The sequence below is a fragment of the Sulfurimonas sp. genome, from assembly GCF_028713515.1.
Taxonomy (GTDB): Bacteria; Campylobacterota; Campylobacteria; order Campylobacterales; family Sulfurimonadaceae; genus Sulfurimonas.
Window position 1 is genome coordinate 57,260 of record NZ_JAQTOD010000005.1, and the last position, 43,040, is coordinate 100,299.

The window sequence follows — 43,040 nt, forward strand, 5'->3', positions numbered from 1 at the left end:
GATGTAGAGCATATTGGCTCTTATCGTGTGGATATCCAACTAAGCGGACACACACACGGCGGGCAATTTTTCCCATTTACCATTCTTGTAAAACTCTTTCAACCATATTTTTCAGGACTCTATAGATACAATAAAACAAACCTATATGTTACAAATGGCTTGGGATATTGGGGTATAAAAGCTAGATATAAAGCCTCAAGTCAAATCCCAGTTTTAACGATTAATTAGCCTACCTCTAAGCCCCCTTATGTCATAGTTTCACAATAAAAAGGAGTTAATATGGCGGCAGGTTCTACGATATGCAAGGCGCAACTTAGTATTGCTGATATGGATAGGAACTATTATGAGACACATGATGTCACGATAGCACAGCACCCATCAGAGACTGATTTGAGGCTTATGATTCGTCTTGCGGCTTTTGCTCTTAATGCATCCGAGAGATTGGTAATTACTAAAGGTATCGGAGGCGATGATGAACCTGAACTGTGGGAGAAAAACTACGGCGGCGAGATAGAGTTGTGGATAGATTTGGGGCAGGTCGATGAGAAGCGGTTGCGAAAAGCTTGCGGCAGAAGCAAAAAAGTAATCGTTTATACCTACAACACTAACAGCGCAACAGCGTGGTGGAAGCAAAACGCGGCAACTTTTGCACGATTTAAAAATTTAAGCGTTATCCATTTGCACGCAGAGGGAATCGAAAAACTTTATGAGAGGTCAATGCGTCTTCAGTGCAATATCAGCGATAAGGAGTTGAGTTTGCATAGTGATAAGGGCGATGTGACGATAACTCAAGAGCAGTGGCAGTAAGAGAAAACTCTATCATTTGTGTTTAATTAATATTTATGTTGTACAATAAACCAATATACATTGTGTTTATTTTTTAAAAAACAGTTATCAAAAGGAAATAAAAAAATGAAGAAGTTTCTACTAGCTTTATGTTTAAGTGTTATGGCTCTGAGCGCAGGAGAGCTTGTTGTTGGTTCGCCTCTTGGTGCTTTAAATGAATTTAAGTTTGAGACCCCACAAGGGCGAGAGATGAAGATCTCTAAAAAACCAAAACTTATTATTGTTGCTTTTGAAAAGGATACCGGAGCGCTTGTAAATGAATTTTTGGCAACGAAAGAGCCATTTTATCTTATGAAAAATGGCTCCACTTTTATAGCTGATATTCATGAGATGCCGACACTTGTTACAAATATGTTTGCTCTGCCAAAACTAAAAAAGTATAAGCATCTTATCTATCTTCATTATGATGAGAAATTTCATAAGGTTGTTCCGAACAAAAAAGATAAAGTAACACTTCTTTTTATAGATGGAGATAAAATTAAGAGCATCTCATATATCTCTACAAAACAAGAGTTGCAATCAGCTATTGAAAAATGATTTCACTAAAAGCACTTAGTAAAAATCCATTTAAGAGTCTGCTAATATTTTCATCCATCACTATTGCGGTGATGGCAATTTTTCTTATTAGTTCCGTTTCTGCTGGCATAATCGGGATGTACTCGAAGATGATTAAAACTGATGGGGATATCATCATAACCCAAAAGGGTATCTCAGACACTTTTTTCTCAAATGTAGATATCTCACTTCTGGATAAAGTAAATGGCATAAAAGGGGTATCTGGCAGTTATGCGATGATTGTCGGAGCTTCTCCTATCGGGCATATTCCCATTGCTGGGATTTACGGAACCACTAAAAATCACTTTTCTCACTATAGGCTTGAGAGCGGAGAGTACCCAAAAGATGGCGAGGTAATTTTAGGAAAAGGGCTGTCTAAACATTTTGTCACTAAAAGCATAAATGTTGGAAGCAAGAACTTTAAAATCTCTGGCGTTTACAATAGCGATATTGGTTTTGAAGATGGCGGTGTTGTCATGAATATAGAGGATGCTGGCTTGCTTTTTAACCGCTCTGCGTCGTTTATTTTGGTATCTGTAAAAGAGCCAAAAGAGATAGATGATTTAGTAAAGAGCATCTCATTGTTGAGTAGTGACATTGAGGCAAAAACAACAAAGAGCTTTATAAAAGAGTACAACCAGTTTAAGATTATTGAAAATTCATCTTTTGTTATCTCATTTTTAGCCTTCAGTATGGGGCTTATGGGGATTGCTTCGGTTATGAGTATGATAGTAAACTCTCGAAAAGAGGAGTTTGGTATTATGCGGGCACTCGGGAAAAGTAGATTTTTTATTATCAAGAATCTCTTTTTTGAGACTCTGATTATGAGTATTTCGGCATATATTTTTGCTCTCATCCTTAGTCTAATAATATTGACAATGCTCCCACACATCGAGATGCTTCAAGGGTATGTAAATGGCACGCTCTCTATGCAAACGGCACTTTTAGTTCTTATTTCTACTCTTGTTATGGCACTTCTGGGCTCTTTGATTCCTGCGTGGATTGCTTCTAAGACAGACCCTATTTTGCTAATAAATCAAGGATGCTCATGATAAAAGTTTCCAATATTTCGCACTTTTATGGTTCTGAGCAAGTGCTTTATGATATATCTTTTGAAGTAAAAGATGGCGAGTTTGTTTTTTTGAGCGGAGATAGCGGAAGTGGCAAATCTACACTTCTCTCTATTCTCTCCACGCTTCTAAAGCCATCTCATGGAGAGCTTTTTTTGGATAACACTCCGGTTGGGCAAATTGCAGATATTGACAAATTTCGTCAAAACAAGATAGGTTTTGTTTTTCAGTTTCACTACCTCATAAACTATCTTAGCATTTATGAAAATATTGCCCTTGCGGCACTTGATGATAAAAAGCAAAACATAAATGCTCTTTTGAGTGATTTGGGTATTTTGGAACTCTCCGCCCGCTATCCAAATGAGATTTCAGGTGGTCAGAGGCAGAGAGTCGCTCTTGCAAGGGCACTTATTAATGAACCAAAAATTATCTTTGCTGATGAACCGACTGGGAGTTTGGATTCTAAAAATAGCAAAATTGTGTATGAGCTTTTGGCAAGAGCTTTAAAGCAGGGCACGACCGTTGTTGTCGCTTCACATGATTTAAAAGTCCAAAAGTACGCAACTAAAACAGTAAGGCTAATAGATGGAAAAATTCAATAAGCTTATTCATGACATTGTTCCTATTTGGGCATGGATATTTTTAGCATCTGTTTTTGTTGGAGCGCTCTATTCGGCGCAACTCATCGGTTTTACTCTTTTTGACAAAACGCTTCTTGAGCCAACAACTGCTCGCTCTTTGCATATAACGCTTATGCTTTATGGTCCCGTTATGCTCGCTCTTTCGCTCCTTCCTTTTGCGCTTTTTAGCAGAGATGGTTTAAATCTTGATGGCGCTGTTTTGCCACTAAAAACCTACTTCTTTTTATGGCATCTATTTTTATTTATGGCTGTTGTATCAATTTTGCTTGGCGTGCAGAGAGGTTTGCCATTTTATGATTTTGCTTATGAGCTCAACTTTATCCTAGCATCTTCTGGTATTTTTTATATTGTTGCAATATTTAAAATCATTAAGCAATACAAGGTAGTGCCACTTTGGGTAAAAGTCTCTAAAACACTGCTTTTTATAGCTCCAATTTCGCTTTTAGTTTTAATGAATCCAACTTTTGGTCAAGTTGAAAAAACACTATCAGGTCCTCATGGCGACAATACGCTGGGTATGAGTTTTACGCTGATTCCTCTTTTTTATCTTCTTATAAAACTTCACACAAAAGAGAAATTTATTCCAAAATGGCATATATTTTGGGTTTTACCGCTGGTTGCTTATGCTGCATCTATCGCAACTCGTATTTTTAGAGGTGAGCTATCTTATGGTGAAGAGTGGGTTTATCAGTGGCTGACTTTTGCTTATTTGCCTCTGCTTGTGAAGTGGTGCATAGATGCCAAGCTTACTCTTAGGTCAGATGCTTATCTCATCATCTCTATCTGGGCGTTTTTATTTGTCATGATTCAAGGAAATATTCTCTTTATCCCGGAGATTCGTTGGGTTTTTCACAGAAATGATCTGGTTGTGGCACATGCTCATGTCGCCATCGGAGTTGGTATCTTTTTTATGGCGCTTAGTCTGCTTAGTTACTTCTACAAACTGCCTCAAAAGTTTGCAAATTTTTGGTTTTTAGTTGTGGGAGTTATATTTTTCTCGCTAACAATTGCTGGTTTTAGTGAAGCGGGATATATAAATCTTGACATAGTTTTGATGCTTCAAATACGCTTTGTAGGCGGAGTTTTAGCTGTTGGAGGGCTTTTTTATTTTATAACTAAAGAGATGAAACTACCAAAAGCAAACGCACTGACACTTTACCATCTAAACGGTTTTGCCTCTGATGGTTTGGGTGCCATGATTTTGTTTTTATCTGCGCCGTTTTTGTTTGATTTTTTAGGGTTTAAATTTGCTCAAGAGTATTATCTTGTCTTTGGTTTTATGGGTTTTGTCGGTATCTTGCATCTGGTTGGAGTCTATAGAGATGCACATCTTTTTGCATGGCTCACCTCAATAGCTCGTCTTATCACAGGAACTATTTTCTTATCTCTCTTTTATCTTCACACTATTGATATATTAGGTCTGCTTGTCGGTTTTTATGATGTATCTTACGCACTAATTTATATGCTTTTTAGAAATCGCCTATGATATACTCGAGCGCTTTAGCACTTCTTTTAGGATTTGAGCTAAGCTACTATCTTCTAATCATTCAAACTGGAGTAGTGGCGCATTTTCACTCAGATATGCTGACTCTTTTTCCAATGTTTATGGGCGGTGTAGCAGGTACGATTATGAGTGGTTTTTCTTGGGGGAAGATAACAAATCCAATTCATAAAATCATGCTGGCTCTTCTTCTGCAACTACTACTCTCTTTTTCATACCCAGAATACAACCTTTTCACTCTTGTTTTGCTTGGTCTCTCTGTTGGAATGATGGCTCCTTTGGGGATTTATCTCTTTAAGTCACATCAGCAAAAAGAGCTCTTTTTTGCTCTGGCAATTGCTTATTCAACAGGTACATATCTTTTTAAGACTAGCGCAGACGGCAGAATTTGGATGGCGGTTTGCTTTACGCTAATTCCACTCTTTAGTGCGGTTGTGTTGCGAAAATATAGAGTTCAAACAGAAAATAAGAGAGAGTCATTTCCTATAGCTTCATACCTGCTTTTAATGTTATGGATACTTCTGGATTCTAATCTTTTTGAGACGCTATTAAGACACAGCAACATAAATATATGGTCAAACTACACTTTTGTTATCATAGCTTTTCATATTTTAGGGCTTCTTGGTGGCTACTTTATAAAGATGCCAAATTACAAAAAACATATATTTATAGCTCTACTTTTTGTGGGGAGTTACTCTGTTTCATATCTTGAATTGCCTCTTGCGCTTGCAATGGTTTATCCGTTTGTTATCTCTTATTATAATGTTGTTGTTTTTACTACGCTGACAAAAGAGATGAGTTTAACGAAGCTCTCTTTTATGATGATTTTTGTTGGCTGGGTTGCATCTGGTGCTGGTTTAGCGATTGCCCTCGGTGGATTTTTCCATTGAGTTGCAGTTTAAATTTAAAGGATAAAAATGAGATATTTAGTTTTAGCATTATTTTTGGTATTTCCGCTTCTGGCTGGAAATTTAGAACTTAAAAAAGGTTCAGTTGCGGCTCACACAGAGATGGCAATGGATAAGACAATTGATCCATCGAGCAATTCTCTTCATGGAGAAGTTAGTATGGATGGCGAGGATGTAACATCACTAAAGGGAAAGTTTTGGGTTGATTTGACTCTTTTTAAGAGTGATAACAGCAAAAGAGATACAAATATGTACAAAGATATGGCAACTGACAAGTTTAAAGTAGCATCTTTTACAATCTCTTCAGTTGTTAAGAAAGGTGATGGCTACGCAATCAATGGAGTTATGAATTTTCATGGAGTAGAAAAACCAATGAGTGCTGATGCAAAAATCAGTGCAAAAGATGGCGGGCTAACTATAGAAGCAAAGTCAAAAATGTTATTTAGCGATTATGGCATGAAGATGCCGTGTATGGTTTTTATGTGTGTTCGTGATGAAGTTGACTTAACAATTAAGGCCAATTTTTAGCATTAAGGGTGTGCACCCTTAATTATTAACCTCTCTCTTTTTTTCCATAAACAAAACCAAGATTAGCGTTATAAGCGTACCTACAAATACAATGCTATATCCAGTTGGCCAGTCGTAATGGTAGGATAAAAAAAGTGCTAGTGAGATGAAAAACCATCCGTAAATCCAGCCAAAAAGCAGTGGATTAAGTCGCTTTTGCAAAAGAGCAACTAGTGCCGGGGCAATTAAGAGTGTAAACACAACTAAAACACCAGCTAGTTGTACAGATGAGGTTACCGTAACTGATAAAAGCGAGAAGAAGAATAGCTCTTTAAAGAATCCACTTAGCCTTGGATAGAGCGTGTAGTAGAGCAGGGCGACAGCGCCGTATGTCAGTGCTGACTTTGTAACTTCACCGCTACTAACAAATAAAATATCATTTGCCATCAACTGTTTAAACAGCTCATCCCCACCACTTCCAGAGCTAAGAACAATCATCACCGCAGATGCGCCAAGCGCATAAAGAAGGCCTATAAAAGCCTCAACATGGCGAGTGTTTCGATTGGCGTATGTAATGAGTAGTGCTCCAGTGAGTGCAAAAATAAGACTCAGCAAGACCTGTTTTTCTCCACTAAAAAAAGTAGCACTTACGGCGATTCCAACTGCTGAGAGCTGACCAACGGCTAAGTCTGTAAAGATAACTCCTCTTTTTATTATCTCAAGCCCAAAAATGGTATGAATTCCAACAAGTAAAAACGCTAAGCCTAGTGCAGGGAGTAGGATTTCTATGGTTGACATATTTTTGCAACAATCGTATCAAATAGCGCTTCAAGTGATGCTGTATTTGGCAATGCTCCAACATCATGAGGCAGGATAACCGCTTTCGCGCCTGACTTTTCAGCTATAAATTGTGCTGATTTTGTCTCATGATAATCATCTTGGATGATTAGTTTTATCTTCTCATTTCTAATCAATCCGATTAGCTCCATTGAGTGTTTAGAGTTTGGCGATATTCCTGGAAGTGGCTCAATAGTAGAGGCTGTGCTTATGGAGTAGCGATTTAAAAAATAGCTGAAGAGTTCATGATACTGCACTAGTTTACTGTTTCTGCAAGACCCCATTTTACTATCCCATTGTGCTAGTTTTTCGCCCCAGTGCAGAGCAAATGCGTCATAATTTGCATGATAACTATTTTTATTTGCAGAATCTAAGTTTGAGAGTTTTAGCATAATCACTTTTGCTAAAGTTAGCATATTGTGAGGGTCTAGCGAGTAGTGTGGGTTTCCATCCCCATGAACATCGCCTCCAGCGCGAGATAAGTTTGTTGGTTTATCAATTAGTTTGATATATTTTGAGAGATCAAGATAACCTGATGCTCCTTGAATAATTTTAGGGTTGTTTGACTGCGCTAAAAGTGGTGGAATCCAACCAATCTCAAGGTCGCCACCATTTAAAATCAGCAAATCGCTATTTCGTAAAATTCCAATATATGAAGGTCTAGGAGTCACAAAATGAGGATCAGATGAGGCTTGAGCGATAACGCTAACTTCCACTTTGTCTTTAGCGATTGTTTTTACTAGCTCCCCAATATATGGATAAGCCGCAGTTACATGAACTGAAGCAAAGATAGGAAGTGAGCAAAATAGGGCTATTATAATTTTTTTCATCATGCTCTCCTTAAAAAGAGTGAGCGCCGTGAGCACCTAGCTCTAGCGTGTAGTTAAGTATTATTTCGTTTATTGTTTTTGCTTCACCGTCAATAAATTTAGAGTCATCTTTGTTATATTGCAGGCGAAATCTTGAGAATTCAAACGGTTTGTAGTCCAGTTTTATGCTTGAACGATGAAGGTTATTTACACTATCAGCGGAAAGCTCGGCGTGATTTTTGGTTATATCATCGTATCGAATACCAGTTGCCCAATTTCCATTAATTTTATAGAGTAGCTCGCTGTAATATCCTGCTTGTTTTTTAGTTGTTATAGCAACATCCATATCTCTTTGTATCCACTCATTTTGCCAAATCAGAGAACTTTGGTTGCCAAGTGGGTACTCTAAAGTAAAATCTGCACCATAAATATTTGTTTGTCCAAAGTTTGTGAAGCTATCTGGGATAGGATCTCCAAGTCCATCGAGATTTTGAATCTCTGATTTTCCATTCGCATAACTAACCCCTGCTAGAAGTGTCAAATCTTTTATGCTCGTGCTAGTTTTCAGATATCCAACCGCAGTTGAAGCTGACTCTTTTGCACTAAATCCTTGATTTGGATTACCATTAAAGAGTTCAAACCCTGCCATAAGATAAAATGGTGTTGGTGCAACCCATTGAAGTTGTGCTCCCTCGCCACCTAAACCATCAAGACCAAAAAGAGTGTTGTTAATCAGCTCTTGATCTTCAAAATTCCACGCATGATGATGCTTCTCGTTTGCTCTACCGAATGCACTTTTAAATTTACCGGCTTTAACTCTAAGTCCATAATCCAGAGCGCGAGTAACAAAGTAAGCCTCTTCAACCTCTAGCGTTCCATCTCCGTGGATATGAAAAATAGCACTTGCATTAAAGTACGGATCAACAGTGGCGCCCATAGCAACTTCCGCGTAGTTAAAGTTAAATCCATCTTTTGCATTGTTTTGAATCTCCATATCCCCTTCATCTACAAATCCAGGGATTGAAGTCTTTTTTGCATACTGTGTGTTACTTTTGTTTCTGGATGTGTATCCACCATTTAAGATTAAAGAGATATCTGGAAGTAGAGTAGCAACCGGTACGCTATGCGTCTCTTGTGCCATGCTCTCAAGCGTCTCCTCTTTTTCTTCGACTACAGGCTTAGTTGCCTCTAATGTTTGAATGCGTTTTTGCATGTTTGATAGCTGTTGTTGTAACTGTGCCATATCTTTTTTAAGCTGCTCGACTTCATTGTTTTGCGCAAACAGGGCAGTTGCACATACAAGCGAGAGCAATGATTTTTTAATCATAGTTTTTCCAATAATATATAATTTTTTTATTGATGATTTAGAAAATTAGTGTTTATTATTGGAGAGGAGGAGCACGGATGTTTGCATAAGTTAACCGTTTAAAGTTATATTTTTTTGCTATAAAGAAAATCTGAAAAAATGGGATAAAAAGCAGAATTACTGGTGGCGCTATTTCAAGATCACCAGCAAAAAAGAACTCTTCTAAAACATAAACGCTACAACTGCTATCGTGCGAGGCATGGTATGGATTGTGGATATAGTTGTGGCTTATAAAAAACGCAAACATAACAAATAGAGATATAAGAAATTTAAGCCTAAGCTTTTTTTGCTTTTTATTTAGGCTAGTAAAAAATCTATTTTCTATTTTTTTCATAATACGAATTGTATCTTTAGCTCTCTTATGAAGAACTTTATATCTGACAGTTACTAAGGAGATGAAATAATGCAATTTTAATCAAAAGTTACTCAGTGCTAATCACTACTGTTTTGAACAAATTTTTTGTTGTAACACTTCTCTGATTTCTGTTTTTTAGTAAAAAAAACACTAAGCATTAAACCGTTTTAGAGTCTCACTCAGTTTTTCAGCTGTAAGCTGTAGATGTTCGGCTGATATACTAATCTCATGGATATTGTTTGTTGTAGTTTGAATATTTTCAACTATTTCATTCATCTGTGAAGTAATCATTTCTGCACCTTTGCTATCTTTGTCGGCATTATTTGCAAGTGATTGAATAAGTGAAAAACTCTGGTTAATTATATCAACTGTGACATGAATGGTTTGCTCTAATTTTTGGGAATTATTACTAAGTTTTTTGATATTTTCTGCATTTGCTCCCATCTCTTCAGCTGCATCATTAATTGATTGAACAATTGTGCTTATGGTTGTATTGCTCTCTATTAAACTATGCTGTGTTCGTTCGGCGAGTTTGCGTACTTCATCGGCAACTACGGCAAACCCTCTTCCGTGTTCTCCAGCACGAGCCGCTTCTATGGCAGCATTGAGCGCCAATAGATTGGTTTGATCAGCTATATCGCCAATAACAGAGAGGACATCTTTAATTTGTTGCGTTTCTTGTGTGAGATGACGCAAGCGTGCTGAAAACTCTTCTTCTAATATTGCACTCTCTCGCAGAGAGCCAATCATTGCTTGAATCTCTAGCTGAGCGAGCTTGAGTGTTTTATTTGCTTCTTCTGCTGTTTTTTGACTCTCTTTTGTAGCTTCTGCTGATTCTTGCATACTGGAGCTTATCTCAGAAGCTCTTTTAGTTGCAGTGAGTGCTGTGGTATTATCTTTTTCCATTTGCCCACTGATTGTCTTTGTTGTTTTCAGAAGAAGTATTGACACATCGGCGTTAGATAGGGCCGTATTTTTAGCCTCGTTGACCATTTGCTCGGTTGTTTCAATAAATAGATTAATTGAGCGAGAGGCTTCGCTTAATTCATCATTACCTATAATAGTTATTCTTCGGCTAAGATCACCTTTGCCTTGGTGAATAGCATCAGAAAAATCTGAAATAGAAGAGATGTTATGAATAGACTTAAGAATTGTTCGTCCTATAATAGTAACTAATCCTATAACTACTGTGATTATTATAAAGGTAAATATAATAATAGAGGTGGTTAATTTTTCTCCATTATCGCTGATTGATTTGCGCTTTTGATCATACTCTTTTTGAACATTTCCTACGATGGCATCAAGATCATCAGTTGGTTGTCTGTCGATTCCATTGACGGTCTTGTCGCCCACCTTGTAGCTGTCTATTGTCGCTTTTTTATATGCCTCTAATCCTTCACGATATTTCTGCCCCATTGTTTTATGTATCTCTAAAAACCTATCAATCTGTAGCTGCAGGTCAGGCGTAGAGCTAATTTTTTTAAGAGAGAGCATGAGTTTTTGTACTTTTTCTTCTTCTCTTGTAAATCCACTTAGATATTTATTTAATTTTTCAGGATTATAGCCGCGAAGAAGAATATTTTTCCATTCTTGAACTTGTATTTTGAATGCTACTTGTGCTGAACGAGCAATATTTACCGATTCTATCGCTGATGATGATTGTGCTAAAAGATCTTTTTGCAGTGATGTATAGCCACTAACTGCTACAATTGTAGCAACTGTAATTCCTAAAAATACCGTTAGATTGATAATAATTAACCTAATTTTTATTGTGAAATTCATGAAAACTCCTGTCTGTAAATTGAACCGTCTACATTACCTATTGTGGTTATTTCTACTATAAAAAATAATAATAGTTATGTTAAAATAAATAACCTTAAAGAAACTAATAAAAATCTTTTGAACATATATATGTGAAAGTTGCTTGCTATCAATCAAGCAGATACTGATTTGATATCTCTAAATATTTTGCCTATCTTTATTTTTACCTTACTATAATTGTATAATTATCTCGTTTCTGTAATATTGAGGATTTTTTAATGAAAAGCAGTACGACCTTAACATTGATTTCAAAGTATACTAAAGCATTTATTCTGTTTTTTTCAATCTTAATTGCCTTGTCTCTTTTTTGGAATATTGGTAATGTCAAAAAAGAGACTCAGCGACTAGCTGAAATGGAAGCAACCACTAGCTTAAACAAAGATCTTGCATTTCGTCTGTGGGGAACACGGCATGGGGGTGCTTATCTTATTGTAGATGAGCAGACGCAGCCTAGTGTTTTTTTGGCACATGTTTCTGAGCGTGATGTTAAAACAACATCAGGTAAAACATTAACTCTCTATAATCCCGCAACTATGCTTCGTGAAATCATGAATGATTACTCTAAACTCTATGGAGTTAAAGCCCGTATCACTGCAGAGCTCTATTTGAATCCCGAAAATGCTCCTGATGCGTGGGAGGCAAAAGCACTTAAAGAGCTCAAGCGAGGAAAAAAAGAGTTTAAAGAGATAACGACTATAGAGGGGAAAGATTATCTGCGCGTTATGCAACCAATGTACATGGAGGATGGGTGCTTGAAGTGTCATGCCTGGACGGGAATAAAAGTCGGCGGATTGCGTGGCGCTACTGACATTTCTATCTCTATGGAGAAATATGAAGCACTCAAACAGCAAAGTATCAACAAGCTTATATTTACTCACACTATTTTATGGCTAATAGGTATTGGAAGCATTTTTTTTCTAGGACGCCAACTTAATAAACGCGAACAGAAAATTAAGGAGAATCAGGAGCATTTGCGTATTGTTTATAAAGCACTTGAACAGAGTGCCAATGGTATTTTAGTTGCAGACCAAAATGGAATAATTCAGTATACTAACGGTGGGTTTGAGAGAATCAGTGGATATATGCGAGATGAGCTAGTCGGGCAATCACTCTATAAGATTAAATCAAATCTCAATCCATCTGTGCTGTATGATGATATGTGGTCTAAAATTTCCAATGGACAGACATGGAGAGGAGAGCTGAGAAATAGAAAGAAAGATGGTTCTGTCTACTGGTGCTATGAAACAATCTCTCCAGTTATTGCTCCTGGTGGTAAAATAACTCACTATATTGGAGTAGTTGAAGATATTGAAAATCGGAAATTGGCAGAGGAGCATATTAAGCAGTTGATGCAATATGATGCGCTAACAAACCTTCCTAATCGTAACTATTTCCGCGAAAAACTAGATGCACAACTCCTTAATGCTTCTGTAGAAAGCAGGATATTTGGTCTTATTTTTCTTGATATTGACCGTTTTAAAATGATCAATGACGCACTAGGTCATCTGATTGGAGATATATTGCTTCAATCTCTCTCTGAGCGATTTATACATGAGAGTAAAAATGGACTCTTTATTTCTCGTCTTGGTGGCGATGAGTTCGCCATTATAACCCCACTGACAGACTCCAAAAAAATCATAGAAAATTATATTGAAAAGATTAAACAAATTATTAGAAAACCATTCTTTATCCAAGAACATGATATTTTTGTGACCGCTAGTATCGGAGTGACTATCTATCCTCAAGATGGCATAGATGCCGAAATCTTAATTAGATCAGCAGACATGGCAATGTATGGAGCAAAAATAAATGGTAAAAATACCCATCTTTTCTTTGAGCCGGTACATGGTGATTTTGCATCAGAGATTTTAGAGATTGAGAGTGGTTTACATAAGGCAATTGAAAATAGTGAGCTTTTTCTCGTTTATCAGCCGAAATGGGACACCAAAGAGAATAGATTTATAGGTTTGGAGGTATTGGTTCGATGGCAAAGTAAAACGCTAGGTTTTATGAATCCAGCGAAGTTTATTCATATTGCTGAAGAGACCGATCTTATTGTTATTTTAGGTGAATGGATACTTAGAGAATCACTTGTAGCTATGATGAGACTCTCTTTGGTTGTAGGGTTTGTACCAAAAATTTCTGTCAACCTCTCTCCGGTACAGTTCAAAAGTGAGGGATTAAACGCAATGGTTAAGGATTCTTTAGAGAAAACCAATTTCCCTCCTGAGCAACTTGAGCTTGAGATTACCGAAGGAGCACTTGTAAATAATCCAGTTGCTTCGATTGAAAAGATGACTGATTTATGCAATTATGGAGTAAGTTTTTCAATTGATGATTTTGGAACAGGCTACTCATCAATGTCATATCTTAAAAAATTTCCGGTTTCAACATTGAAAATAGATAAGTCGTTTGTTGATGATATCATTGATGATCCACATGATCGAGCAATCATACAGGCGATTGTTACTCTTGCAAAATCATTCAATATTGACACTATTGCCGAAGGAGCTGAAACACGCGAACAAGTTGATGCTCTAAATAGTTTGGGGTGTTATAACATACAAGGATACTGGCATAGTAAGCCTTTGGAATATACGGCTCTGTTGGCTTATTTTGAAAAGATAAAAGAGTAGTTTTAGATAGTTTTACTTATATAAATAGTTACAATCTTAGTCTCGCTGTGGTATTATTGCTAAAAAGTAGAGAAAAAATATGAATAAAATTGAAACAATATATTTGAAAGATTATAAAACGCCAGAGTTTAAAATTAGCAATTGTGACTTAGTTTTTGAGCTGTTTGAAGATCATACTTTGGTTACAAATATGATGAGCATAACGAAAGAGGACGATAGTTGCCATGATTTGGTTTTGGATAGCTTAGAGCTTGATTTGGTTGATATCTATCTCGATGATGTGAAACTACAAAGCCAGAACTATATAATCGCCAAAGATAAACTCATAATTTTAAATATTCCAAAAAAATTCAAACTTATTATTTTAAATAAAATATATCCACACCTAAACAGCGAGCTTGAGGGACTATATAAATCTGGAGATATTTTTTGTACACAAAATGAACCAGAGGGCTTTAGAAGGATTACTCCATACATTGACCGCCCAGATGTAATGGCTGTGTTTAAGACGACCGTTGTGGCTGATAGAGAAAAGTATCCACTACTGCTTAGTAATGGAAATACAGAGACAAATTTTAGACTTAATGATGGAAGGCATGGGGTAACTTGGTTTGACCCACATCCAAAGCCATCGTATCTTTTTGCATTAGTGGCTGGGGATTTGGGAGTTACAAAAGATAAGTTTGTAACAAAGAGTGGCAAGTTGGTAAGACTAAATATCTACACTGACAAAGGAAACGAATCCAAGTGCAAACATGCTATGAAATCCCTCAAAGAGGCGATGGAGTGGGATGAGAGAGTTTATGGCAGAGAGTATGATTTGAGTCTCTATAACATAGTTGCGGTTGATAGTTTCAACATGGGTGCTATGGAAAATAAAGGGCTAAATATATTTAACTCTAGCTATGTTTTAGCAGATGAAGATAGTGCCACAGATACTGATTTTATGGGCATACAAAGCGTTATTGCTCATGAGTATTTTCACAACTGGACTGGGAATAGAATAACATGTAGGGACTGGTTTCAGCTCACTTTAAAAGAGGGTTTAACTGTATTTCGAGACCAATGTTTCTCGGCAGATTTGAACTCAAAAGAGGTTGTGCGCCTTGATGAAGTAAAATCCCTTAGAGAGAGACAGTTTGTTGAGGATGGCTCGCCTACGGCTCATCCAATTCAACCAGATTCATATATGGCGATAAATAACTTCTACACCGCAACCGTTTATGAGAAAGGCGCTGAGGTAATTCGTATGATTCACACTCTTTTGGGGGAAGAGAGATACAGAAAAGGTATGGATTTGTACTTTGAAACATTTGATGGTCAAGCGGTTAGGACAGATGATTTCTTATGGGCAATGAGCAGTGCCGGCGAGATTGATCTGAGCCAGTTTAAAAGATGGTATCATCAATCAGGCACACCAACACTTCTTGTGCAAGAGAGTTTTGAAGGTGGGGAGTTTAGGGTAGCTTTAACACAGAGAGTTCCGAATGCAGTTGATGGAAGCGAGCAAAAACCATATCTCTTTCCATTAAAAATCGCTCTTTTGGATGAGAACGGCAAAGAGATTCAAGAAAAAACAGTGATAGTTTCAAAAGATAAAGAGGAGTTTGTTTTTAGCGTTAAAGCAAAACCGATTTTATCGATAAACCGTGATTTTTCAGCACCAATTATAGTCAAGCAAGAGGAGAATCACTACTCATTTTTGATGAAGCATGATAAAAATAGTTTTGTAAAGTATGAATCCGCGCAATCTTTTGGTATCCAGACAATAGAGCGTATTATGAGTGGTGAAGAGATAGATGAAGAGTTTGTAAAATCTTTCGGACATATTTTAGAATCTGGTTTAGATTTATCGTATAAAGCCCTACTGCTAGAGCTTCCAAGCACTTCCGAAATTATGCAAAGACAAAATGAGATAGATTTTGATGTTATACATAAAGCTAAAGAGAAGTTGCAAAAATATTTAGCAACTACTTTTAAAGATAAGCTTTTAGAAATTTACAGCGAAAACCATAAACCAGAATCAAAAGTGATTGATGCGAAAAATATTGGGCAAAGAGCTATAAAAAATCGCGTCTTAAACTTATTGTCCATGTTAAAAAATGATGAAATAGCTATCCTTGCAAAAGAGCAGTACGACTCTTCAGTCACTATGACGGACAGAGTTACGGCACTTAATGTTTTAGAAAACAGTGCACCAGGATTGGCAAAAATTGCACTTGCGGATTTTCATCATAAATATAAAAACGATTCGTTGGTTATGAACAAATACTTCTCAATTTTTGCATCTTCACTTAGAAATGGCACATTAAGTAGAGTGATAAAACTTCAAGAAGATGAGGCATATGATGTGCTTGTACCAAATCTAGTTCGTTCACTTATAGGTTCATTCAGCAAAAACTACATACATTTTCATGCAAAAGATGCAAGTGGCTATAAATTTGTAGCAGATAAAATTATTGATATTGATAAAATAAATCCACAAATAGCTTCTGGGCTTCTGGGCGCATTTAAAATATATGAGAAGCTAAGCCCACTAAATAGGACTTTGATGAGAGAAGAGTTGGAAAGGATTCTTTCTGCTGAATCAATTTCAAAAAATGTATATGAGTTAACTAGTAAAATATTAAAAAATAAATTATGAAGTTATAAAAATTTTATAAGTTTTAAGATATTATTATCACAAAGTTTTTAACTTTTCAGAAAAGGAATAGATATGGCAAGATTAGTTGTTCTTGGTGGTGGTGTGTCAGGTCACACTGCTGCTACTTTTGCGGCAAAATGGTTAGGTTCAGCTCATGAAGTTGTGGTAGTAACACCAAATGCGAAATGGAATTGGATTCCATCGAATATTTGGGTTGGTGTTGGTGAGATGAGTAAAGAGGAAGTTACATTTGATTTAGCTCCTGTTTATGCAAAAGCTGGGATTATATATCATCAAGCAAAAGCGCTCGGTATTCATCCAGAAGGCAATGAGACAAGCGATAAGCCTTATGTTGTTGTTGAGTCTACAGAAGCTGGTAAAGTAGGCAAAATTGAGAATATCGAGTATGATTACTTGATTAATGCAACTGGACCAAAGCTTAACTTTGCTGCAACTCCAGGTCTTGGTGATGCTAATGGCTTGGGTGAATTTACTGTTTCGGTTTGTACTGCAGATCATGCTGTCCACGCATCTCATGAACTTCAAAAATGTATAGAGAAGATGAGAAAAGGCGAGAGACAAAAGTTTTTAGTTGGTACGGGTCACGGTATGTGTACTTGTCAAGGTGCTGCATTCGAGTATATTTTCAATATTGAACATGAGTTAAATAAAGCTGGTGTTCGTAATATGGCTGACTTAAAGTGGATTTCAAACGAGTCATTTTTAGGCGACTTCGGTGTTGGTGGACTACATATGAACACTATGGGATTTGCTGTTAGTTCAAAAATATTCGCTGAGTCCCTTTATACGGAGAGAAATATTGATTGGGTAATCGGCGCTCATGTTAATAAAGTAGAAGCTGGTAAAGCACACTACGAGCTTCTTGATGGCACTATGGGCGAAGAGAGTTTTGACTTTGCAATGCTTATCCCTCCTTTTGCTGGTGTTGGCTTAAAAGCAATCAGTAAGACTGGTGAAGATATAACTACAACAGTTTTTGCTCCAAACGGATTTATGAAAGTTGATGCAAACTATAATGCTGGCAGTTATGAGAATTGGAAAGCATCTGACTGGCCAAAAACATACCAAAATCCAACTTACAAAAATATGTTTGCTTGTGGAATTGCATTTGCACCACCACATCCAATCTCTAAACCAATGAGTTCACCAAACGGAACTCCGATTACTCCAACTCCTCCAAGAACTGGTATGCCATCGGGAATTATGGGTAAAGTTGTTGCGCAAAGCGTTTGCGATAGAATCTTACATGGTGCAGATGCACCACTTCATGAAGCTTCAATGGCTCACATGGGTGCTGCTTGTGTTGCATCTGCAGGTAAAGGTCTTTTCACTGGTACTGCTGCTGCGATGACAATATATCCTGTTGTTCCAGATTTTGAAAAATATCCAGGAACTGGTCGTGACTTAGATTATACTTTTGGTGAAATCGGTCTTGCTGGTCACTGGATTAAGCATATTCTTCATCATCTATTTATCTGGAAAGCTAAGCTTAAGCCAGGCTGGACATTAATTCCAGAATAAGTTCGTTTTAGGGAGTGATTATAAAAAAGTGTAAGGCATTCTCTGATTCTCGAAAAACTAGTTTTTCGTAGCTTTAGGGGATTGGGAAGGACGAGGGGTTTCTCCCACTAAAACGAACCTGTTCGTTTTAGTTTTTAATAATAAAAAAAACATAAAGGAAACATCATGGAAAAGAAACCAGAGCACAACATTAAAGCGTATGGAAACAATTTTACTACAATGACACCTGGGCCATTCGCGGTAAAAATGAGAACTTGCGTTATTTGGCAGTTTTTAAGATTTCTTGCAATTAACATCAAGATGATAGTTGTAGTAAGAAAAAGTCACTAATCTACAAAGATGCCCTACGGCATATAGTTCACCTCATTTTGGGGTGAATTAAATCCCATCCATATTTTTAATTAAGGCGAAAATTATGATCAAAGAAATAATAACTTATCCAACTCCTCCAAGTGTAGCATATGGTACGGATGTAAGAGTTTTTAATGAAGAGATATTCTCCTTAATTCAAGATATGAAAGATACTATTGAGGCAAATTCGTTGGATGGACTTAGTGCATTTCAGATTGGTAGCTACTTTAATATTGTTGTTGTAAAGCAAGAAAATGGTGAATTTTTAGAGCTTATCAATCCAAGATTGATAAGCAACAGCGGTAGGGTTACGACTGTTGAAAAAACAGCATATTTTCCAGATTTAACCGCAGAAATAACAAGGTATGAAACAATCAGTGTTGTCTATCAAGATAGGGATGGTAATCAACACTCTCTTAAAGCAGATGGCGCATTTGCTATTTTACTTCAAAGAAAGATTGATTACACGCATGGCTCAAGCTTTATAAATAAACTATCAAAAAAAGAGAAAAAACTTTTTGAGAGAAAATTAAAATTTGGAGCAAATATTGCAATTTCTGAAGTTTGTCCTACAACCTTTAAAAGAGACTATATTATCAAAGCTATAAATATAGTGCTGATTGCTATGGTTATCTTGCTTGTTTCTTCGCTTTTTTTAAGTAAAGAAACGACTGAAAATTTCTGGAGCTATCAACTTTATGCTTCTTTCCTGGCAGTTAGCTTAAGCATAGTCTACTTCTTTTATGCACAATACGAAGGGAAGCGATTTACATCTTGTACAAGTTGTCAAATCGGAAACATAATCGGAACAGCAGTAATTCTTCTTATAAAGCTCTCTATAATAACGCTCATATCCTACTTTATTCTAAGCTAAAAGCAGGATAGATGAGAAGTAGAGTTCCTTATTTGGTAAAAGCAGAAGCTATCTTTACATCTTCAAAAGACAAAATACTCTCTCAATGGTTCTCGTATGACTCTCCAAAAAAGATACTAAAACTTCACAATATAGAAACAAAATATTTTCTAGATAATTATGCAAACGGTGTATTTGATTACTTCATTGACATAATTGCAAACAAGGTAAAAATAGGTGACTGCCCTGTAATGCAAGAGCTAATGGCTTATCTCAAAGATAAAGAGATTAGGGCAGATGAGCTGTTTGAGATATGTAGTCACTTTAGACGCTCGATGATAGACTTTACATATGATACAAAAATAAATTCTAAAGAAATATTTGATGAGATATCGTATCTTTTTGATAAAAACTTTCAAGGAGTATTGAAGTTTTACACAGATACTATTTTTCAAAAAGAGAAAGAGATAGATAGACATGTAAAACTTCTTCTTGAGTATCAAAGAGCGCTTGACGAGAGTACTATCGTTTCAAAGACAGATAGAGATGGAATTATTACATATGTAAATGAAAAGTATATAAAATTAAGTGGATATAGTGCCGAGGAACTTATAGGCAGTAAGCATGGCATTGTTAAGCATGACGATATGCCACAAGAGTATTTTGATGATTTGTGGTTTCAGTTGGTAAATAGTGGCGTCTTTAGAGGAACCCTTAAAAATCTAAAAAAGAACGGTGAATATTTTTATATTGATGTAACGATAGTAAAAATAACTGATCCTTATGACGATGTGATAGAGTATATGTCAATCGCAACAGATGTGACAAAGCTTATAGATGCAAGAGTTGAAGCACAAATGGCCTCTCAGGCAAAAGAGTATTTTTTATCCAATATGTCACATGAGATAAGAACCCCACTAAATGCTATTTTAGGTTTTGTAGATCTTCTGATAGGGGAGGATGTATCTAAACAGCAGAGAAAATATTTGGAGATTATCTTAAATAGTGGAGAGAACTTACTTAGTATTATCAATGATATTTTAGATTTTTCAAAGATAAGAAGTGGTGAATTTACTGTTGAGCCTAGAATTTTTTCCATTCATAGTGATATTAGCCATACTCTAGAGCTTTTTGTTGCCTCTGCTAATGCAAAAGATATAACATTAACCTCATTTATAGACCCATCAATACCAAAAGAGCTATATGCGGATTCGCTTAGACTAAAACAGATATTATCTAATTTTTTAAGTAATGCAATTAAATTTGTAAAAAGTGATGGACATATTCATGTTAATGCAACTTGTAATAACAAAATCCTTAAAGTCAGCGTAAGTGATAATGGCATTGGTATATCACAAGATGATATAAAAAGCATATTTTCACCGTTTATGCAGGTAAATTATAACGGAGTTGGAAAGTTTGGCGGAACTGGACTTGGTCTTTCAATCTGCAATCAATTATCGAAGCATATGGGTGGAGACATCTTTGTAAAGTCTAGTCTTGGAGTTGGAAGTATATTCTGGATTGAGATACCAGTAGAGATATATAACAGCGAGTGTCAAGTATTTAGTGACTTAGACGAAGTTAAAGAGCTAAGAATTATATTTTATCTCAAAGATGGACAGATGAACTATAAAGCAGGTTCATTTTTAAAATACTCCGAACTATTTAATATAAATATTGAGCTTAGCGATACTCTTGATATAGATTTTGATGTAGCAATTTTTTTAGAAGAGAGTTTTGACGAAAAATTAGAAAATAAAATTCTTGATCCAAATAAAAAATATATATCCATAACGAGTAAGCCAAGCGAAAAATATAAAAAATATCCAAATATCTCCTCTCTAATTTTTCCATTATATTGCTCAAAGATAAAAAACTCATTTGATGAGCTTTTGCATCCAGAGGCACTACTGTGTGAGCGGTCTAAAAAAAATAACAAAAAGTTTTCAGGACATGTCTTGGTTGCAGAGGATAATGAAGCAAATCAGGAACTTATAAAAATTTTATTGACCAAGTACGGACTTACCTATGACTTAGCAAACAATGGAGCAGAAGCGGTTGAACTCTATAAAACAAATAAATATGATCTCATACTCATGGATGAACAGATGCCGATTATGGATGGAAATGAAGCAATAGCGCATATTTTGGCTTATGAATCACAGCACAAATTAAGACATACCCCAGTTTCAGCACTTACTGCAAATGTTATAAAGGGTGCAAAAGAGAGAGGATTAAAAAGTGGATTTGACTCGTTTTTAGGAAAACCAATAGTTATAAAAGAACTAGAGAGAGTTTTTTATACTTATCTGGAGGGTTTAGCGGTTGCTACTGAGAGTTTTTTATCATTACCCTCAAACGAAAAAGTGTTAGGATTGGATATTGTTTGTTTGTCAAAAGAGTTGACACTTGATAAAGATGAGCTTATCTTATTGATAGAACTTTTTATAAAAAAAATGTTAAAGCAACTCCCAGAACTAAGCGCCGCAATAAGAGATAGGGATTATAAAAAAATTGCCATGATTTCTCATAGTATTAAAGGCTCAAGTGCAAATTTTAGAATAGAGTCAGTCCAAAAAGATGCATCTAGAATGGAAGATATGGCAAAACAAGAGAGCGATTTTTTTGATTATGATATGACATTTGAGAATATAAAAGAGAGAATCGAGATGATAAAAATTATTTAGTTTTATCATCCTCTATAAAATAACCTATCCCAGAAGCATTTTTTATAATATCACTCGGAAGCTTATTTCTAAGCCTCCAAACAAGTGTTCTTATGCTGTTTTCTGTTGCTGTATTTTCTTTCCACACATAATCAAGAGCCTGACTGAAGCTGATTATATGTCCAAGCTTGGCGACAAGTAGCCTTAAAATTGCACTCTCTTTTTTTGTAAGTTTTAGTTTTTCATCATTGTAAAACACTTCACTTTTTATGATGTCAATAGTGTATCCATCCCCAAAACAGACAATTGGCTTGTTTGGTTCTTTTTTTAGATATAACATTTTTTCTAAGCTTTTGTCATCAATTTTTGATCCAGCTAACTCATCATATCTTTGATTTTCCATATCAAATTTAAAAATAGCGGTTTGGATGGTTGCGTGAAGTGATGCTGGATCAAAAGGTTTTACAATATAGCCATACGGCTCAGTTTGAACGGCCTCTGAAATAATCTCATTGTCACTATGTGAAGTTAGGTATATAAAGGGTATAGGGTGATTATTTCTTATAAATTTTGCAAGAGCTATTCCATCGTTGCTCTCTTGAAGAGAGATATCTATAAGAATGATACTAGGATTGTGCAGGTTGACACTATCTTTGGCATCAGCAGAATTATCGCAAATGGCTACAATCTCATAATTGTATTTTTGCAACGACAGTTTTAAGTTTAGGGCTGTAACCTCGTCATCTTCAACAATAATAACAGAATGTTTTGTCATAAGTAGCCTAAGTAATTATTTTGTGATATAAATTATCTTGATATTATAGTGTAAGTTTTTTTAAATAAAACAAATATTTATTTTACTTAGCCGTTAGTAACCGTTTTAATATATTCAGCAATGCAGTTGAGAGAGATGTTTAATCTACTCTCATGTATTCAAGTCCAAGCTCTCCCGAGATTCTTTTTTCAATACTTGCCCTATAGTTTGGAGCGATTGAGTAGATTGTAAGAATTTCATCTAAGATATCCCTATGTTTTATAGGATTTGCAAATGCCATATTTGCGTCAAGAATTGAGACTCTGCTCTCATCACTCTTTTGTACTACTACTTCATCACCGGCAACTATCTCCCCCTCTTTAAGCACTCTATAGTACCATCCAGTATGTCCAGTTATGTAAATTTCATTTGTGAATTTTTTGTTGTTCCATCTTTTGGCAATTTTATAGCATGGTTTTCTCACTTGAGATACTTGCATAATAGTTGAGCCAATTTTATGTATATCGCCCAAGAACACACTGCTTTCATGCAGTCCTGAAATAGTAAGATTTTCAGCTAGCGCACCAAATGGTAACTCATTGACATCTAAGAACTCAGCCCACTCCTTGTAATTTTCATGGCTGTTTGCAAAAACCGCTTTTTCTAACCCACCGTGATGGGTTTTATCTGCCACTTCATCACCATCTATACCATACCTACCAACAAAAACTTTTGAATTAACTACTTCCTTAAATGAAGCACTTTCCCAATATTTTTCTAAGAATTCACCACTCTGTTTATCGCCATAGGCTTTTGCTTTGCCGACTTGAATAGATATAACTCTGCTCTTCATAAATACAACCTTGTAAAAAAGATTATTGTAGCAAAAAAGCAAAAAAAAATTATTTCATAGCAATATGACCAAGCCCAAGGAAATTAAGATTTTTTTATATAATTAAGAAGTTTTTGGTCTATTTTATATTTTTGACTTGTTACTTCATCTATCTCTTTATGAATAAAACCATTTTTTGTATAACAGACAACACTTGAATTTATTCCACCAAGAAGGGCATCAACCGCGTGATTTACAAATTTATAAGCCATAAGCCTATCGTAAACTGTTGGGTTTCCGCCTCTTTGGATATGACCCAAAACACAGATTTTGCTCTCAACGCCAACTTCATTCTCGAACCACTCAGCTATCTCTTTTGTCTCTTGTTTTATTCCCTCAGACACTACCGCTATAAAATACCTTCTTCCATTTTTTATCTGCTTTTTGAAATCATTTTTATAGCTGTTTAAATCATACTCTACCTCTGGGATAAGGCAAAGCTCCGAACCGGAAGTTAAGTGTGAAATAAGTGCTAAATAGCCACAATCTCTCCCCATTGTCTCAATTACAAATGCACGCGAGAATGAGGAAGCTGTATCTCTAATCGCATCAATGGAACTCTTTATGATATTGAGGGCGGTGTCAACCCCTAGACAATACTCATTTTGGCTTATATCATTATCGATTGTGGAAGGGATTGCACAAAATTTTATCCCATGCTCTTTATGCAGCTCATGAATTCCTCTAAATGAGCCATCACCGCCTAAAACCACAAGCATATCTATTTTTGAGTTATCAAGATTTTTCTTTGCAACTGCTCTTGACTCTTTTGTCATAAACCTCTTACTTCTTGCACTCCCTATTTTTGTTCCGCCACGAGTCAAGATTCCAGCAACATCATCATAAGAGGCTTTTTTGATTTTATTGTCAATCAATCCCTCAAATCCATCAAATATAAAATATGGAGATAGTCCCATTTTTATAGAGTATTCAACAAAGTGTTTTAGTGCTGGATTCATGCCGCTCACATCGCCACCAGAGCATAAAATAGCTATGTTTTTCATATCAAATCTCTTTTTAGTTTTTTAAAGTTTACCATCTTCTTATCTCTTGTTAGCTAAAATCACATAATTTAAAATTTTCCCCTCGTTTTCTTGCCGAAAGGTATAGCTTTAGTGAGAGGAATTATCTAAGGAATTCACTTCCTTAGAGAAGGAGAAAAGAGTGGTAAAAAGAGCTTTAGTAAGTGTAAGTGATAAGAGTGGCATAGTTGATTTTTGTAAATCACTTGTAAAAAATGGTTTTGAAGTTATCTCAACTGGTGGAACATATAAGATACTAGTAGAAAATGGGATAAAAGCCATCGAAATAGATGAAGTTACAAAATTTCCAGAGTGTTTTGAAGGACGCGTCAAGACTTTAAATCCATTCGTTCATGGTGGAATTCTTCATCGCCGTGATAAGCAGTCACACCTAAACCAAGCAAAAGAGCTTGGCGTTGAAGCTATTGATTTGGTTTGTGTGAATCTCTATCCATTTAAGGCGACAATTGAAAAAACTGATGATTTTGAAGAGATTATAGAAAATATCGACATTGGTGGACCTGCAATGGTTCGTTCGGCTTCTAAAAACTTTGATAGCGTTATGATAGTAACTGATGTAAATGATTACGCAAAGGTTATAGATGCGCTTGAAAATGAGAAAAATACACTAGAGTTTCGTCGTAATCTTATGATAAAAGCGTTTGAGCACACAGCGGCGTATGACTCAATGATAGCAAACTATATGAACAGTCGTTTCAATGGCGGTTTTGGAGAGAAACAGTTTATAGTTGGAAACAAAGTTATGAACACTCGTTATGGCGAAAATCCTCATCAAAATGGAGCGCTATATGAGTTTGACAAACATTACTCGGACAACTTTAAAACTCTAAAAGGTGAGGCGAGTTTTAACAACCTAAATGACTTAAGTGGTGCTGTAAAAATCGCTTCTGCTTTTGGGGTGGAAAATGCAGTTTGTATCACAAAACATGGAAATCCTTGTGGTTTTGCTATCAAAGATACTTTGCTAGAGGCTTACGAAGAAGCTCTAAAATGTGACCCTGTTTCGGCGTTTGGCGGAGTTGTTGCAGTAAATGGTGTTGTAACAAAAGAGTTGGCACTTAAAATGAATGAGATATTCTTAGAAGTTATCATAGCTGGGCGTATAACAGAAGAAGCACAAGAAGTTTTTGATAGCAAGAAACGAATCAAGCTTTTTGAGATGGGACATGACAAGCTCGTTTTAGCAAACGATATTAAAGATTTCAAACATATAGATGGCGGGTTTGTATATCAAGATGCCGATAAAGTTAATGATGATGAAGTTAAAAACGCAAAACTTATGAGTGCTAAAGAGGCGACACCGCAGGAGAAAAAAGATATGGAGATAGCTTATAAAGTAGCATCTCTTACAAAATCAAACTGTGTTGTGTATGTTAAAAATTCTGCGATGGTAGCCGTTGGAATGGGCATGACAAGCCGTGTAGATGCAAGTCAGTGTGCACTTAAAAAAGCTAAAGAGATGGGGCTTGATGTAGCAGGCGCAGCACTAGCAAGTGAAGCATTTTTCCCATTCCGTGATAGCATCGATGCAGCTGCAGCAGCTGGAGTTAAGAGCGTAATTGAGCCAGGAGGAAGCATAAGAGACGAAGAGATTATAGAAGCTGCCAATGAGTTTGGTATGAGCCTTTATTTCTCAGAAGTGAGACACTTTTTACATTAAAAATATTACTACTCTATTGGACATGACCAATAGAGTAGTAATATTCACTCCAAACCTTGATTGACATCCGCTCAACCCTTATGATATAATCGCACTTAACAAATAATCAAATTTTAGGAATTTAAAATGGCTAAATCACTTTACGAAACGCTTGAAATAAGCGATAATGCAACAGAAGCAGAGATTAAAAAAGCATATAGAAAATTAGCAAGAAAGTACCATCCTGATGTCAATAAAGAGAAGGGTGCAGAAGATAAATTTAAAGAGATAAATTCGGCATACGAAATTCTTAGCGATAAAAAGAAAAAAGCTCAGTATGATGCGCAGGGCGACAGTATGTTTGGAGGACAGAACTTCCATGATTTCTCTCGCTCATACGGTGGAGGCAACGATTTGGATGAGATACTAAGAAGTATGTTCTCTGGCGGTGGCGGATTTGGTGGCGGTGGCGGATTTGGCGGATATAGCAGTGGAGGTCGCCCGCAGCAACAGCCAGATTTAGATATTGAGACAAGCGTTGTGATACCTTTTAGTGTCGCCATCCTTGGAGGTTCTCACTCCGTTGCAGTTAATGGAGATAGATTTGATATTAAAATCCCAGCAGGTGTAAAAAGTGGCGAAAAAATGCGGGTAAAGGGAAAAGGACATGCTCAAAATGGAAGAGCAGGTGATCTGTTTCTAAAGATAAATGTAGCCGCAAATCCAGAGTATGTTAGAGAAGATGATGACCTCATCAAGATTTTCAACCTACCTCTTCATGCTGCACTGTTTGGTGAGAAAATAGAGATAAAAACTCTTGATGGCGAGATAAAACTAAAAGTTCCACAAAATACTAAAAATGGACAGAGATTTCGCGTAAAAGAGAAAGGTGCTATGAATAGAAGCACAAAAGTTCGTGGAAATTTATATCTTGAAGCAAATATAATTCTGCCAAATATTGATGATTTGGATGAAAAGTTAGTTGAGATTATGAGAGAAAAATTACCAAAAGAGTAACCATAAAAAAGAGAAAACTACTGCTTGGGTTTCTCTGCCTCGCAAGAGGCAGGCTTTAGTGCCATAGCGGCTAGCGTAGCAGGAGGGACTGGTTCCTCTTGCGTTTAAAATCAAATGAGGGGTTCCCTTCATTTTGTAAAACAAACTGCCTTGCAAGAGGCAGGCTTTAGTGCCATAGCGGCTAGCGTAGCACGAGGGACTGGTTCCTCTTGCGTTTAAAATCAAATGAGGGGTTCTCCTTCATTTTGTAAAACAAAATTAAGGGAGAATAATATGATTCACCAATACGACGAACCAGTATATCTAATAAGTATAGTCGCAAAGATTTTAGATATCCATCCTCAAACACTTAGACAGTACGAGAGAGAAAACCTTCTCACGCCAATGCGTTCAAGCGGAAAAATAAGGCTATATTCTCAAAAAGACATAGATAGAATAAAGTTGATTTTGAGATTAACTCGTGAGCTTGGTGTAAATTTGGCTGGTGTTGATATTATTCTTAGACTGAAAGTTAATGTTGATGAGATGGAACAAGATATTATCTCACTTAGGCAAGAAGTTTTAAAAGCCAAAAGTTCACACTCTGCGGTGTCCGATAAAGCGCTTGTGACTAAAAAAAGTATTTATGATATGGTAATTTTTGAAAAATAAAAATAGCTACAAACTAGCTCTCTGATCTGGGAGCTAGTTTTATTTTCTACTCGTTAAGTCTTTTTATATCGGCACCAACATTTTGTAACTTCACTTCAAGAGAATCATAACCACGGTCAAGATGGTAGATGCGGTGCACATTTGTGACTCCGTCTGCTATAAGTCCAGCTAAAACCAATGCACTAGAAGCTCTTAGGTCTGTAGCCATAACATCAGTACCACTAAGCTTTGTTCCACCAACGATTGTTGCAGTATGCCCACTTAAAGAGATATCGGCACCCATTCTTTGAAGCTCACTAACATGCATAAATCTGTTCTCAAAAAGTCTCTCTTCAATGATAGAAGTGCCATCAGCTTGGGTTGTAAGAGCTAAAAATTGAGCTTGCATATCTGTTGGAAATCCTGGATACTCTTGCGTTACAATCTTTACATGTTTTTGTACTTTTGATGGATGGATTGTTATTGTGGTGTCTGTAAATGAGATTTTGTTTCCCATCTCTTCAAGTTTTGCTATAACAGCACCCAAGTGCTTGTGGTTTGCATTTTCAAGTGTTAGTTCTGAGTTTGTAATTGCGCCAGCACAAAGATAAGTCCCAGCTTCGATTCTATCAGGAATAACGCTAAATTCGGCAATGTCAACAAGTTTTCCATCTGTTCCATGGATAGTCAGTACGCCTGTTGAAATTCCATCAATTTTGACTCCACTCGCATTTAAAATTTCACAAAGTTGGACAACTTCAGGTTCTCTTGCTGCGTTTGTGATTGTAGTGATGCCTTTTGCCAAAGCCGCCGCCATAACTATATTTGCCGTTCCTGTAACAGTTATTTTATCAAAAATAATCTGACACCCTTTTAATCCATCTGGTGCAGTAGCGTGGATGTAGCCAGCTTCTATATTTATAACTGCTCCCATCTGCTCTAGTGCTTTTAAGTGCAAATCAACTGGGCGTTGGCCGATAGCACAACCACCTGGTAAAGATACTTCACAATGCCCAAATCTAGCTAAAATTGGACCCAAAACAAGGATGGAAGCGCGCATAGTTCTTACTATATCGTATGTTGCTTTGGTCTCATGAAGAGCAGAAGTGTTTATGCTTATGATGTCGCTACCGTTGCTAAGGTCAGAGCATGAAGCTCCTAGATTTGAGAGCAGTTTTAGGAGAGTTTTTATATCTACAACATGAGGCAGATTTTTTATGTCAACCCTATTTTTTGCAAGTATTGTCATAGCAATTAGCGGAAGAGCAGCGTTTTTTGCACCGGAGATTTTAATGTTGCCATTTAGAGTGTTGGCTCTGTTGATTTGTAGATAGTTCATTTTTATCTTTTATTTTGGTTTTTATAGTTGTGGATTATATCTTTTGTACCATTATGAACAAATAAAGTAGGAGTTTTGATATAATCTAAGTAGATAAAAATAGGGAAAAGAATGAGCTCAGCATTAGACAAGCTAAAAAATTTAACAAATAAAATCTCAGGTTACGAGAGAGCTAGAAAAAGCAATATGGAGATTTTAGAAAACCTGTTTTTTGAACTAAGTATCAATAAAAAAGTTGAAGATTTTAGTGAACTTTTTAACTATAAAGCCATAAACTTATCTGGCGCTTCACTTCTTATGGAAAATTTAGGTGAAATAAAAAAAGGTAAATATCTTCAAATTTTAGCGATAAGCTACGACAAAGAAGCTACAGTAAAAAACAAAAATATCTCTTTAGCCTATTTTGGAAAAGCTGAAAATGTAGATGGTGCCTTAAAAGATAAGGTCGTTGAGTTTATTATAAGATTTAGATTTGAGAAAAGTTTTATGACTCTTGAACACTATCACATAATGCTTGAGAGCTTTAAGACAGAAGAAAAACAAAACACAAACTAGCAAATGTTAATATTTTTAGATTTAGAAACAACGGGGCTTGAGGATATAGATAAGATTTGTGCAGTTGGAATCATTGCTGTTGATGACGCAAAAATGATTGTGAAATATGACCTAGTAAATGAGGCAAAGAAAATATCTTCCAAAGCTTCAAGCGTAAATCATATAACCAACGAGATGCTAAAGCAGAAGCCAAAACTAAAAGATTCTGATGCGTATAAGTTTTTAGAAGAGCATAACCATGAAGATTCAATAATTGTCGCTCACAATGCAAAATTTGGCATTAAAATGCTTGAACTTGGTGGATTTATTTGGCACGGGAAGGCCATAGATACGCTAAGAACTACAAAACATCTTATTCCTGAATGTGAATATTTTTCACTGCAATTTTTGAGATACGAACTAAAGCTTTACAGAGATGAGAGCAGAGAGACTGCTTTGTTTGAAAATAACATTCTTGAACGAAAAGCGCTTCATGACGCGCTAATTACTAAACTTTTGTATAAATATCTTTTAGAAATAGAGCCACAAAATAGGCTTCTTGAGCTTAGTGAAAAAAAAGTTTTGATGCAAAAGTTTGGATTTGGGAAATATGCCGATAAGCACATTGAAGAGATAAGTATGTATGATAGAGCTTATCTGGAGTGGATGCTTTGTAATATTGCTGAGTTGGATGAAGATTTGAGATATACGATAGAGTATTATTTAGATTAGATGATGTGTTATACTTCTTTAAAAATTAACAAATAGGGGCAAGTTTGAAAATAGCTGTTGAGTGTAAATCCCCACTACTTCAAAAATCATTAGAACTTTTTTTAGATCAATATCTCTGTTCATTAAAGCAGTGTGATATTGTTATTAGAGATACAGAGTGCATGGATGATAAGAGGTGTTTTTATGTATCGAGTGACAAAAGTTCTGATTTAATCAAACCTTTTTCAAAATCACAACTTATATTGGCACTAGAAAAACGATATAAAAGTATGAAAAAAGAGATAAAAAATGAGCCAATCGGCAACTATATGAGTTTTGATATTTTAGAGAGACGAATAGAGTCCTTAACTGCCGAGTATCAAGCTAATCTTCTGAAAGTAATTAAAGCATTTTATGAAAACTAAACCAATCACAAAAAAAATTATCTCTGGAAAATTTAAAAACAGAGTTTTAAAACTTCCATCAAAGGAGACAACCAGAACATCAAAAGCGATAGTTTTAGAGTCTTTTTTTAATACACTACAGTTTGATATAGTTGATTCGGTGTTCATTGAGGTATTTTCTGGAAGTGGCTCTGTTGGACTAGAAGCACTTAGTCGTGGCGCAAAAAAAGTTATCTTTATGGAGCAAGACAGAGAAGCTCTAGCTGTTTTAAGAGAAAATATTGAACAGACCGACCCATCGATGTGCGAGATTGTTCGAGGCGATAGTTTCGTTAATATTGGCAGTGTTGTAAAAAAACTGCAAACAAGAGATGAAGTTGCGTATTTTTACATAGATCCTCCTTTTAGCATAAGAGAAGGTATGGAAGATATTTATGAAAAAACTATAAATTTAATAGCTTCTTTGCCAAAAGAGTACACAAAACAGATAATTATAGAGCACATGAGTACTCTTGAAATCCCAGAAAAAATTGAGCAGTTTTTTATAAAAAAATCTAAGAAATTTGGAAATACAACTTTAACTTACATGGACTGCAACTAGATTATCTAAACTTCAATAACAAATTTTCCTATTTTATCGAATTGGAATAACAATTGCTTTGATAAGAGAATATCAAGGATTGTTATGAAGAAATATATTTTATTTTTGCTTATTTGCACAACTATTTATGCTGCAAAGATAAATGATGTTGCAAGTGTTGTCGGGGTCAGGGACAATCATCTTATAGGCTATTCTCTCGTTGTTGGTCTTAAAAAAACCGGCGATGGAACAACCTCAAAATTCACTCTCCAGTCAATCGCAAATATGCTTAGAGCCATGAATGTGGATATGCAACCAATTGATATAAGATCAAAAAATGTTGCAGCAGTTGTTGTAACGGCAGAACTAGCACCATTTGCCAGACAGGGTGATAAATTTAATATAACAGTATCATCAATCGGCGATTCTACTTCACTAGAGGGCGGAACTCTTCTTATGACTCCTTTAAAAGGGGTGGATGGAAAGATTTATGCGCTTGCTCAGGGCGCCCTTAGTATTGGTGGACGAAACGGCAAAGGAGATTCTATAACGCACTCAACTGCTGGACTTATTTATGATGGTGGACTTGTTGAGAGAGAAATAGATATAGATTTGTATCATCAAGACTATATAACGCTATCTCTAAAAGAGGCAAATTTTAAAAATAGTGTCTCTGTTCAGTCAGCCGTAAACTCTTTTTATAGTTCACAGCTGGCAGTTGCTATGGATTCAAGAACTATTAAGCTTCAAAAACCAAAAGATAAAAGCATGATAGAGTTTTTAGCAGAAGTTCAAGATATAGATATGGATTTTGATGTTCAAAACAGAATTATCATTAATGAAAGAACAGGGACAATAGTCTCTGGTATCGGGATTATGGTAAAGCCAATCGTTATGACACATGGTGATATAACAATAAAAATTTCTGAACAAGACGATGTGAGCAAGCCAGATGGTTCAATGGTTGTGGATGAAAATCTTGTAGTTGGTCTAAAAGAGAATGAACTGTATGCAAAATCCGGAACAATGACGGTGGCAAATTTGGTTCGCTCACTCCAAAAGATGGGCGCTAAACCAAAAGATATCATCTCGATTTTAGAAGCTATGAAAAGCGCTGGCAGTATCTCCGCAGAGTTGAAGTTGATATAATGTACAACTATAGCGCTAAGGATTTACAAGCTGGATTTGTTTCCCAACAGCATCAGCTTCCGAAAATAACACCAAAGCCAGAAGATTCAAAATTAAGAGAGCAGACAGACGCTTTTGAGTCAGTCATACTAAAAATGTTACTTGATACTGCTATGAGTGATGAGAAAAATATCTTCTCACAGCAGAAAGATCCAGGTGATAAAATCTACAAGTCAATGTACAGAGAAGAGCTTGCAAAAGCTAGCGCAGGAGGGTTTGGATTTTCTCAGATGCTTTACGAGTATCTGAGTCAAAAAAAATAGTTTATCCTAAATTTTTCTATCTATTTGCCGATATGATTGGATATGAATAGACTTTAAAAATAGAGAAAAAGGAAAGATTATGATACCACAGGTAAATAACGCGAATGTTTTCAACGGATACGCGAGCACAGTTGCAAAAGATTTAAATACTTCAGAAAAGCAGGAGTTGAAGATTTCTAAGCAGGGCGATACAAGTAGGGTTCAAGAGATAAAAGACGCTCTTGACTCCGGAGAATATAAAATTAATTTACAGGCTTTGTCTAAAAAAATAGCAGATGAGCTTATGTAACCATAAAAAAAGGATTTAAAATGCTTTCATATCATCTACAGGGTGCACTAAACGACTTAAGAGATTTAATAAAAATAACAGAGTTTGATGTAGAAGATATAAAGAAGGCAGATAACACTCCTCAATTTGATAGACTAAAACTAAAAGAGGAAAAGCTTAAGAGTTTTGAATCAAAAAAAGCGATGATTGACCATGAGATTTCCTCTTTAGTTGTTAAAAATCCACAAAAAAACCTTCCAGAATTGCTCGATGAAGAGCAACATAACTATCTAGAAGAGATGAAGGTAGAACTCTCTAATCTTCGTGATGTAAATAAAAAATATGCAAGATTAGTTCTAGCTGTTAGTAACTTATATAACTCATTTTTAGAAAAAATAGTACCAACAGAGATGCAAGGGTATACAAAAGTTGCCTCAAAAAATTCTGCGATTTTACAAATAAGAGTCTAAAATGGGGTCACTATTTAATTCACTTCACATAGGGTATTCGGGGCTTAATGTTTCCCAATTGGCAATTGAAGCCACCAGTCATAATGTCGCAAATGCAGACAGCGATGGATATACAAGACAAAGGGTGGTTACTAGTGCTGCTACTCCCTTAAATAGTGTAAAGGGAAATATAGGCAATGGCGCTGAAGTTACAGCAACTGAGAGAATATTTGATGACTTTGTTTTTGATAGATACACTAAACTTTCTGGCGACAAAGAGTATAGTGATTATGAGAAAAAAACACTGAATGAGCTCTCTTCATATTTCCCTGAAGTAGATGGTGTTGGCATAAAAGCAGATATGCAGGAGTATTATAATATGTGGCAAAGTTTTGCAGATAATCCTGACAATGCCTCAATGAAACTAGCTCTTGCAAAGCAGACAGAGATTCTTTCAGACCATATAAAACAGACACAAGACCAAGTTTTATCTCTACAATCACAAATAAATAGTGAGTTATCAACCAATATAGATGAAGTAAACTCTTTAGCAAAAGAACTCGCACAATTAAACAAAAGTATAGATGCAGCCGAAGCAGCTGGTGGTTATACAGCAAATGATTTAAGAGATAAAAGAAATGTAATTGAGAGAGATTTGTCCAAACTTATTGGAGCTGATGTAAACTCTGGAAAAACCACATCAGATACTCAAATTGATGGAACAACAAAAACATCCGGAAGTTATACTCTTAGCGTAAATGGCTTTAACATTGTTGATGGAAGCTCGTATCATCCAATTCATATATCAAATAAAGACAACGCGTTTGGACTCTATGATATCTCATATGAGAGACAAGATGGAACCTTGATACCAATGTCTGAGAAGATAAGTGGTGGGAAAATAGGTGCAATTTTAGAGTTAAGAGGTGGAGCGATTGATACAACCACGGGAATGCCATCAGATGGTATTTTGCAAGGTGTTGTATCAGAACTAGATGCTTTTGCTAGTAAGCTCATAGAGTCAACAAATAATCTTTACGCCAAAGCATCAACAAATAGAATGGATTCAAATACCTTTGTTGGAGTTAGCGATAACACTGCCTTAGTAAACTCATCTTTAAACATAAAAACAGGTACATTTGACCTAGTTGTTTATGATATTGATGGAAATGAAACTGCAAGAAAAAGCATAACCATAAACTCTTCTACGGTAATGAGAGGAGTCCCCGGTTCTAACTCAATTCAGGGGCAAATGGAAGCAAATAGTGATGATAATGGTGATGGAAACTTAAATAATGATATTGATAATTTTATTAAATTTAATCTTGGAAACTTTATAAATGGGGATAGTTCTCTCTCGTTTACAATGAATCCGCAATCAGAAGCAAAAGGATATAAATTTAGTATCCAAGATAATCTAGCTACAACCTCATTTGATTCTGGTACAAACTTTGCCGGTGCACTTGGCATGAATAGATTTTTTGATGGGAAAAATGCTAGAGATATAGATCTAAAAAGTGAGTTTAAAGTGAACTCAACGCTAATGTCGGCTGGATACACAGCTGTTTCTGGAGATAACAGATTAGCAATGGATGCTATTCAGCAACAGTTTGAAAAATATGATTTTAAAATGGATGGCAAGACTTATAATGCAACCATGTACGGAATGTATGATATTGTTGCAACTGGAGTTGGAACACAGACAAACGGTTCTAAGATAAGAAATGACACCATTACGGCACAGTTTAATGCAACGGAACAGGAGTACTCATCTGTTTCAAAAGTAAACATGGATGAAGAGATGGCGAACCTAATCAAATACCAAACATCTTACGGTGCTGCCGCTAAAGTTATATCTACAATTGATCAGATGATGCAGACGCTACTTGGCATAAAATCATAAAATATATATGCCAAAATTTAGTATATCGGTCTTAGTGCTTCTCTTTTTTGTATCGTTTTTCGGATCATTTTTTTATACAACAGATGCATATCATCTTAATGCAGGTTCAATACTGCTTCCACCATCACAAGAGCACATTTTTGGCACAGACAGGTTGGGAAGAGATATGCTTGCAAGACTAATAGAAGGTGGCAAAATTTCACTTATTATAGGTGTCGGAAGTGCTTTTATAGCGTCCTTTGTTGGTCTGATTATTGGCTCGATGGCTGGATATTTTAGAGGTGGCGTGGATAAAGGTTTTGTTATTGTGGTTGATTTATTTTTAACATTTCCAACATTTTTTCTACTTTTAGCTCTTGTGAGTTATGTAAACGCCTCAACTTGGGTTTTGATATTTATAATCTCCGTAACTGGATGGATGACGACGGCTAGATTGGTTCGTTCGGAGAGTTTTAAAATCACATCACAACCGTTCATAAAGATACTAAACATAGCAAAAATAAGCAAGATAAAGATACTTTTTAAGTATTACACACCTATTTTAGCACCTATATTTTTGGTTGGATTTACATTTGGAGTCGGCGGAGCGATACTCTCAGAATCAGCTCTTAGTTTTTTAGGTCTTGGCATTGTAGCTCCTCAGATGAGCTGGGGAACAATTTTAAGTGATGGAAAAGATGTGATTGAGATAGCTTGGTGGGTTAGTTTCTTCCCTGGACTTATGATTTTTTTGATAACGCTTTCGCTTATAAACATCTCAAATTATCTGCAACAACTAACAAACCAAAAGCAGATTCAAAACTAGATAAATGAGCAGAGTAGAAGTATTAAACTAGCTCTTTTAGAGTTTTTAAATATTTATATCTAAAATACTTAATCTACTACAGAGCTAGATAGTCCCTTGTTTTTATGTTTGCTTTATTGCTAGCGCAGTGTTGGTATATATTCTGAGAGTGCTTTAATCTCGTCGTCACTTAGCTCTGATGCCTTTTCTTGCATTGTTGAACCCATGCCATGACTATCTCTTTTGTCATACTTGTAGCCTTTGAGTGACTTGTAGATAGTTTGCGAATCTAGTGCGCCAACAATAAGGCTTGCGCCTAAACCACTCTCTTGCATTTTTGTGCCATGGCACTCAGAACATACAGAAGAGACGATGCTACTAGCTTCTCTTGCGGATAGCAGTGTGCTTAACAAAAACAAAATAACAGAATTTTTTTTCAATATATACCCCTCTTGATGATTTATTACAATTGTAGGTGCTTTTACACTGTTTGTCTCTTAAAAATATATTTATCATAAAAAAGTAATTTTAGTTATATAAAATACTTTTTAACTATTGTGAGTTTTGATAAATACCAATCAGCTATAGTTTATTCATAAAAAATATACTTTTACTTTTATTGCATATTTTGTATAGATAGAAGTCAATTAATAATATGAAGCAAAAACGAATGGTATAATTTCTGAGCTAATTTTGCATAAATAATGTTACTGAAAATTGAAATAAAATATATAAATTTTTCCTAGATTGTGACACAAAAAATAAGTTTATGTGTTGTTTGAGTTTAGAACCCATAAAAGGAGTTAAAATATAATGATATTAATGATAGATAATTATGATAGTTTTACTTACAATATAGTTCAGTACTGCAGAGAACTTGGGGCTGATCTTAAAATAATTAGAAATGATGAGATGGGCATAGAGGAGATTGAAGCTTTAAATCCAGAGAAGATTATTATCTCTCCTGGTCCGGCTACTCCTGATGATGCAGGAATTACCCTTGAAGTTATAAGACATTTTAAGGATAAAGTGCCAATTTTAGGTATATGTTTGGGTCATCAGAGTATAGCTCAGGTATTTGGTGGCGATGTTGTTCGTGCTAAAAATATGATGCATGGAAAAACATCTAAAATGCAGAGGGTTGGAGAGAGCGAGATTTTTAAAGGCTTGCCTAAAGAATTTGTTGCAACAAGATACCACTCTCTAATCGTAAAAAAAGATAATTTACCAGAAGTGATAGAACCAACCTCATACAGTGAAGATGACAATGAGATAATGTCGCTAAAAATCAAAGACAGAGAGATTTATGGTGTGCAGTTTCATCCAGAATCTATCATGAGTGAATATGGTCATGAGATATTAGGAAACTTTTTAAAAATATGAACGCTCGCTACATTCTATTCTTTGTATTGGGAATAGATGCTCTTATACTAATCTTTCAGAGTAGTGAGCTCTCTATATCTTACAATGAGGCGCTTCTTCTATTTGGTGATTTCTCATTTTTACAAACAATCGTAAAAGCTTCAATATATTTTCTTGGGCAAAACGACTTAGCGCTACGACTCCCTATGATTTTTCTACATTTGTTAAGTGTCACTCTTCTTTATAAAATAACTAAAAAATATCTAAAAAAACCAAGCAGTAGAGTCTGGATAACACTTATTTTTATTTTACTTCCAGGAGTTATTAGTTCAGCATTAATAGTAAATAGTGCCGGATTAGTTATCTTTGGACTCTTGTTATTTGTTTATTTATATGAAAATTATCACATAAAATACATATATCCACTTTTGGCGGTTTATTCGTTAGTGAGTGGTGGTTTTGTTTATCTCTTTTTGGCTCTGATATTTTTTTCAATATTCACAAAAAATAGACTGTTTTTTATCTATAATTTATCTCTATTTGCTATATCAATTTATCTATATAAGATTGACCTGCATGGCTCCCCAAGTGGACATTTTCTAGACCTGCTTGGAGTGTATGCAGCAATTTTTACTCCTATAATTTTTGTATATCTCTTTTATGTGCTCTATAGAAAATACTTAACAAAAGATATTTCTGTATTGTGGTTTATTTCATCTACCGCATTGATTATCTCACTTCTATTATCGTTTAGGCAGCGACTCGATATTGAGCTTTTTGCACCATACCTTATTTTAGCACTTCCTTTGGCTGCACAGACCTTTGAGCACTCATATAGAGTTCGTCTGAAGATTTTTAGAAAAAATTATAGATTTATATTCATTCTAGCATTAGTAATTCTTTTCATAAACAGCTCAGTAGTTTTTTTTAATAAATATTTATATGTTTTTATTGATAATCCAAAAAAACATTTCGCATACAATATGCATGTGACAAAAGAGCTAGCAAAAGAGCTTAAAAAAAGAGATATAAATTGTGTTAGCGCAACAAAAAAAATGTCTTTAAGACTAGAATTCTACGGTGTAACAAAATGTAATAAGTATGAACTAGAAGAGAATTCTTTAAGTAATAAAAAAAGAAGTGATGTAACGATTCGTTACAAAAATAGAGTTGTATATTCTGCAGATGTTACAAAGATAAACAAAAATTAAAGCAATCGAGTGCTTTGCACCAGTAGAGAACAGTTAATTAATTAACCTTATGTTAGTATTCCGCAAATATTATTAATAGGGAGTTGCAATGGCTCAAAAAGCGATTAGAGAGTATGACGCAAAGTCAATCTTGGCAAAACATTGGAAAAAATACTTTCCAGATTTTACTTATGCTTATGAAACTATAATGGTTCAAAATGGATCAGAGTTAAAAGAGGCTGCCAAGAGCAAGTCTTGGATAAAGAGTAAAGCACTTGTTGCTAAACCAGATATGCTTTTTGGAAAAAGAGGCAAGAATGGTTTAGTTCTTTTTAGAGATACAAAACCTGGTGATGTATCATTAGAAAAAGCTGCTAGTTGGATTGATGAGAAATCTTCATCAAAACAATCTGTATACTTTTCATTTGAGGGTGACACTCCACATGGTGAAGCAAAAGTAGATATGTTAACTCACTTTATTGTTGAGCCATTTACTCCACATGCCCAAGAGGAAGAGTACTATATCTCTGCTACATGTGTTGGCGATGATGATATGCTTTATATGTCGGCTGAGGGCGGCATGGAAGTTGAAGAAAACTGGGATAAAGTTACGGAGGTTGCTTTTAAAATAACTGATAGTGAAGAGGTAATTGCCGAGAGAATCAAAGCAAATATCCCAAAAGATGTTGCAGAAAAAGATAAAAAGGCATTTGCTGAGTTTGCAATCGGCTTTTTTAGAGCATATAGAGAACTGAATTTTGCATATCTTGAAATTAACCCGTTTGTAATGCAGGGTAAAAAAATAGAACTTCTTGATATGGTTGCAAAACTTGACGATACAGCTGGTTTTATGATGGCAAAAGATTGGGGAGATGTTGAATATCCTACATCATTTGGAATGGAAGCAAAATCTCCAGAAGTTGAGGCTATTGAAGCTGCTGATGCTAAGACAGGTGCTTCACTAAAACTTACACTCTTAAAGCCAGATGCTAGAATCTGGACTATGGTTGCAGGTGGTGGTGCTTCAGTTGTTTACGCTGATACTATCGCTGACTTGGCTGGAATCGAAGATTTGGCAAACTATGGCGAGTATAGTGGTGGACCAACTACTGGTGAGACAAAATTTTATGCTGAGACTATTTTAGGTCTTATGACAAAAGCAAAAGACGCAAAAGATAGAGATAAAGTTCTAATCATTGGTGGAGCTATTGCAAACTTTACAGATGTTGCAAAAACTTTTACGGGAATTATTCAAGCATTTGAAAACTATGCTGAAAAGATGAAAGAAGTTGGTATCAAAATCTATGTTCGTCGTGGTGGACCAAACTATGAAAAAGGTCTTAAAGATATCAAAGAGGCTGCGGATAGATTGGGACTTTATATTGAAGTTTATGGACCAGAAACACATGTTACAGACATCGTGCGTATGGCACTAGCGAAGTAAGGGGAGAAAATGGCACAACTATTTACTAAAACAACACAAGCAATTTTTTGGAACAACAACACAACGGCAATACAAAGAATGTTGGATTATGATTATACAATCCAAAGAGAAACTCCTTCAGTAGCTGCAATTGTTGCTCCAACAAGCGGAAATAAATTTGAGAAGTTCTTTTATGGACCAAACGAGATAATGATTCCTGTTTTTAAAAGTACACCAGAAGCTAAAGCTGCACTACCAAAAGCTGATGTTTTACTAAACTTTGCATCTTTTAGAACTGCTTATGAAGTAACTATGGAAGCATTAAACCTTGGTGGTTTTAGCTCTATTATGATAACAGCAGAGGGAATTCCTGAGAGACTTGCTCGTGCTATGAATCAACATGCAAGAGATAAAGGTGTAACAGTAATCGGACCTGCAACAGTAGGTGCTATCGCTCCAGGTGCATTTAAAATTGCAAATATTGGTGGAACGATTGAGAATATTATTAGTTCAAAACTTCACCGTGCCGGCTCATGTGGGCTTGTAACTCGTTCAGGTGGACTATTCAACGAACTCTCAAACATCATTGCAATCAATGCTGATGGTATCGCCGAGGGTGTTGCTATCGGTGGAGATAGATTTGTAGGATCTGTATTTATTGATAATTTACTAAGAATGGAAGCTAATCCAGAAGTTAAATATATGTTACTTTTAGGTGAAGTTGGCGGTACTGAAGAGTACAAAGTTATAGAAGCTGTAAAATCAGGTCAAATCAAAAAGCCAATTATTGCTTGGTGTATCGGTACAATCGCTAAGTATTATGATAGTGGTGTTCAGTTTGGTCACGCTGGCGCATCTGCAAATGGCGACATGGAAACAGCTGAAGCAAAAAATAGAGCGATGAAAGAGGTTGGTATTCATGTACCTACATCATTTAACGATTTACCGGAAATTATCAGTGCTGTTTATCATGCACTTCATGCTGAGGGTATTGTTAAAGATATAAAAGAGCCTGCAATGAATGTATGCCCTAAAGTTAGAAGAAGTAAAGAGTTTATCTGTACTATTTCTGATGACAGAGGTGACGAAGCAACTTATGCCGGCTTCCCAATCTCTTCACTTGCAACCCCAGATACTGGCAAAGGAATCGGTGATGTTATATCGCTTTTATGGTTTAAAAAACAGTATCCACAATGGGCAACTCAGTTTATTGAGACAGTTATTAAAACTGTAGCAGATCATGGTCCAGCAGTTTCAGGTGCACATAACTCAAAAGTTACAGCAAGAGCTGGAAAATCAGTTGTTGAAGCACTTGTAACAGGACTTCTTACAATTGGACCAAGATTTGGTGGAGCAATTGACGGCGCTGCTAAGTATTTCAAATATGCAGATGACAACAAACTCTCTCCAGCAGAGTTTTTAAATCATATGAAAAAAGAGGGTGTTCCAATCCCAGGTATTGGTCATAGAATCAAATCACTTAAGAATCCAGATTTAAGAGTAGAAGGTCTTAAAAAATTCGCACGCGAATATTTCCCATCAACTTCACTACTTGATTATGCACTAACAGTTGAACAGTTAACAACATCAAAAAAAGAGAATCTAATTCTTAATGTTGATGGAACTATTGGTATTTTAATGGTAGATATGTGGAGAGCATTAGGATATAGTGAAGAAGAGATTAATGAGTTTATTGACTCAGGTACTCTAAACTCATTCTTTATTGTTGGAAGAAGTATCGGGTTTGTTGGCCATATCTTAGATGAGAAACGCCTTGCAATGCCAATGTATAGACACCCAATGGATGATATCTTGTATGATGTTCCAATGGCAGAGAAAATTTAAAAACACTACTCGAAAGTTAAACTTTAAGAACTGAGTTTCTTGAAGTTTAACTGCTCATTCCATAAAATTATTTCAGTTAAAACCCCTCTACTTTATTACCTTTTTTGATATACTTATATCAAATATAGTTGACTGGATTACATATGAAAAAAGCATTCACGATGTTAGAGCTAATTTTTGTCATAATAGTCATCGGCATAATAGCTGCTGTTGTAATTCCAAGAACAGGTTCAAATAAACTCAACGAAGCGGCACTTCAGGTTCTTTCTCATATAAGATACACACAGCATTTGGCTATGGTAGACGATAGATTTAATGCAGGTAATCCGTTGTGGTTTCGAGAAAATTGGCAAATTGAGTTTAAGTCTGCAGCAAATGTGTACTATCAAATATATTCAGACAGGGATCATAATGGAAATTGTGATGTTATAAACAGAGAAGCTGCAGTAGATTCTATGACTGGTTCTACTTTGGATGGAAATAGCAACATTACAGATCTTAAAAAAACATTCTCTATTTCTAGTGTTGCTTTTTCACCAAGTTGTAGTGGAAATGGTACGGGAAAAGAATTATCTTTTGATGTTATAGGACGACCATATTTTTATATTACCAGCGCAAACCCACCTACCTCAAATATCTATACATACTTGTTGCTGTCAAATTGCGACATAACGTTAACAAGTCCAGAGGGGACAGCAAAAATAAGAGTGCACCCAGAAACAGGATATGCTTGTATATTGAATAATGCTGGAACAGATTGTCTTTAGACTTTTTCTAAATTTATCCACCAATTAAGCCCTCTCTAAGCAACTCTTACCTATAATTCCCATCCACAAACAAAGCGACCTAAAGTTTAGGTGTAACGCTCTAGAAGAGCCGAAATAACTTCGTTTGAGATCATTGAAAACTAA

Annotated in this window: 42 protein-coding genes (1 of these 42 cut by a window edge); 32 read left to right on the forward strand and 10 right to left on the reverse strand. The window is 35.7% G+C overall.

Annotated features, from left to right (window positions below; all coding sequences use genetic code 11):
• From PHV22_RS09965 to PHV22_RS10000, 8 genes are all read left to right on the forward strand, one after another.
• Positions 1-228, forward strand: the 3' portion of a protein-coding gene (locus PHV22_RS09965) for a metallophosphoesterase (RefSeq protein WP_295023341.1). It extends 513 nt beyond the left edge of the window; only the last 228 of its 741 coding nucleotides appear in the window; the start codon falls outside the window, past its left edge; it ends in the stop codon at positions 226-228.
• Positions 229-279: 51 nt separating this feature from the next.
• Positions 280-807 (forward strand): YaeQ family protein, encoded by a 528-nt coding sequence (locus tag PHV22_RS09970; protein WP_295023340.1) that lies wholly within the window; start codon positions 280-282, stop codon positions 805-807.
• Positions 808-912: 105 nt separating this feature from the next.
• Positions 913-1,383, forward strand: coding sequence for a hypothetical protein (locus PHV22_RS09975; RefSeq protein ID WP_295023338.1), 471 nt, complete (start codon positions 913-915; stop codon positions 1,381-1,383).
• Positions 1,380-2,453: an ABC transporter permease gene (locus tag PHV22_RS09980; RefSeq protein ID WP_295023336.1), complete on the forward strand. Its 1,074-nt coding sequence runs from the start codon at positions 1,380-1,382 to the stop codon at positions 2,451-2,453. Before PHV22_RS09975 ends, PHV22_RS09980 begins: the two co-directional genes overlap by 4 nt.
• The gene (locus PHV22_RS09985) at positions 2,450-3,073 is read left to right on the forward strand and encodes an ABC transporter ATP-binding protein (protein WP_295023334.1); all 624 of its coding nucleotides are present in this window, start codon (positions 2,450-2,452) and stop codon (positions 3,071-3,073) included. Before PHV22_RS09980 ends, PHV22_RS09985 begins: the two co-directional genes overlap by 4 nt.
• A complete protein-coding gene (locus tag PHV22_RS09990) occupies positions 3,057-4,598 on the forward strand; it encodes a hypothetical protein (protein WP_295023332.1) in 1,542 nt (513 codons plus the stop codon). Before PHV22_RS09985 ends, PHV22_RS09990 begins: the two co-directional genes overlap by 17 nt.
• Positions 4,595-5,503: a hypothetical protein gene (locus PHV22_RS09995; protein ID WP_295023330.1), complete on the forward strand. Its 909-nt coding sequence runs from the start codon at positions 4,595-4,597 to the stop codon at positions 5,501-5,503. The genes PHV22_RS09990 and PHV22_RS09995 overlap by 4 nt, the downstream gene beginning before the upstream one ends.
• A gap of 27 nt (positions 5,504-5,530) precedes the next feature.
• Complete coding sequence (locus tag PHV22_RS10000; RefSeq protein ID WP_295023328.1) at positions 5,531-6,049, forward strand: YceI family protein; 519 nt, start codon at positions 5,531-5,533, stop codon at positions 6,047-6,049.
• 18 nt (positions 6,050-6,067) lie between these two features.
• Here the strand turns inward: PHV22_RS10000 and PHV22_RS10005 are convergent, their stop codons facing one another.
• From PHV22_RS10005 to PHV22_RS10025, 5 genes are all read right to left on the reverse strand, one after another.
• A complete protein-coding gene (locus PHV22_RS10005; protein WP_295023326.1) occupies positions 6,068-6,826 on the reverse strand; it encodes a metal ABC transporter permease in 759 nt (252 codons plus the stop codon).
• The gene (locus PHV22_RS10010; protein ID WP_295023324.1) at positions 6,814-7,695 is read right to left on the reverse strand and encodes a zinc ABC transporter substrate-binding protein; all 882 of its coding nucleotides are present in this window, start codon (positions 7,693-7,695) and stop codon (positions 6,814-6,816) included. The genes PHV22_RS10005 and PHV22_RS10010 overlap by 13 nt, the downstream gene beginning before the upstream one ends.
• A 10-nt stretch (positions 7,696-7,705) precedes the next feature.
• Positions 7,706-9,001, reverse strand: a complete 1,296-nt coding sequence (locus PHV22_RS10015) for a hypothetical protein (RefSeq protein ID WP_295023323.1) — start codon at positions 8,999-9,001, stop codon at positions 7,706-7,708.
• A gap of 55 nt (positions 9,002-9,056) precedes the next feature.
• The gene (locus tag PHV22_RS10020) at positions 9,057-9,374 is read right to left on the reverse strand and encodes a hypothetical protein (protein WP_299947455.1); all 318 of its coding nucleotides are present in this window, start codon (positions 9,372-9,374) and stop codon (positions 9,057-9,059) included.
• Positions 9,375-9,545: 171 nt separating this feature from the next.
• Positions 9,546-11,177, reverse strand: a complete 1,632-nt coding sequence (locus tag PHV22_RS10025; protein WP_295023319.1) for a methyl-accepting chemotaxis protein — start codon at positions 11,175-11,177, stop codon at positions 9,546-9,548.
• Between the two features lie 257 nt (positions 11,178-11,434).
• Between PHV22_RS10025 and PHV22_RS10030 the strand changes: the two genes are divergently transcribed.
• The 6 genes from PHV22_RS10030 (at position 11,435) to PHV22_RS10055 (ending at position 21,932) form a co-directional block, all read left to right on the forward strand.
• Positions 11,435-13,852, forward strand: coding sequence for an EAL domain-containing protein (locus tag PHV22_RS10030; RefSeq protein ID WP_299947459.1), 2,418 nt, complete (start codon positions 11,435-11,437; stop codon positions 13,850-13,852).
• A gap of 79 nt (positions 13,853-13,931) precedes the next feature.
• Positions 13,932-16,496: an aminopeptidase N gene (pepN, locus tag PHV22_RS10035; RefSeq protein WP_295023315.1), complete on the forward strand. Its 2,565-nt coding sequence runs from the start codon at positions 13,932-13,934 to the stop codon at positions 16,494-16,496.
• Between the two features lie 72 nt (positions 16,497-16,568).
• The gene (locus PHV22_RS10040; protein ID WP_299947463.1) at positions 16,569-18,038 is read left to right on the forward strand and encodes an FAD-dependent oxidoreductase; all 1,470 of its coding nucleotides are present in this window, start codon (positions 16,569-16,571) and stop codon (positions 18,036-18,038) included.
• Positions 18,039-18,203: 165 nt separating this feature from the next.
• A complete protein-coding gene (locus PHV22_RS10045) occupies positions 18,204-18,368 on the forward strand; it encodes a hypothetical protein (protein WP_295023313.1) in 165 nt (54 codons plus the stop codon).
• 85 nt (positions 18,369-18,453) lie between these two features.
• Positions 18,454-19,263 carry a peptide deformylase gene (locus PHV22_RS10050; RefSeq protein ID WP_295023311.1) on the forward strand — a complete coding sequence of 270 codons (810 nt, stop codon included), beginning with the start codon at positions 18,454-18,456 and terminating at the stop codon, positions 19,261-19,263.
• A gap of 11 nt (positions 19,264-19,274) precedes the next feature.
• Positions 19,275-21,932, forward strand: coding sequence for an ATP-binding protein (locus PHV22_RS10055; protein WP_295023309.1), 2,658 nt, complete (start codon positions 19,275-19,277; stop codon positions 21,930-21,932).
• Here PHV22_RS10055 and PHV22_RS10060 read toward each other — a convergent pair.
• From PHV22_RS10060 to PHV22_RS10070, 3 genes are all read right to left on the reverse strand, one after another.
• A complete protein-coding gene (locus PHV22_RS10060; protein WP_299947472.1) occupies positions 21,925-22,686 on the reverse strand; it encodes a response regulator in 762 nt (253 codons plus the stop codon). The two genes, PHV22_RS10055 and PHV22_RS10060, sit on opposite strands and share 8 nt — an antisense overlap.
• Before the next feature lie 139 nt (positions 22,687-22,825).
• Positions 22,826-23,518 carry an MOSC domain-containing protein gene (locus tag PHV22_RS10065; RefSeq protein ID WP_295023305.1) on the reverse strand — a complete coding sequence of 231 codons (693 nt, stop codon included), beginning with the start codon at positions 23,516-23,518 and terminating at the stop codon, positions 22,826-22,828.
• A gap of 83 nt (positions 23,519-23,601) precedes the next feature.
• Complete coding sequence (locus PHV22_RS10070; RefSeq protein WP_295023303.1) at positions 23,602-24,561, reverse strand: 6-phosphofructokinase; 960 nt, start codon at positions 24,559-24,561, stop codon at positions 23,602-23,604.
• A gap of 160 nt (positions 24,562-24,721) precedes the next feature.
• On the opposite strand from PHV22_RS10070, the gene purH reads away from it, so the two are divergent.
• The 3 genes from purH to PHV22_RS10085 all read left to right on the forward strand — a co-directional run bounded on the left by purH (position 24,722) and on the right by PHV22_RS10085 (position 27,907).
• Positions 24,722-26,260 (forward strand): bifunctional phosphoribosylaminoimidazolecarboxamide formyltransferase/IMP cyclohydrolase, encoded by a 1,539-nt coding sequence (purH, locus tag PHV22_RS10075; RefSeq protein WP_295023301.1) that lies wholly within the window; start codon positions 24,722-24,724, stop codon positions 26,258-26,260.
• Between the two features lie 126 nt (positions 26,261-26,386).
• Positions 26,387-27,256, forward strand: a complete 870-nt coding sequence (locus PHV22_RS10080; protein ID WP_295023299.1) for a DnaJ C-terminal domain-containing protein — start codon at positions 26,387-26,389, stop codon at positions 27,254-27,256.
• 273 nt (positions 27,257-27,529) lie between these two features.
• Positions 27,530-27,907, forward strand: coding sequence for a helix-turn-helix transcriptional regulator (locus tag PHV22_RS10085; RefSeq protein ID WP_295023297.1), 378 nt, complete (start codon positions 27,530-27,532; stop codon positions 27,905-27,907).
• Between the two features lie 46 nt (positions 27,908-27,953).
• On the opposite strand, the gene murA is transcribed toward PHV22_RS10085, so the two are convergent.
• Complete coding sequence (gene murA, locus PHV22_RS10090; RefSeq protein ID WP_299947477.1) at positions 27,954-29,225, reverse strand: UDP-N-acetylglucosamine 1-carboxyvinyltransferase; 1,272 nt, start codon at positions 29,223-29,225, stop codon at positions 27,954-27,956.
• 111 nt (positions 29,226-29,336) lie between these two features.
• Between murA and PHV22_RS10095 the strand changes: the two genes are divergently transcribed.
• The 10 genes from PHV22_RS10095 to PHV22_RS10140 all read left to right on the forward strand — a co-directional run bounded on the left by PHV22_RS10095 (position 29,337) and on the right by PHV22_RS10140 (position 36,330).
• Positions 29,337-29,780 (forward strand): hypothetical protein, encoded by a 444-nt coding sequence (locus PHV22_RS10095; RefSeq protein ID WP_295023293.1) that lies wholly within the window; start codon positions 29,337-29,339, stop codon positions 29,778-29,780.
• Positions 29,781-29,783: 3 nt separating this feature from the next.
• Positions 29,784-30,491 (forward strand): exonuclease domain-containing protein, encoded by a 708-nt coding sequence (locus tag PHV22_RS10100; RefSeq protein ID WP_299947480.1) that lies wholly within the window; start codon positions 29,784-29,786, stop codon positions 30,489-30,491.
• 44 nt (positions 30,492-30,535) lie between these two features.
• Positions 30,536-30,895 carry a hypothetical protein gene (locus PHV22_RS10105; protein ID WP_295023290.1) on the forward strand — a complete coding sequence of 120 codons (360 nt, stop codon included), beginning with the start codon at positions 30,536-30,538 and terminating at the stop codon, positions 30,893-30,895.
• On the forward strand, positions 30,885-31,475 hold the full coding sequence (gene rsmD, locus PHV22_RS10110) for a 16S rRNA (guanine(966)-N(2))-methyltransferase RsmD (RefSeq protein WP_295023288.1): 591 nt from the start codon (positions 30,885-30,887) through the stop codon (positions 31,473-31,475). Before PHV22_RS10105 ends, rsmD begins: the two co-directional genes overlap by 11 nt.
• 84 nt (positions 31,476-31,559) lie before the next feature.
• A complete protein-coding gene (locus PHV22_RS10115) occupies positions 31,560-32,603 on the forward strand; it encodes a flagellar basal body P-ring protein FlgI (RefSeq protein WP_295023286.1) in 1,044 nt (347 codons plus the stop codon).
• The gene (locus PHV22_RS10120) at positions 32,603-32,905 is read left to right on the forward strand and encodes a rod-binding protein (protein WP_295023284.1); all 303 of its coding nucleotides are present in this window, start codon (positions 32,603-32,605) and stop codon (positions 32,903-32,905) included. The genes PHV22_RS10115 and PHV22_RS10120 overlap by 1 nt, the downstream gene beginning before the upstream one ends.
• Before the next feature lie 79 nt (positions 32,906-32,984).
• On the forward strand, positions 32,985-33,194 hold the full coding sequence (locus PHV22_RS10125) for a flagellar biosynthesis anti-sigma factor FlgM (protein WP_295023282.1): 210 nt from the start codon (positions 32,985-32,987) through the stop codon (positions 33,192-33,194).
• Between the two features lie 20 nt (positions 33,195-33,214).
• Complete coding sequence (locus PHV22_RS10130; RefSeq protein ID WP_295023280.1) at positions 33,215-33,643, forward strand: hypothetical protein; 429 nt, start codon at positions 33,215-33,217, stop codon at positions 33,641-33,643.
• Position 33,644: 1 nt separating this feature from the next.
• The gene (gene flgK, locus PHV22_RS10135) at positions 33,645-35,525 is read left to right on the forward strand and encodes a flagellar hook-associated protein FlgK (protein WP_295023278.1); all 1,881 of its coding nucleotides are present in this window, start codon (positions 33,645-33,647) and stop codon (positions 35,523-35,525) included.
• 7 nt (positions 35,526-35,532) lie between these two features.
• Entirely contained in the window at positions 35,533-36,330 is a 798-nt protein-coding gene (locus PHV22_RS10140) for an ABC transporter permease (protein ID WP_295023275.1), read from the forward strand.
• A 119-nt stretch (positions 36,331-36,449) separates the two neighbouring features.
• Here PHV22_RS10140 and PHV22_RS10145 read toward each other — a convergent pair whose 3' ends face one another.
• Positions 36,450-36,749, reverse strand: a complete 300-nt coding sequence (locus tag PHV22_RS10145) for a c-type cytochrome (protein ID WP_295023273.1) — start codon at positions 36,747-36,749, stop codon at positions 36,450-36,452.
• Between the two features lie 373 nt (positions 36,750-37,122).
• On the opposite strand from PHV22_RS10145, the gene PHV22_RS10150 reads away from it, so the two are divergent.
• The 5 genes from PHV22_RS10150 to PHV22_RS10170 all read left to right on the forward strand — a co-directional run bounded on the left by PHV22_RS10150 (position 37,123) and on the right by PHV22_RS10170 (position 42,896).
• Positions 37,123-37,692: an aminodeoxychorismate/anthranilate synthase component II gene (locus PHV22_RS10150; RefSeq protein ID WP_295023271.1), complete on the forward strand. Its 570-nt coding sequence runs from the start codon at positions 37,123-37,125 to the stop codon at positions 37,690-37,692.
• The gene (locus PHV22_RS10155) at positions 37,689-38,882 is read left to right on the forward strand and encodes a hypothetical protein (RefSeq protein ID WP_295023269.1); all 1,194 of its coding nucleotides are present in this window, start codon (positions 37,689-37,691) and stop codon (positions 38,880-38,882) included. The genes PHV22_RS10150 and PHV22_RS10155 overlap by 4 nt, the downstream gene beginning before the upstream one ends.
• An 88-nt stretch (positions 38,883-38,970) precedes the next feature.
• Entirely contained in the window at positions 38,971-40,305 is a 1,335-nt protein-coding gene (locus PHV22_RS10160) for an ATP citrate lyase citrate-binding domain-containing protein (RefSeq protein ID WP_295023267.1), read from the forward strand.
• Between the two features lie 9 nt (positions 40,306-40,314).
• The gene (locus tag PHV22_RS10165) at positions 40,315-42,129 is read left to right on the forward strand and encodes a citrate/2-methylcitrate synthase (RefSeq protein WP_295023265.1); all 1,815 of its coding nucleotides are present in this window, start codon (positions 40,315-40,317) and stop codon (positions 42,127-42,129) included.
• A gap of 143 nt (positions 42,130-42,272) precedes the next feature.
• Positions 42,273-42,896: a prepilin-type N-terminal cleavage/methylation domain-containing protein gene (locus tag PHV22_RS10170; protein WP_295023263.1), complete on the forward strand. Its 624-nt coding sequence runs from the start codon at positions 42,273-42,275 to the stop codon at positions 42,894-42,896.
• The last annotated feature ends 144 nt before the right edge of the window (positions 42,897-43,040 follow it).

Excerpts from the sequence above, each read along its gene's own strand:
- PHV22_RS09970 (WP_295023340.1), top strand. The coding sequence starts at position 280 with ATGGCGGCAGGTTCTACGATATGCAAGGCGCAACTTAGTATTGCTGAT.
- PHV22_RS09975 (WP_295023338.1), top strand. The coding sequence starts at position 913 with ATGAAGAAGTTTCTACTAGCTTTATGTTTAAGTGTTATGGCTCTGAGC.
- PHV22_RS09980 (WP_295023336.1), top strand. The coding sequence starts at position 1,380 with ATGATTTCACTAAAAGCACTTAGTAAAAATCCATTTAAGAGTCTGCTA.
- PHV22_RS09985 (WP_295023334.1), top strand. The coding sequence starts at position 2,450 with ATGATAAAAGTTTCCAATATTTCGCACTTTTATGGTTCTGAGCAAGTG.
- PHV22_RS09990 (WP_295023332.1), top strand. The coding sequence starts at position 3,057 with ATGGAAAAATTCAATAAGCTTATTCATGACATTGTTCCTATTTGGGCA.
- PHV22_RS09995 (WP_295023330.1), top strand. The coding sequence starts at position 4,595 with ATGATATACTCGAGCGCTTTAGCACTTCTTTTAGGATTTGAGCTAAGC.
- PHV22_RS10000 (WP_295023328.1), top strand. The coding sequence starts at position 5,531 with ATGAGATATTTAGTTTTAGCATTATTTTTGGTATTTCCGCTTCTGGCT.
- PHV22_RS10005 (WP_295023326.1), bottom strand. The coding sequence starts at position 6,826 with ATGTCAACCATAGAAATCCTACTCCCTGCACTAGGCTTAGCGTTTTTA.
- PHV22_RS10010 (WP_295023324.1), bottom strand. The coding sequence starts at position 7,695 with ATGAAAAAAATTATAATAGCCCTATTTTGCTCACTTCCTATCTTTGCT.
- PHV22_RS10015 (WP_295023323.1), bottom strand. The coding sequence starts at position 9,001 with ATGATTAAAAAATCATTGCTCTCGCTTGTATGTGCAACTGCCCTGTTT.
- PHV22_RS10020 (WP_299947455.1), bottom strand. The coding sequence starts at position 9,374 with ATGAAAAAAATAGAAAATAGATTTTTTACTAGCCTAAATAAAAAGCAA.
- PHV22_RS10025 (WP_295023319.1), bottom strand. The coding sequence starts at position 11,177 with ATGAATTTCACAATAAAAATTAGGTTAATTATTATCAATCTAACGGTA.
- PHV22_RS10030 (WP_299947459.1), top strand. The coding sequence starts at position 11,435 with ATGAAAAGCAGTACGACCTTAACATTGATTTCAAAGTATACTAAAGCA.
- pepN (WP_295023315.1), top strand. The coding sequence starts at position 13,932 with ATGAATAAAATTGAAACAATATATTTGAAAGATTATAAAACGCCAGAG.
- PHV22_RS10040 (WP_299947463.1), top strand. The coding sequence starts at position 16,569 with ATGGCAAGATTAGTTGTTCTTGGTGGTGGTGTGTCAGGTCACACTGCT.
- PHV22_RS10045 (WP_295023313.1), top strand. The coding sequence starts at position 18,204 with ATGGAAAAGAAACCAGAGCACAACATTAAAGCGTATGGAAACAATTTT.
- PHV22_RS10050 (WP_295023311.1), top strand. The coding sequence starts at position 18,454 with ATGATCAAAGAAATAATAACTTATCCAACTCCTCCAAGTGTAGCATAT.
- PHV22_RS10055 (WP_295023309.1), top strand. The coding sequence starts at position 19,275 with ATGAGAAGTAGAGTTCCTTATTTGGTAAAAGCAGAAGCTATCTTTACA.
- PHV22_RS10060 (WP_299947472.1), bottom strand. The coding sequence starts at position 22,686 with ATGACAAAACATTCTGTTATTATTGTTGAAGATGACGAGGTTACAGCC.
- PHV22_RS10065 (WP_295023305.1), bottom strand. The coding sequence starts at position 23,518 with ATGAAGAGCAGAGTTATATCTATTCAAGTCGGCAAAGCAAAAGCCTAT.
- PHV22_RS10070 (WP_295023303.1), bottom strand. The coding sequence starts at position 24,561 with ATGAAAAACATAGCTATTTTATGCTCTGGTGGCGATGTGAGCGGCATG.
- PHV22_RS10080 (WP_295023299.1), top strand. The coding sequence starts at position 26,387 with ATGGCTAAATCACTTTACGAAACGCTTGAAATAAGCGATAATGCAACA.
- PHV22_RS10085 (WP_295023297.1), top strand. The coding sequence starts at position 27,530 with ATGATTCACCAATACGACGAACCAGTATATCTAATAAGTATAGTCGCA.
- murA (WP_299947477.1), bottom strand. The coding sequence starts at position 29,225 with ATGAACTATCTACAAATCAACAGAGCCAACACTCTAAATGGCAACATT.
- PHV22_RS10095 (WP_295023293.1), top strand. The coding sequence starts at position 29,337 with ATGAGCTCAGCATTAGACAAGCTAAAAAATTTAACAAATAAAATCTCA.
- PHV22_RS10100 (WP_299947480.1), top strand. The coding sequence starts at position 29,784 with ATGTTAATATTTTTAGATTTAGAAACAACGGGGCTTGAGGATATAGAT.
- rsmD (WP_295023288.1), top strand. The coding sequence starts at position 30,885 with ATGAAAACTAAACCAATCACAAAAAAAATTATCTCTGGAAAATTTAAA.
- PHV22_RS10115 (WP_295023286.1), top strand. The coding sequence starts at position 31,560 with ATGAAGAAATATATTTTATTTTTGCTTATTTGCACAACTATTTATGCT.
- PHV22_RS10120 (WP_295023284.1), top strand. The coding sequence starts at position 32,603 with ATGTACAACTATAGCGCTAAGGATTTACAAGCTGGATTTGTTTCCCAA.
- PHV22_RS10125 (WP_295023282.1), top strand. The coding sequence starts at position 32,985 with ATGATACCACAGGTAAATAACGCGAATGTTTTCAACGGATACGCGAGC.
- PHV22_RS10130 (WP_295023280.1), top strand. The coding sequence starts at position 33,215 with ATGCTTTCATATCATCTACAGGGTGCACTAAACGACTTAAGAGATTTA.
- flgK (WP_295023278.1), top strand. The coding sequence starts at position 33,645 with ATGGGGTCACTATTTAATTCACTTCACATAGGGTATTCGGGGCTTAAT.
- PHV22_RS10140 (WP_295023275.1), top strand. The coding sequence starts at position 35,533 with ATGCCAAAATTTAGTATATCGGTCTTAGTGCTTCTCTTTTTTGTATCG.
- PHV22_RS10150 (WP_295023271.1), top strand. The coding sequence starts at position 37,123 with ATGATATTAATGATAGATAATTATGATAGTTTTACTTACAATATAGTT.
- PHV22_RS10155 (WP_295023269.1), top strand. The coding sequence starts at position 37,689 with ATGAACGCTCGCTACATTCTATTCTTTGTATTGGGAATAGATGCTCTT.
- PHV22_RS10160 (WP_295023267.1), top strand. The coding sequence starts at position 38,971 with ATGGCTCAAAAAGCGATTAGAGAGTATGACGCAAAGTCAATCTTGGCA.
- PHV22_RS10165 (WP_295023265.1), top strand. The coding sequence starts at position 40,315 with ATGGCACAACTATTTACTAAAACAACACAAGCAATTTTTTGGAACAAC.
- PHV22_RS10170 (WP_295023263.1), top strand. The coding sequence starts at position 42,273 with ATGAAAAAAGCATTCACGATGTTAGAGCTAATTTTTGTCATAATAGTC.